Origin of the sequence: Actinotignum stranguriae (assembly GCF_051265215.1) — a bacterium.
Classification (GTDB): Bacteria; Actinomycetota; Actinomycetes; order Actinomycetales; family Actinomycetaceae; genus Actinotignum; species Actinotignum schaalii_C.
In genome coordinates this window covers 57672-112211 of record NZ_JBOZCJ010000004.1, presented here as the reverse complement: position 1 = coordinate 112211, position 54540 = coordinate 57672, and the positions used below count along the sequence as shown (strand labels likewise).

The following is a 54540-nucleotide window of genomic DNA, read 5'->3' as shown; positions in this document are numbered from 1 at the left end:
AGCTCAATAAGGCTGACTTTTCGTTGCTATGGCAGGGCAAACCCCGGATATAAGACCCACCATTTGTCTATTAGCCCGGGTTGAAGCTGAAGACCCCCGGATCGGTCACATCAACTTCCCACGTCTGTGCCTTGCCCTCCACGGTCCAGCTAATAAGCGCGGTCGTAGCTTTGCGCTCCACATGGAAATCGATCACGCTCTCCCACGAGTACCGCCGGAAACGCTTGCCGTCCGCTCGCGAAATATGTGACAGCCCCGACACACCTTCCGGATTGATCACAATAAACTCGACATCGGTGACCACGAGCACCCGGATCACCGCCGCATCGATTGCATTCCACAGGCTTGAGACCAGGAGCTTGCTGATTCCATTCAGGAAGCTGCGATACTTGCGTGCCACGAGGTAGTTCGCGCCCGCCTCGATACCGTTCTCGCGAAGAAACGCGAGAATATCTTCTTCCGTCACGCCCCGAATAACACCCATGACCGTGCACCTTTCTCGCGAACACCGCGACGAATGAGGGGATCTCTTTCCCGCACCCTTGCGCGAAGTTTGTTACCTCAATGGTTTTAGATTACATAATTTTACGACGACGCACACCCGCCTCCCACACTCTTTCCGCACAGTACCGCCGATTAGCATCCTGCTTCTCCCGTGCAGCAGCCCCTGCCCACGGTCAGGCGCCTAGAGATGTGGCTGCCGCGAAGAAGGCCCCCTTGCCGGTGGTTTCAATCTGCACTGCCAGACCGCTTACGCCAATGGGCTGCGTCTCAGTGCTCCGGTTACAAGAGCATGATCTCGAAGAAGCTGACCGCCACCGGCGCGGAAAGCGCGTGGTTGTTGGCTGGTGCCATTGCTTTGCTGGGAACCGGGATGCTGGTGCGGCGCCGGCATAGCTAAGTAGCACCTAGCCAAGCACGGCGCATGGCTACAACACAGCGCAAGCTAAGCAGCGCATAGCCAGTACATCAAGCACTAGCAAAAACAGGTGTGGCCCAGGACCGCGAAGGTTCTGGGCCACACCTGTTTCTTGGCGCACCGATATTTTAGGGGAAGGCCACCGCCCGCTAGCTGCGCCGTCGTTCTATATGGAAACCGTGGCAGCGCGGGTGCGCGCGCCCTCGAGCTTGCCGCGCAAACCGTGCGGGGAAATCAACCAGACCACCAGGAACATGAGGCCCTGGGCCGTGACCACCGCGGCGCCGGAAGGAAGGTCGAGCCAGTAGGAAACGTACAGACCCACCAGCGCGCACACCGCCGCGAAAACCGGGGCGAATATGAGCATGACGCGGAAGCGATTGGTGACCAGGTAAGCCGTGGCTCCCGGCACGATCACCAGCGCAATAATGAGGATCGCGCCCACCGCCTGCATGGCTGTCACCACCGTGAGCGCCAGGCAGAAGAGCAAAATCGCGCCGAGCGTGCGGGCCCGGATGCCGATGGCTTGCAGATGGGTGGGGTCGAAAGCGTAGGCGGTGAGGTCGCGCCGCTTGAACAGCAGAATCGCGAGCGCGAGGGGTGCCAGGATGACCACCTGGATCATATCCGCGCGCGTGACACCCAGCAGGTCACCGAAGATGACGTGGTTGAGGTCCACATTGGAGGGGTTGAGTTTGATAAGGATCAACCCGACCGCGAAGAACAAAGTAAATACTGCTCCCATGGAGGCGTCTTCTTTGACTCGCGAGGTGGAGCGCAGCAGGAAAATCAGCGCCACCGCGATGAGCGCGGCAATGACCGCACCCAGGGAGAAGGGCATCCCGAGCACATAGGCGATAACCACGCCGGGCAGAATCGCGTGCGAGAGCGCGTCGCCCATGAGCGACCAGCCAATGAGCACCAGCCAACAGCTGATGACCGCGCACACTATCGCCGCGGTGAGGGTGACCGTAGCCCCGCGCACCATAAAGGGGTGCGTCCACATTTCAACGAAAAGTTCGTACCACACTAGCGATTCTCCTTTGCCTTGCGCAGGTGCGTGGCCGGGTCCGCGGCCGGGTCCGGTTCGTGGTGATCGGGGACGACGCCGAAAGCCTGCATGAGGTGCTCGGGCTTCATGGCTTCGGCCACCGGGCCGTGGAAAATAACACGGCGGTTGAGGAGGAGCACTTCGGAGCACAGTTGGGGCAGGCCGGCCAGGTCGTGGGTGGCGACCAGGATAGTTACCCCGGAAGCCGCCAGTTTCTGGAGCAGCGCAATAATCATGGTTTCCGACGGTTTATCCACCCCGGCGAAGGGCTCATCGAGGAGCATGAGCTGGGCGCCCTGGGCGATGGCGCGGGCAATAAATACGCGTTTGCGCTGCCCACCGGAAAGCGATCCGATCTGGCGCTCGGCGTAGGGGGTCATTTCTACCATGTCGAGGGCGTGGCGCACCGCCTCCCGATCTTCGGTGCGGGCGCGGCGGGTAGGGCCCATGAAGCCGTAGCGGCCCATGGTCACCACCTCGCGGACGCTCACCGGGAAAGCCCAGTCCACGCCTTCGTTTTGGGGAACGTAGCCGACCAGGCCGGCTTTGCGGGCCCGGGTGCCGCTCTGGCCGAGGATCGTAATATCCCCGCCGTGCCGCACCGATCCCATAATTGATTTCATGAGGGTGGATTTACCCGAGCCGTTTTGCCCCACGAGGGCGCAAATAACACCCGGGGTCAGCCCGAAGCTCACCGAGGTGAGGGCTTGCACCGAGCCGTAGCGCGCGTGAACACCGCTCACTTCCAGAGCGTATTTCGGAGATTCTATTGGTGTTGCCACCGTTCCTCCGCCTTTCTGCGATTGTGCGTAGGTGCGAGCTGCATATATTGCGAACATCGTTGCCGTGTTAGCAACGTTCACGTGAAAGCAGCGTTTATATGCGAGCGGCGTTTACTTGCCGGCTGGTTTCGTGGGTTCGCTCGCGGATTCGCCGGCCTTGCCGGTGAGCCCGCGGGTGATGAGATCGGCGTCGTACCGAAGCAAATCGAGGTAGGTGGGCACGGGACCGTCCGCCTCGGAAAGCGAGTCTACGTACAGTAAGCCGGCTACCGGAACACCGGTGTCTTCGGCAACGGACGCCATTTTGTCATCCACGGTGGATTCGCAGAACAGCGCCCGCACCCCGGAGGTGCGCACGAAATTCTCAAGGTCGGCCTTGGCCTTGGGGGTTTGCGCGCCTTCGGCGTTGACTGCCCACAGGTACTTTTCTTGCAGGCCGTGATCACGCGTGAGGTAGGAGAAAGCACCTTCGCAGCTCACCAGCGCGCGCTGGGATTCGGGAATGGTAGCCAGGGCTGCGTCCATATCGGTGGCGATGGCATCCAGTTGTTTCTTGTAATTTTCGCCGTTGGTGCGATAGGCCTGGGCGTGATCGGGATCTACCTTAGAAAAAGCAGCGACCATATTATCCACGTAGAGTTTGCCGTTCTTCGGACTCATCCATGCGTGCGGATTCGGTTTGCCCTGGTAATCACCTTCCGCGATGGCGACCGGCTCAATTCCATCGGAGAGGTTAACGCGTTCAGCAGTGGAATTCTCTACGAATTTCTCAAACCATCGCTCCAGGCCCAGGCCGTTGTAGAGGATGATATCGGCGCCTTCCGCGCGCTTAATATCACCGGGCGAAGGCTGATAATCATGGATTTCTTCCCCCGGATTGGTGATCGACGCGACCTCCATATGTTCGCCGGCGATATTCCGTGCCATATCTGCCAGTACCGTGAAGGTGGTGAGTACCTGCGGTTTCTCACTTCCTGCGTTTTTTTCTTGCGACGACGCAGTCCCGCAGGCCCCCACCACGGCAAGCATGCTCACCAGCAGCGCGGCCAGGCCGGCCCGTACCGCACCCCGTTTATATCCCATTCCCATCACCATCCCCTTTCTGGCTTATACTGGGCGTTGAGGTCCTGAGTGGATACATCCGTGAGGAGGCCCAGCGCTCGTAAGTAAGGGTACCCTTACTTTTTGGTGACGGGGCTTAATCCTACGCGAGTTTAGCCCCGCGCGCGAGGGCGTCACTCCACAGCTGGGACTTTCTCCCCGGTTATTCGCCACATTTTTACTTAATATGATGTCGCCCACCGCCCCGCCGAACGTGAACACCGCATTTTGCTGGCGTAGGCCCCGGGTAGACTTCCCCCATGGATGAGATGGACGCTATCGGACGGGAAATTGACACCATCGCCGCTTCCCTCGGCGATATTCCGGAAGCCGAACCCGGTGAACCTGGCTACATTATTAATACCTGGGAACGCGTGGTGACCGCATGCCGGGCGGGGATGCGACCGGTGGCATCCACGGAAGGGCTGCGCCTGGCCGTGGCGATCGGGCACAACCTAAAAACGGTGGAGCTTTCTCCTGCCCGCGATGGGGAGGGTCGTTCCTATCTCAATCTGCGCTGCGGGGTGGGCCGGGCGGATCTCATCGATGTGACCGGCTTGGCCGGCTGGGTTTTTGAGACCTTCTCTCTGGGGGATGTGCGTATTGTCGGAGAGGAGGTGGTCCTGCATCTGGCTTTGCGCATGGCCGGCTTGCCTTTCTCGCGGCTAACCAGCATGGTGAAGTTCCTCGTCGTCGCCGCTATTGACGCTACCGCGGTATTCGTGCGCGGTCTCGATAACGTTCCCCCCACAAAGGATGATCTTTTTGGGCCGGAAGCGGTGGCCGGCGCCGGGGATATTCTGGAGGATACGTTTTCCGCGCGCCCGGAAATGAATCCTTTTGTGGGTAATGCACCCGGGAATGCCGATCAGTTCACAGACCCGGCCGGGGTGGATGCCCGTTTCGATGAACTCCTGGGCACGGCCGGGGTGTATCGCTGGAATGGTTTAGTTTCCGCACTCGCTCCGTTGCTCGGGCAGCGCGATGCGGCTCAGGCCGAATACGGTTTTGGGGCCACGCTCCGCGTGGATGGCTCTGAGGTTCCGGTGGTGATGCTACGCAATACCCTGGTCAGCGGGGCGGATAGCGCGGCGGTGACGTTGCGCCTGGGAGATGCCACCGCGGAAGGAGTTCGGGAGGCGGCACACCAGGCCGCGGCTCTTCCACTCGGCGGGGTGGTGGTGCACGGCACCGATCTTTATTTCAGCCACGCTTTTGAGATCAGCGGGCAGCGGCCGGGGTGGATTGCCAGCCAAATTGAAGGTGCGGCGCGGTATTCGTTACTGCTCGGCCGCGGGTAGTTCCAGCACCGCTTCCCGGAGGCGTTCCCACAGGTCCGCTTCGGCGTCATAAGCTTCGGCAACGATAGATTCGGGGAAATAGGCGGTATCGCGTTCCAGACCCAGCAGGCAGGGATAAAAACCGCCGCGCTGGCGATAGGCGACCCAGGCTAGCGGCGCATGGGCCACCAGCCGGTCCCCGATAAGCACTCCGAGCCCGGAGGCGAGGGCCTGCCGGGAACGCTGGCCGCGCAATTCGGGCAGCAATGCGCAAATATCCCGTAAATTCCGGGGTAGTTCCCGGCCGCGCGGCACCAGTTTCTTCGCTTCTTCGCGTGCTTCGTGTAGATAATTCTCATCCCCGGGGGCGAGCCAACCGATGCTACCTTCCGGGTAATAATCGGGGTTATCACATTCGCGCAGGGCCGGCAGTAGCGAGGCCTCCCAGCCCAGGTAGCGCCCGGTGGTGGCGGCAGCGATGAGTTCAAGGTAGGAACGCGAATCGGCAATAACACCATTATCCACGGCGGTGGCGGACCATAGCGTGAGCATCCAGGCATCTTTGGAGCGCCCAAATTGGGAGAGTTGCGATTGTTGCACCCAGCCGTTGCGTTGCAGGCGGCTACGTGCAGCTACCGCTGCGCGGCGAGATGAGAAACGCAGGCGATTGATCCACATGCGCGGGGCGGTCAGGCGTGCCGCTTCGGCGACCATAGCAAGAAGGGCCCGATCCAGGGCGGAGGCATCCGCCTGGTTGTCACTCTCGGGGGCCAGATGTGCTCCATGCGCCATGGCTGCTGGTACCGTCCTTTGCTACTCGAGGGCCGCGGAAAAATCACGAGGACGCTCAGGGGGCCGCCCGCGGGAAAGCACGGACGGGGTGTTCTCTATTGTACGCGGCACGCCCGGCCTGTGCCGCATTTTTCTGCCAACGTGGAATACTGGTGAGGTGGTATCACAGTTCACAACATGGGAGGAAGCCGCCGCGGCTTTGCGTGCTAGTTATGAGGGTGCGCGGGCGGATGAAACTCCGGCTTTACGTTTTGTCACTCACGGGGTGCCGGTAACAGCCTGGCCCGGGCAGTCAACCCGGCGCGATAGCCGTACCGTCGTTCATCTTGCGGCACCTGTACTCACCGGCGCGGAAATGCGCAAGTACGACGGCGCCGCCGCATCCGCGGCGTCTGATGCCGTTGCCACTCCGCCAGGCACGCAAGCAGGCACTCAGCCTGGCGCCACGCCCGCAGCGCAACCTGGGGCGCAGTCCTATGCGCAATCTGACTCGGTGCTTTCCCGCAATGCGGCGGCGGTGCTCGAGCATTTTGGTATTGACCCGACCGGCCCGGATCTTATCGCAGTGTTGCGCGCGGCGGATACGCTGCCAATTGGCGGGATTCGCTTGCTGGGTGGTCGCACCCATATTCATTACGCGGTGGCGCTGCCAGCCCCGGCTGCGCAGCTGACTGCCTGCGCGGCATTGGTGGCGGCGCAGGCCCGGGCGTTGAGCGGTGCGGATGCGCTGTCGGAATCCGCCCAGGAAGGGGAGGCTGATGTCTAAGAAGTCTGGGCGCGACGAACGCGATGCCCGCGATGTGACGACAGCGGCGGGCCTGTATGAGGTACTTGTTGCTGATTATCATGCGCAGGCGCAGCCGGACGGGGTGCATTACCGTTTCGAGGTGGTGTGGCGTTCGGAGTCAGATAAGCAGGAGATGATCGCGAGTTACGCGAATGTTCCCGGGCTGGGGGATGTGCTCTACGTGGCGGCATCGCTGGTGGAGTCGCCGACGGAGGCCCGTACCCGCGATGTTTTGGAGCGGATCGGCGAGTTTTTGGATGGCGATGCGGTGATGTCCGGCGGGCACTTGCAGTTGCGGATTTGTTTGCCAATGGCGGGCCTCACGGTTGAGACGTTGCGGGCGCGTTTGCGTAATCTTGCCGGGGCCGCTACTTCTATTCGCCGGGAGTTTGCCGACGACGACGAAACCGGCACCCTGACCTTTGGCTACTGAGGCATAGTCCGGGACGGCCTGGGTGTACTTTAGCTGCTGGACTGCGCCTACCCGCCCGCGCCGAGCGGCACGCACCCGATTTAGCGGCGCGCACGCGATTTAGCGGCGCGGGCGGGCCCGCTTGGTGGGGCTGGCGGTAGCGCCATCTTCCGGCCAGGGGTGGCGCGGGTAGCGGCCACGCATTTCCGCCCGCACTTGGGCGTAGGGGCCGGCCCAGAAGCTTGCGAGGTCGTCGGTGATGGCAACGGGCCGGGCGGCCGGGGAGAGGAGTTCGAGGGTGACGGGGATGCGCCCGCCGGCCAGCTGCGGGGTACGGGCCCAGCCGAAGGCTTCTTGGACGCGCAGGCGTACGGTGGGCCGGGCTCCCGCATAGTGGATGGTGCGTTGTTCCCCGGTGGGGATAGTAATGCTGGCGGGGGCGAGTTCATCAAGGTGGGTGGCTTCCGGCCAGGGCAGTAGGCGTTCAATATTTCCGGCCCCCAGGTTTCCCCAGCTGCCGCCCCGGGCGAGGGCGGCGAGTTCAGGCCCGGCTAGTTCCTCGATGCGCTGGCGGAGTGCGGATTCTTCCATATCGGGCCAGGGTTCACCTAGGACGGTGTGAAGGAAGGCGAGGCGTTCGCGCAGGGCTTGGGCTCCGGCGGTGAATTCGAGCGGGAGGGTTCCGGAGCGGGCCGCGGCGCTCACCCACGCGGTGGCGGCTGCGCGCGGGAGGCGCTCCACATCCCGGCCGCTGAGTTCGATGGCTCCTAGGCGGGTGGTTTGCCGGGCGCGTAGGCGGCCTTTTCGGTAGCTGATTGCGGTGCCGGTGGCGATGAGGCCACGGCCGGCGTGGCGGGCGAGTTCTTCATCTGCGGGTACAGCGGCGCGGATGAGTGCATCCGCCCGGCCCTGGCTGGCGCTCACATCGGCTACCGCAAGCCAGGGTGATCCGAGGAGCGGGGAGCCTTGCGGGAGTATTGCCCCGCTGCCGTTAGCCAGGAGGTAGCGCCCTGAGGTGCTATCCACCGCGCGGGCCAGCAAATCCGGATAAGCCCAGGCGGTCACAAGGGCGAGGGCATCATCATTACGAGCAGCCCGGCTGGGTTTCCCGAAGCCGGATACGCCGGTTTTACCGGAACCTGCGGTATCGGTTTTCCCGCGACTGGGTGTGCCGCTGCCCGATTGCTCAATGCCACTCTGCCCGCTCTTACTCTGCCCACTGCCGGTTGCCGCCACCTCACCCAGGGCGCGGTGGGCGAGTTTCTCGAGGCGCTGGGCTTGCCGGGCCCAGGCCGGTGAGACGGCGGTGGGCCACCGTGCCAGATCGGCCCCGGGGAGCCGGGGCGATTCCGCGAGCGCGGCCACGATCTGGGCTGCTGTGCCCGCCCCTAACCGCGGGGTAGTTTCCAGCAGGCTGCGGCCTAGCCGGGTGCTGACCGGGAGCGGGGCGAGGGTGCGGGCCAGGTCAGTGACCTGCCAGGCCCGCTCAGCACCGGCCGCATCATCCCCGGCGCTATGTTCTGCCACCACGCAACCGAGCGCGCTGAGGGTGCGCATACCGGCCGCCACGCCCGGCTGCGGGGGCTGATCGAGGAGGGCGAGCCCGCGCCCTTCCGGGGCACCCCACACGGCAGCTTGCAGCAGAAAATCGGTGAGGTCAGCCGTGTAGATTTCCGGGGTGGAGCGTTCCGCGAGGCGGGCCCAGGTAGCTTCGCTCATGACCCGATAAACAGTTCCGGGGCCTAAACGCCCGGCGCGCCCGCCGCGTTGGATACCGGCGGCTTGGGATTCCAGCACCGTGACCAGCCCGCTGATGCCACTGGCGTAATCGGTGCGGGGTTCCCGGGAGAGCCCGCTATCCACCACGATCCGCACCCCGGGGACGGTGAGGGAGGATTCCGCGATAGCGGTGGTCACAATAATGCTGCGGGTTCCCGCGACTTCACGGAGTGCGGCATCCTGCTGAGCTCCGCTGAGGGAGCCGTGCAGGGGTGCCACCCGGGCGGGTAGATGGCCGAGCAAGCCCACCACGTACTCCACTTCCCGCACCCCGGGGAGGAAGACCAATATGTCACCGAGTTCCACTTCCCGGAAGGCCCGTTCCACCACCCGCGCCACGTGCGCCAGGAATTCCCGACGCACCCCGAGCGCGCCGTCCCGCGAAATTGTGCCGAGGGGTTCTTCCCCGCGCCCGGGTGGTGCGTAGCGCAGGGTAAGAGGATGTAACACGCCCGGAATATCCACGATCCGCGGGGATTCCCCAGGCGCCGCGGCCCCAGCTTCCAGCAACGCAGCGGTGCGCTGAGATTCCACGGTGGCGGACATGGCCACCAGCAAAAGATCGGGGCGGAAAGCCGCGCGGGCTTCCAGGGCAAGGGCCAGGGCCAGATCGGCATCGAGGTGCCGTTCGTGCACCTCGTCGAAAATAAGAGCGCCGATACCGCGCAATTCCGGGTCGCTTTGCAGGCGGCGCACCGCGATACCTGGGGTGATCATTTCGATGCGGGTTTCCCGGCTCACCTGGGAATCCCCGCGCACGCTATAGCCGGCGGTAGCGCCCACCGGTTCCCCGAAGAGTTCGGCCAAGCGCCGCGCCGCAGCCCGCGCTGCCACCCGGCGCGGCTGAATCACGAGGACTCGCCCGGGCCGAGTACCGCCCGCATCGGTTCCTCCACGCATGCCTTCCGCGAGCACGCCTTCCGCGAGCGCGCGGGCCACGAGCGGCGGAATGAGCGTGGTTTTCCCGGTTCCCGGCGGCGCACTCACCACCGCGAGCGGCAGCGCTGCGCGCACCTCATCGAGGTGGGCTGCTACCGGCAGCGCGGGCGGGGCAGCGAGCAGGCGAGCGCAGGGATCCGAGGTCATGCTCCCATTCTCCCACGGGCCTCCGACACAATTTTCACCCCGAACCGCGGCGCGGGCGAACGGCGCACCCCGCCCGCTGAGCGTAGGCGCACCACGCGCTTACCCCGCACGCGAGGTTTCCGTCAGATAGGCCAGCACCGCCCGCACCCGGCGATTTTCTTCCCCGGGTTGCATCCCCAGCTTGAGGAAAATATTCGCCACGTGTTTGGAGACGGTCGCCCCGGTGAGGTAGAGCTCGGCGGCAATCGCAGAATTGGCATAGCCCCGCGCCATGAGCTCCAGGATTTCACGTTCGCGGGAGGTAAGCTCCGTGAGAAGTGACGGCGTCGTCGCCATTAATTGGGCCGCAACATCCGGATCCACAACAACGCCACCCACCCCCACAATCTCCAGGGACCGCACGAAATCCGCCACCCGCGCCACGCGATCTTTGAGTAAATACCCCAGGCCTCCCGGCGCATCGTCCCCGCTTGCATCCGCGGTCGTAGTCGCGGGGGAACCGGAGGTACCGGCACCGGCTGCCGGGTGGAAGAGTTCGCGCGCGTAGGCCGGGGCGACGTATTGGGAGAGCACCATAATGCCCAGGGACGGGAATTCGCGGCGCAGCTCCACGGCGGCACGCAGGCCGTCGTCGCTCATGGTGGGTGGCATGCGCACATCGGTGATGACCAGGTCGGGGACCTCCCCGCGGGCGGTGGCCGCGCGCACCGTCTCGTTCAGTTCCGGTGCGGTGGCGGCGGTGGCCACAATCGTGTGCCCGCGCCGCTCCAGCAGCCCGCATAGCCCTTCGCGAAACAGTGCGGAATCATCCGCGACTACCAGACGCATCCGTCCCCTCCGTTCTCGGATTTTCGCTGAGCGCCGCCACCCCGGCCCCGCTCCCCCACTCCCCGCGATGCAGCAGCAGCGGGATGCGCGCGCGAATTTCTGTTGGCCCGCCCACCGGGCTGGAAATACGCAGACTACCGCCGAAAGTAGCGAGCCGCTCGCCGATCCCGCGCAGCCCGCTACCCGGAATCACGCCGCCCGGGCCGGTATCGGTGATGCTGAGGTGAAGGTCATCGTCGGCGATGAGCAGCACGGTCACGGTGGCGGCGGGCGCGTGTTTAGCAACGTTCGTTAGCGCTTCGGCCACCGTGAAGTATGCGGCGGCGATCACGCCTTCGGGGATCTCGGGTAGCGGGCTCGGCACCCGCAGGGTGGCGGGCACCGGCGCGGAAACCACCAGATCGTGTACCGCCGCTTCCAACCCCAGGTCAGAGAGCACTTTCGGATGAATACCGGCCACCGTGCGGCGTAGCGAGGTGAGGGCCAGTTCCGCGCGGTCCTGCGCGGACGCCATGCGTTCGCGCGCAGCCTGAAGATCCGCCGAGCTCACCGCGCCGCTCGCGTCACCTTCCAGCAGAAACGCCGCCTCACCCACATCCATTGAGGTTGCGACCAGGTACTGCTGGGCGCCGTCGTGCAGGTCGCGTTCGATGCGGCGCCGTTCAATTTCAAAAGCCGCGGCAATGGAGCGTTGCGCGTGCACAACGTCGCGGTGATCGGATGGTTCCACCATCCAGGTCGACGACGCTGGAGCCACGTCCGCGAGCGCCCGCCCGTTCCCGCGCCACACTATCCATGCCGCCCCGCCCAGGGCCAGCAGGCCGACCAGCCCGATGGTGATCGGAATCGGGCTGAATCCGCCGAGCAGAGAGAGTCCCGCCACCGCCACGAATATCAGGGCGATGGTGCCGAGGGCGCCCGCGAGCACCCCGCGCACCGTGGCGTGGCGTAGTTGCTGCGCCACCGCTCGGGTGTTATCCACGTGCATGGCGATGTCCACGCCCGTGGCGTGCTCACCGTGCTCGGTGCTCTGCGTTGTCATACCGCCATGGTAGCCGGCGCGGGCTCGCCCCCACGTGCGAATCCGGCAATGGTAGACCTAGCTCTACCATAAGTGTGGAGTACGATCCCTGCCGCCACCGGCCAATCGGAAGTTGACTAGAGCCATGGATACAACACAGAATTTCGCCCCGGATTTGGTGGCGAATAATCTCACGAAGAATTTTGGGAACGTGGCGGCACTGCGCCGGGTATCATTGCGGATTCCCGGCGGGCAGTCGGTGGCGATTATGGGCCCGTCCGGTTCGGGTAAGTCCACGCTGCTGCACTGCCTGGCGGGGATTATTGCGCCCACCACCGGCACGGTGCTGCTGGGCAACGAGCCGATTTCGGATATGTCCGATGGGCAGCGTTCGAAAATGCGCCTGGAGAATTTCGGTTTTGTGTTCCAGGATGGTCAGCTGGTTCCCGAACTGCCGGCCCGAGAAAATGTAGCGGTGCCGCTGCTGCTCCAAGGCAAGCCGCGGCGAGAGGCGCTGGCGGCAGCGGATATGTGGCTGGCGCGGCTCGGGGTGGAACCCGAACGCCACCGCCGCCCGGGAGAAATGTCCGGCGGGCAGCTCCAACGCGTAGCTATTGCGCGGGCCTTAGCGGGCCAACCTGCGGTGGTGTTTGCCGATGAACCGACCGGAGCCCTCGATCAGGCCACCGGCCACGAAGTTACCCAGATCCTCACCACCGCCGCGAAAATGAGCGGGTCCACCCTCATTATTGTGACCCATGACCCGAATGTGGCCGCCTGGTGCGAACGCCTCGTGGAAATTCGCGACGGCGTTATCCACGCCGATTCGACTAACTCCACCACCGCGAGCGGAGGCGAGCTGCAATGAAAATCCTCTCCTTCGCGCCCCGCCTCACCCTGGCCCGGTTGCGCGCCCGCACGGGTAATGCCTGGTTGGATATTCTCGCGGTCCTCAGCTTCACGCTGGCAGCCACCATGGCGCTGACCATCGCCGGCGGCATTTTCATGTTCTATAACTGGAATTTCCACCCGAGCCCGGCCATGGCCGCCCACCTCGACGCCCTGAGCGAGACCGTGGGTGCCGGCCTCACGGAAATGTATCTCGGCCTGGCGCTTTTTGCCGGGGCGCTCCTGGTTATCCCCATTTCTTCCCTAGCTTCCGGGGCCGCCCGGCTGGGCGCGCAGGATCGTTCCCAGCGCCTGGCCTCCCTGCGCCTCGTTGGTACTACCCGCACCCAAACAATTGCGATCTCGCTGTGCGAAACGGTGGTGCAATGGCTGCTGGGCACCGCTTTGGGCACGGTGCTCTACCTGGTGACCCTGCCGGGTTGGCGCGCGCTGAGTTTCCTCGGGCTGCCTATTAATCCGGCCCAGATGCTGCTGCCGGTTGCCTTTATGGCCGGGGTTATTGCGCTACTTTTCGTCGTCACGCTGGTATCGGCACTGGGCGGGCTGATGCGGGTGTCGATTTCACCCCTGGGGGTGGCGCGCCGCGAAACTCCGCGTGCGCTGCGGGCTTGGCGCCTCGCGGTGTTCGCCGTCGCCGGAATAATGTACGTGCTGGTGGCTAATGCTCGTGGTGGTTCCACCCCCATCGTGCAAATCGTGATGATGGCGGGCGTGCTGCTCGTCTTCCTTTTCGCACTCTCGGTCGCGGCTTCCTTTATTGTTCAGGTGCTGGCCTATCCGCTCGTGCGCTCGCGCCACGCGTCGCTCCTCATGGCGGCGCGGCGGATTCTCAACGACCCGCGTGCGGTCTGGCGCAGTGTTTCCACTCTCGCGCTGCTGTGTTTCATTGGTGGCTACACCTCCACACTTCCGGAACGGACCGGTTCAGATTCGGTGGCGATTCGCTTGGTGTCCGCAGATATTGGCACGGGCGTCATGGTGACTCTCGGTTTCGGTTTTGCGGTGGTGGCGCTGTCCAGTCTCACGAATCACGCCTCCCTCGTTTTTGAATCGGCGCAGCAGACGCAGTCCTTGCGTTTTCTCGGTTTCCCCACGGCGGTTTTCACGCGGATTCGGATCCTGCAAACCTTTATTCCCTTGGTAGTAACGACGGCACTGACCACCGCGCTCGGGGTGGGTATGTCTCTTATGACGAATTACTCGTGGGGTGCCCGCTTGGATACCGCTGCTTTCACGAAACTCGGGATCATTACGGTCCTTGGTTTGGCCATGTGCCTGGCGAGCATTCTGGTGGTTACGCCGCTGGAAACTCGGGTGGTGCTGGCGCGCGGACGCGCGAATGATTAGGGAAGTGGAGGATGAATGATGCGGGGCTGGTGGGTGCATGATGAGGTGCCGGCACCCGAATGATTGAGAACCAATTCAGGAATTAAGCGTGGACGCCCCGGGTATAAAGACCCGCTGGCAGCCCGGGCACGGTGGCAGAATGGGTGATGTTCAGGTCACAATTCTCAGTGCGGAGGGCTCACTTCGCGGGAAGGATATTCCGATGTCAGAAATTCGTGCGGCTCAGCAGGAAACGCCGGCGGATGCGCCCCGCCCGCGCTGCCTCGTAGCTTTCTTCTCGCGTGCCGGCCTGAATTTCTGGGACGGAGAGGTGCGCAATCTCGAAATCGGTAATACCAAAGTACTGGCCGAAAAAATCGCGGCGCGCCTGGGTGCGGATACTTTTGAGATTGTCCCGGTTCATCCCTATCCTGCAGATCCGAACGAGGCACATGCCCAGTGCACCCGTGAACTTGCGGACGGCATTTTCCCGGAGCTTACGGCCCCGGCTCCGGCTGCACGTGGGTACGACGTCGTGCTTGTCGGTTTCCCCGTCTGGTGCGAGCAGGTCCCCCCGGTGGTGCAGACCTACCTGAAATCTGCCGGGCTCACGGACCAGCTGGTGCTGCCGTTCACCACCTGGTCTGGCTCGCCGAAGGTGGAAATCGAATCGACGTTCACGAATCTGGCCCCGGAAGCAACCACCGGCGTGCCCTTCTCCGTGCGCGGTGAGAATATCCACGAGGCAGCCACGGATAGCGCACTGGAGGAATGGCTGGCCTCCGCGAATTTGATTTAGATCATTCCTAGCTCACGGAGAACGATGAGCGCCTGGTCCGGGTGGGTTCGCACAACTGCCCGGGCCTGTATTTTCTCCCATTCCGATTGTTTACTTTCCAGGACGCATTTCGTTTGAGGTTCGCACGAAACACCCAGTTCTGAAATAAGGAAGAGTAATACTTCTTCCAAACTGGGACGGAATCGTTTTCCACCGACCGGAAAATGGAGTTCCGATAGCGTGGGCGTCCGGGAAGAATCAATAACTCTTTTTCGGGCACGCCGTGAGGTAGCTCCACCCTCAAGCATGACATGCGTCCATGCGTCACGATGCGCATGAATTTGCAGATGGGCCAGCGGAATATCTTTCGAGCGCGGGTTACGGTTGTAATCCCAGCGCACAAGCGGCTCACTGGTGGTTTTATTGAGGTGCAGCGCGAAGCTGGACCGCTCAACGGTCAGGAATTTCTCGGGAGACTTCACGAAGAGTTCATACGTAATTCCGAGATAGAGCATTCGCTTGACGCACATGGGATCGCGAAGCTTAAGGTAACCGCGAAGAACACGACTATTCTTGCGGGGCGCACTCGCCTCTGCGATGTAAACAGCAAAAGATTCGTCGAACAGTCTCCCTGTAGCTGTTATATCCTGAGCGAAATCCTCAACTTCCTCATCAAGCGAGTCCGTCACGGTCTTCTTCCTCGAAATCATCGAGGAACAGCTCCTCGAACCACTGGAGGGTTTCAAACTCATCACGGAACTCAGCTTCGCGCCGGTTGAGCGTATATTCAGCCATCCGTTCTTCAAACTCTTCGCGCGAAATCCTCAGTTCGGACAGAATGGCATCCATGCGTGCGCGAATCTGCTCAAGACTTGTGTACTTGGGTCCATAGATGATTGACATAGCCACAGCCTAGCCGACGAACAGAACCCTGCCCAGACCAATTTTTCGGCAATTTTACGCGGGAATCATGCACCCGCGATGAGCTGATCCTACTCCGGGTGCTGAGCTTTTTCGCCCGGTGGAGATACCCCAAGGCATAGCAGGTAGCGAAGACAATCACCGCGAAACGCCCTACAGCAAATCCGCGCGCAGCTGCGCCGCGCTGGCCGGGTGGAGCAAAGCCGGCGGAACATCGAAGAGGGTAACCGCCCCGCGTTCCCCGCGGGCATGCATACGCGCCACCGCGCGGGCGCAGGCCACCAGTACCGAACCGGTGAATTCCGGATTGGAATCCAACGCGAGGTTGAAGTGCAGCGCGTGCGAGGTACCCGGCGAGGTAGTCCCATGGCGGATCACATCGCCACCGTGAGCCATGCCGGTGTGTTCGGCGGCAAACTCTTCGTCGGAGATAACGTGGACCTCAGTTTCGTACTCGGCGAAGTAGTTCGGCATCGTCACGATGGCCTGGCGCACCCCCTCCGGATCCGCACCGTTTTCCAACACCACGTAAACGATCCGGCGATGCTTATCACCCGCGCTGAGCTGGCCTTCCGTTTCTCCAGCCAAGGCCGCAGCCCGCACGTCCTCCTTGGGAACGGTGTACTGCACCGCGTTTTTCACACCCGGTACCCGCCGCACCGCATCCGAATGCCCCTGGGACAGGCCCGGTCCCCAGAAAGTTTCTGAGTGCCCAGCCGGCAAAACTGCCTCGGCCAGCAACCGCTGGAGCGAGAAGAGGCCCGGGTCCCAGCCTGCGGAAATGAGAGCGAGGGTGCCGGCCGTGCGGGCGGCGTCGTCGACCTGTTCGAAGTGCGCAGGAATCCGCGCGTGCGTATCAAAAGAATCCACCACGTTAAAACCGGAGGCAACCAACGGCGTTTGCGTATCGAGGTCCGATTTCGAGCCACCGCAATTGATAACGACGTCGATTTTGCCAGCCCAGCGGGCGCGCAGCTGCGGATCGGTGAGTTCGGCGGCGGGGAATGCCGGGCCGGAGGCGGTCATGACGCCTTCGCGGCGGGTGAAGACCCCCACCAGCTCCAGGTCGGAGGCGAGGCTGAGGGCCTGTTCCACCCCGCGGCCCAGGTTGCCGTAGCCGTTGATCGCGATGCGCGCGTGTGTCATGCGTGTGGTTCTTTCTCGAGTTCGTCATCTGTATGCCCGGCGGACATAGCAAGAATAGTGTGGCGGGCAATCCGGCACACATCCTCAAGCGACGCGCCGGTTTCCACCTGGCGAAATGCGTCGAAAATGAGGGCGCGGCTGAACGAGGCCCAAATATCGGGATGCGCGATGCCGGTATCTTTCCAGCACATTTTGAGGGCATCGGTGAAGAAACCGTGGGCTTTATCCACACCCATTTTGGTATGCGCCGTGGCTTTATCCGAAACTTTCCCGCGGGCTGAGCGCATGAGCCCCATGAGCCATTTATGTGATTCGCGCTGGCCGGACTGGCGGATGCAGGCCACCACCAGCTGCGCGAGGCGTTCACGCGGTTCGGCGTTCATATCGACCTGGCCCATCACCTGGGCGCGCCACTTGGGCACATTGCGTTCGAGCACCAGGAGCCGCAGGTCATCAACCGACCCGACATAGCGGTAAATGGAGTTGCGTGCGATACCCGCAGCCGCGGCCACCGCCCCGGCGGATAGTGTTTTGCCCGGCTCATCTTTGAGAATCTTTTCCGCGGCGTCCACGAGCCGAGCTGTCATAAGCTCTCGATGTTCGCGGACGGTTGGCGCAGAAATCTTTGGCATATCTCCTCCCAACGTCGCCCCCTATTGTTGCGGACTCAACCGATGAGCGCAACGGTTTAAACACACCCGGGTTTGCCCGTTCGCCGCGTTCGCGCACCCGCAGCCAGCCCAAACGCACCCCACACCCGCACACACGCCCGCACACACCCACCCGCTCGATGCGAAATCCGACGCGAGGCGCTACACTTTGTCGGTACTGCTGAGGTGACCGAGAGAGGCGAACCGGCGTGGCTGATAAAAACGCGCGTAGCTCCATCCCTACTACAGAAACCCCTTCCCCTTCCCCCCATATCCCCTCATTGCAGAGCATCGGATTTGATCGGGAAAAATACATTAAGCTCCAGTCCCAGAAAATTAGGGAACGCCGCGAAAAGATCGGCGGGAAACTCTATTTGGAGATGGGCGGGAAGCTCTTCGATGATTTCCACGCCTCGCGCGTGCTACCCGGATTCACCCCGGATAATAAGATCGCCATGCTGGCCGAATTGAAGGATGAGCTGGAAATCGTCGTTGCCGCAAACGCGCGCGATCTCAAGGCAAAACACCGCGCTGACCTGGGCATTTCTTATGAGGATGAGGTGCTGCGCCTCGTGGACGTATTCCGCGAAGCCGGTTTCATGGTCAATTCCGTGGTGCTCACCCAGTACGAGGAAGATAACCACGAAGCGCGCGACTTCCGCCGCCGTCTTATTAAATTGGGACTCAATGTGGCGCGCCATCGCCGCATCCCAGGTTACCCGTCCAATACCGCGCTCATTGTTTCGGAGGACGGTTTCGGGAAGAACGAATACGTGGAAACGCAGCGTGATCTCATTGTGGTGACGGCGCCGGGGCCGGGCTCAGGCAAGCTCGCAACCTGCCTCTCGCAGCTCTACCACGACCATCAGCATTCCATCACCTCGAATTACGCGAAGTTTGAGACGTTCCCCGTGTGGAATATTCCGCTGGATCATCCCGTCAATCTCGCTTACGAAGCGGCGACGGCCGATCTGGACGACGTCAATATGATCGACCCCTTCCATCTGGTCGCCTACGGCGTACAGACGATTAATTACAACCGCGATGTCGAGGTGTTCCCGCTGCTCAGCCTGCTGCTGCGCGAACTTTCCGGGGAAACACCGTACAAATCCCCCACGGACATGGGCGTCAATATGGTCGGATATTGTATTTCCGACGACGACGTTTGCCGCGAAGCCGCCCGCCAGGAAGTCATTCGCCGGTATTACCGCGCGCTTGTCGATGAGAAGCGCAGCGAATCCGAACCCGTATGCTCAGAACGCATCGCTCTTATTATGGCCAAGCTCGGGGTGACCGGCACCGACCGGCCGGTGGTACCCCCGGCGCTGCGCAAAGCCGAGGCCACGGGTGGGCCGGCCGCCGCGCTCCAGCTCCCGGATGGCACCATCGTGACCGGGAAAACCTCGGAACTGCTGGGCTGTTCCGCCGCGGTGCTGCTTAACGCGCTCAAGGTGCTGGCCGGTATTGACGATTCGGTGAAGCTGCTGGCTCCGGAAGCTATCACTCCGATCCAGACCCTTAAGACGGAGCACCTGGGCTCGCGTAATCCGCGCCTGCACACCGATGAGGTGCTTATTGCGCTCTCGGTTTCCGCCGCCTCCGATCCCACCGCGGCAGCGGCGCTGAGCAAGCTCAAGGATCTGCAGAATTGCGATGTTCATACCACCACAATTCTCGGCTCCGTAGACGATGGTATTTTCCGTTCCCTCGGCGTGAATGTCACGAGCGAACCGCACTACCAGCGCAAAACGCTGTACCGGAAGTAGCTAAGCAGGAGAGCTGGTCTACGTGGTGGGGCGGCGCTAGCTGCGGTAATGAACCGTGAAGCTGGCGCCGTCACCCATATCTACCAGGTCACCATCCCCCAGGCGGACCGCGTGACCCGGCTCAATGCGGCGCAGCGGGCCATCTCCGTGCCTGAGGTAGGTACCGTTATTGGAATGGCAGTCCCGTAGAAATGCGCCGCCTGCCTCCACCGCAACCTCGCAATGGGTGCGTGAAATTTCCTGACGCGGGGAGGGAACCGGGAGGAGCTGGGTGGCAGCCGGATCCCCGCCCGCAGACGAGGCATCGAGAAGCGGGCGGCGCCCCATAATAATATTTTTGAGAGCCGGGCTCACCCCGCCCAGCGTAACGTTTTCCCCGAAGGAGAAACGCAATTCAACCGCCGGGAGCGGGGCCGGTATACCGGAGGAAGGGTAGGGCTCGGTGCTCTGCACCGGGTAGGCTTCGGTGGCTGCGGCATAGCTAGGAACAGGGGCGCTCTCCGCCACCTGTGCCACCTGTCCCACCGGAGGGAGCGGGGGTGCAGGCGGTGCCGGAGGTACCGCAGCCGCCGCGCCATCAGCGGGCAGGGCCGCCGGGCGCCCAACCGTGGCCGCCGGACGCCCACCGAGGACAGGGCTGAGGCTGATACGAGCGCCTCCGGCGCGGGCCATGCCGTGTTCCAAGGGGAGGGCCGGGCCCGGTGCGGGAGCTGCGCCGTTGTTCCCGGGTGCCCCAGCGCCCCCGACTGCGCCGCCGTTCCCACCACGAGCAGCATTTTCCGCACCCGCAGCGCCAACGTTTCCCACGGTGACCGTGGTGTCCTGGGTAGTGGCGGCTTCCTGCCAGGTCAGGGCGTTACTGCCATCCGCTACCGCGCGGCCGGTGGCATCGCGGACGATGAGGCCGTGGGCGGCGACCCGCAGCAGCGGGCCGTCGGCATAGAACAACGCAAAATCCGCGCCCAGCGCGGACCACAGATGGGTGAGAAGAGTGGGGAAATCATGCCCGGCGCGCACTGTTTCCCATACCGCGGCCGGATCCGCGGGTAGCGCGGGCGTGAACACCGCCAGGCCGGGCACGCAGGCCAGCAGCCCATCACCGGGATAAGAATAGGACGGCATGGCTCCTCCTCGACCTGGTTCCATGAGTCACATCTCTGCTTGCAAGGATACCGCGCCCGGCAAGCGGCCTGCGCCACTTTCTGCCAGAATAGAGGTATGTCGCTCATGAATTGGGCCCTCGAGGTCGCCACCGCTCACCCTGAACTTGACGGCGCGCTGGTTAATTCCGACGGGCCCTGGCTGGATGTTCTGCTCCCGGACGGACGCACGTTCCGCTTCCGCCCCTTTGAGATGATCGATCCGGATGCTCCCGAAGAACGCCGGCGCGAACTTCTCAACCGCCTCATTACTATCGGCGTATCCGGGGCCACCACCCCGCAGGTTACCGAGGGCGCGGCCGGGTCCACCCAGCCGGGAGCGGCGTCGCCCCACAACGGAGCGGAAAGCAGCGCAAGCGCTACCGGAACCGGCGCGCCAACGGGAAGCAACGCGCCCGAAATGCCCGGTACGCCTCCGGGCCGCGGCCAGAAAAACCTGTCCTGGCGGGATATCTTCGCGCAATTCTTCGGGACCATGGATCCGAGCGACCCCGGCTTCCCGCACCACGATCCCGCACTCGCTGAGCTCTCGGACGAACAAGATGACACCGAGGGGCCGATTATGCCGATTGTGCGCGCCGCGGACTATTTCACGCGCGTCAACCGGCGCGAGGATGATTCCTTCATCTACCTGCCGCTCACGGATTTCGTGGGCGTGGGCCTGGCGCGCGATACTCCGGATAACATCATTCCGCTGTATTTCTCGGACCTGGATCTGATTCCGGGAACGGATGATGTGGGTCCGCTCTTCGGGCACGCTGTGGAATCGCTGCGCGGCCTGAACGCGCAATCGGGCTACGCGGCTCTGGAGCTGGCCGTCATGCTCTACGCGGGCGCGCGGGTGCTGGCCTTCACCGCACCAAATAACTACCAGAGTTCGTGGTTCGCGGATGTGGATCTTGTCCAGCAGGTGGCGTACTCCATCAGCAAGCAATATCACGGCTCGCTGCCGCTTTTTGTGCCGGCTTCACGGTCGCGGCTGTTCGTGGTGCTGGCTGATGATCCTGAGCTTCCCGCGCTCTTCAACCGTTTGCGCCAGGATTACGATATCGACGACGCGATCTACCCGCTCCCCCACACCGTGGCCGCGGACGGCTGGATGGAATGGATTCCTATGCCGGATCACCCGGCCTACGCGCCGCTGGCGAATCTGCGCTCCACCTTCCGCGGGCGCATGTACGATCACCAGCAGGAATTCCTCTCGCGCTGGCCCGAGGAGATGGGCCACGTGGCGCTCTACGAAGTGCATGACCTGGACGAAGGCGCGGTGAGCCTGACGCAGTGGCGCCGCTCGGATCACTACGGATCCATCCCGGCGGTGGCAGATTTCATTAATTACCTTGACGACGCCGATCCCGAAGCCGCCAATATCACCATTCGCCTGGATGTGGCGCGCGATGTGTGGCCCGAGGGCTTCAAGCCGCTCGAGAACGTGTGGCCGCCGCGCTACGAAGTGTCCGGATTCCCCGATCCGGAGACCTTCCGGGAGCTGAGCGAGGCGGCGCACCGCGCGTTTTAGGCGCGCCAGTTAGGCGCGCCCCCACTGGCCGCGGTAAAAACGCCCGAGCGTTTCTTCTTTGCAGGCCGCGTAATCCCCGGATTCGATGGCCGCGCGGATGGTGTCCACGAGGTGCACCGTGAAGTACTCATTGTGGATGGTGGCAAGCGTGGCCGCCAGCGCTTCTTTCGCCTTGAAAAGGTGATTGAGGTAGGCGCGTGAATAGTTCTGGCAGGTGTAGCACTCGCACTCGGGCACCAGCGGCCCGAAATCGGTGCGGAACTGGGCGCGGGTCACGTTGAAGCGACCGTCCGGGGAGTAAATCGCGGCATTGCGCGCCACCCGGGAAGGGTTGACGCAATCGAAAGTATCCGCGCCGGCTTCAATAGCGGCAAAGAAATCATCCGGTTCGGAAATCCCGAGGAGGTGGCGGGCTTTCGTTTCCGGGAGTTCCTCGCTCACCCACGCGCAGATGGTTCCGAGCTTCTCCTTTTCTAAGGCCCCGCCGATTCCGAAACCGTCAAATTCCTGCCCGTCCACGCACATGGAACCGAGGTCGCGGGCGGCTTTGCGGCGCAGGTCTTCGTATTGTGCGCCCTGGATCACGCCGAAAAGCTGCTGGTAGGGCTTGTCCGCGCGTTCGATGGTGAGGCGGCGGTGTTCGGCCAGGCAGCGCTCGGCCCAGCGGCGGGTGCGTTCCAGGCTTTTTTCCTGGTAGGCCCGGGAGTTGAGGAGGGTGGTGAGCTCGTCGAAAGCGAACATAATATCGGCACCGAGCCGGTGCTGAATCCCCATGGACACCTCCGGGGTGAAGCGGTGGCGTGAGCCGTTGAGGTGGGAACGGAACCATACGCCGTCGTCGTCCACATTCGCGAGGCGCTCTTTATCGCGCGCGAGTTCGGTATCCGCGCGCCCGGCATTTTTCCCGGCGTACTCGTTGGTGAGCACTTTCTTGAAGCCGGAGCCGAGCGAGAGCACCTGGAACCCGCCCGAATCCGTGTAGGTCGGCCCGTTCCAGTTCATGAAAGCGGCCAGCCCACCGGCGGCGTCCAGGATCTCCGGGCCGGGCTGCAGGTAGAGGTGGTAGGCGTTCGCGAGCACCGCCTGCGCGCCGATACCGCGCACCTGCTCCGGCGTGAGCGTTTTGACGGTGGCTTTCGTGCCGACGGGAATGAACGCCGGGGTGGCGATATCGCCATGCGGGGTGTGGATAACGCCGGTGCGCCCCAGCGGCCGCCCGGTGAGGTCCCCCACGCGCGCGTCCAGGCGCGTCCCGATCGTAAATCCTGTTGTCACGCTCTCACCTTTCTGTTGCGGTGCGGTTGTTGTGTGTGGCCTTTTTCGGTACGACGACGCCGCGACCGGCCCGCTGCCTATCGTAAGCCTTCGTGGCGTTTGACCACACCAACCACGGCGTAGGTCAGGGGGAGGAACGCCACTTCGATACCGACTTTATAAAGCCAGCCCACCAGGGAGAGGTTGACGATGGACCAGAATTCGACATTGCCGGCCGCGATATCCGCACCCCAGGCCACGAAGCAGAAAATAATCGTGTCCAGCAATTCGCCCACGATGGTGGAGGAAATGAGACGCACCCACAGGGCACGTTCCCCGAAGCGGCGCTTGATCCAGACCAGCACGTAGGAATTGGAGAGCTGCCCGAAGAGGAATCCGAAAACGGAGGCCGCTACGAAGCGCGGCACCACGCCGAGCACAGCTTCGAATGCTTCCTGATTGGCGTAATCCGGGGCGGGCGGGGCGATCTGCACCAGCCAGAAACAGCAGGAGGCCAGGATCTGCACCCCGAAAGCAAGGATGATGGTGCGGGAGGCGACTTTGAAACCGTAGACCTCGGAAAGAAGGTCACCGATGATGTAGGTGAGCGGGAAGAGCATCGCGCCGCCGTCGAAATACAGATCAAGACCGCCAATATTCAGGGTGATGAGCTTCGTGGCGCCGATATTGGAAATGAGGAGGAAGGAGACAAAGAAAACCGCCACGTACACGAAGAGGTGAGAGCGGGCGACATCCGCGAAGCGGGGAGTAGTTGGGTGCGTGCTGGCGCCGTGCGGCGCGGTGGACTGCGAGCTCATCGTGACCTTTCCATGCATATCAAGAAATTATGGTTATGGTGTCCGGCTCTGCCACCGCACGGACGGTCATGATTATAGCGGGATATTGTGGGGCACGAAGCGCCTTAATTCCTGAATCTAATTACCGGCCGAGTGCTAGCATTTTCTTAGATAATTTCCCTATAGGCATTCCCTATACCGACTGCGCTGTCTGGAACAAATATGCGTTCGAAGAAGAAACCCCTGGTCATAACAGTGCTCCTCGCGGTGCTCGCCCTCGTGCTCCCGCAGGCCTACGCGGAACCTGATCCCGCGGCATCGGATCTTGCGGCTCCGCCCGCCCCCACCGCGCTCGTCTTGCACGCCACTATTTATACGCGGCAGGACATAACATCCCTCAAACTTGAGGAAGGAACCGGGTGGAGCGCCGGAGAATGGGAAATCGCTCCCGAAGACGTCAAGTCCACCACGCCCCTGGCCAATGGTCTGAGCCGCTACGACGTGGAATTCACAGCGGAACCGGATGGCTACACCGCGGGCCAAACCCTGCCTTACACCTTGCGTGCTCCCGGTGGGTGGCTCGGCCGCACGATCAGTGACACCGTGCGGGTCCCGATCACGCAGACCGAATCGGGTGATCTTCGCGTCGACGTGGTGCTCAAGGAGAATATTGAACGACGGGTTTCCGTGAGCCTCGTGGACGCGAATGGCGCTCCCGTAACGGGAACTATTGACCGCTTCGCGCTGCCCACCTTGGATGGGCCCCACTCGATCAGCCAGATTGTTAAGCGCGATGCGCAGGGCTTCTATTTCACGCAAAACGTTGTATACGACGACGCTGGCCAATTCACCACGCCCCCGCTGCGCCCGGATCCGAATAAACCGATGGATCCGCTCACGGTTCGTGATGGCGGCACCGAAAAAACCTATGAAGTGACCGCGGTGGAATCCAGTGATACCGGAGAATTCACGGTGCGTGTGCGGGAAGTGAAGCTGAGCACCGCCACCTTCCACGTGGTTATTGAGCGCCCCTTTGACGTGCTCGGGAAAAACGCCCGCTGGGCATTTGAGGTGAATGGCCGGGCCAATCCGAATGCTGCCCCGCAGCTCGCAATTCCCGCGGGCCGCGGTGATTTCACCACGGATATCACGGTACCGAATATCCCGGAAGGCGCGCGGCTCTCGCTGCCCGAGCTCCCGGAGTCTTATCCCTACTACTCGATAGCGAAGCAGAGTTTCGATCCGACTACCTCCACCTTGCGGGTCACCCTGGGCAAGCGGGTGTACTTCACGGTTTCGGATATCGAGGGCGTTACTTTCGGTAATTTCGGGGTGCGCCACGCGAAGTCCGGCTTTGAACTCGGTCTGTATAACATGGCTGGTGAGCTAGTTGATACGTCAGTTGAAGAACCGGACATGGCGCCGCGTTACCTCTTCACCAAGGTGCTGCCCGGGGAATACCGGGTGCGTATTATGAGCGCACCGGAACGTTTTAAGAGCGGTTTTGACCTGGAGCGTGCGCAGCATTTCCGGCTCACGGAAGCAGGCCGCTTGCAGGTGCTCGGCTTGACGAGCACCAGCCCGGATGCGGAAACCTGGATTAATCCTGACGGCGGTAGCGATGCCCGCTTCGATAACACCCCGGAGGCCACGGCGCTCCTCGGATTCAAAACTCCCTTGCGCATGTTTATTCCCAAGGCGCCGTCGTTCACCAAAACAATTGTGCAGCAGCCGCAAGCTGAAGTGAAGCGCAGCCACGCTGGTATCGGGGACACCGTCGAATTTAAGATTGCGGGGAAGATCCCCGGCGATCATCGGCTCATTATGAAATACGGTAAGTACGTCGATATTGGCATGAAAAATAACGTGACCCTGGTCGATGAGCTGGACGAACGCCTCACTTACGTGGAAGGCAGCGCGAAGGTCCGCGAAGACGGGAAGGCAACCGTGAATTACGCGGTGCGTTACGATCCGGAAACTCGCCGGGTGATTCTGGAAGATCACGATGCCGCGCACGTGGCAAATTTTGATTTCACTACGCCGATTGCGTACCGGCCCGAGAAAAACGTGGAGGTCACCTTCCGTGCGCAGGTGCGCGAATTTGGTACGACGCCGCTGCGCAATATCATCCCGGGCGATGAGGTAGAGATCGTGCCCTTCCTGGATTTGCTGGTGAAGAAGCAGTGGACCGGCGGCGGGGATCTCATTGCCGGGGTGGATCCGGATACGTATCTCGATAATTTCGAGGTGGAAAGCTGGCAGGGCGAAACGAAAATCGCCACGGTTCCGGCGCGCACCTATCTCAAAGCCACGAGTCTGGTGCGTGGCGAGGGCAAGAATTTCCAGTTTGAGCTGGAGAAACTGCCGATGTATACGCCTGAGGAACTAGCCAAAACTCCGGCCGAGCGCACCGCGCTGACCTATCGGGTGACGGAGAAACTCCCCGAGGGTCTGGCCGGACATTTCCGGGTGGAGCGCAAGGAGAGCGCCGGCGCGCATCCGCATGCGCGGGTCGTTGAATTCACGAACGTGTATGTGCCACCCACACCTCCCGTACCACCGGTACCTCCGGTGACCCCGGAACCCACGCCGACACCTACGGCAACTCCGACGACTACTCCTACTCCCACGCCCAGCGGGACGCCCACGCCGGAACCGACGCCGAGCGAAACTCCGGCACCTACGCCGACCCCAAGCGAAAGCACAACGCCTACGCCGACGCCCAGCGAAACTTCAACGCCACCTGCCCCGCCAAGGCCGAGCACTAGCCCGACGCCAACTCCTACTCCCGACAACCCGGCTGGTGAGAAGCGGCTGGTACCCACCGGCGCATCCGGTGCCGCTGGCGGGTGTGCTGCCCTCGCATTGCTGAGCATGGGCCTGGTACTTGTTATCCGGCGCTCCCGGCGCGATCATTAGCGCAACCAGCTGCTCATATAACCGCAGCTGACATAAGCATCCCGCTAACTGCCCCGCTTTCTCGATGCGGTTGCAAGAATCGAGAAAGCGGGGCAGTTCTATCCCGTGCGGAAGGATTGTCGCCGCATGTATTGCGTATCCCTACGGTACGAGTAGATATCGCTATGTAAGTAACGGCCCCATGGTGCTCAGGGGAAGAATATGAACGCCACTTGGCAACGTGAATGCGGTGCGGCCGCCGGTCACCACCGCCAAGAAATCCGGAGCCTTCACCATGCGGGCGTCACGCAGCCGGAGTAAATTGCGTTCGCCCGCGCTCACGGCGCTATCCGATTCACCGAGTTTCACTTCGATGCCAGCCCAGTGGCCATCGCTGAACTCCAGCAGAATATCTACTTCGAGGCCGGTATTATCTCGGTAACCGAAACAGGTGGCGCCAATCTGTTCTGCATAGGTGCGGATGTCCCGGACCGCCATCGATTCGAAGATTTGACCGAAATATTCGGGGTCATTCGCGAGTTCTTCCGGGGTCGCGCGGAGGGCCGCGAGCGCCAGGGAGGGGTCGCAGAAATGCAGTTTCGCCTGTTTACGGAGCCGGGTTTTTGAGCGCAAGGACCCACTCCAGGGCGGGAGTTCCTCAACGATGAAAATGCGGGTGAGCGCATCTATGTAGGTTCGTACGCTTTGTGGGGAGAGCTGGCCGCCGTCCGCAGAAATATCTTGGGAGAGGGTGGTGGCCGCGGTTTCACTCGCGATATTACGGGCGAGGGAGCGCAGTAGGCGCCGCACCCGTTCCGGGTCGAAGCGGGCGTCCACCTGCGCGAGGTCCGCATGCGCGATATTGTCCACGTAGTTGTGGACGAATCGGATAAAGGCAGGATTTTGCGAGGAAACAAGGAAGGGCCAGCCGCCTCGCACCGCTTCGGTAGCGAGTTCGGAGTAGCTAAGGGCACCGGGTACGTAGCGAACCTGCGCGGCGGTGCGTAGCTCGTTCAGGGTGATGCGGTCTTCCCGCGGATAGGCTTCGCCCAGGGCCATGGGGCGCATGCGCACCCGGGAAAGCCGGCCAGCCCCGGTGTGGCGGGTAATCGAGTCAGCCGGAGTGGCCGAGCCCGATAAAATGAACTGGCCCGGAGCGCGCCGCGCGTCGATTTCGTGGCGGATTTCGTTCCAGAGGATCGGGGCGAGCTGCCACTCATCAACGAGCCGGGGAACATCGCCTTCCAGAACTCCCTGGGGATTGAGTTCCGCCAGGCGCTGGTTGGATGCTTGGTCCACGCGGAATTCCGATTTGGAGTGGAATATACCGGTTTCCGTTTTGCCACAGCCGCGCGCACCTTCAATCACCACGCCACCCATGATTTCCAGGTCTTGTTGCAGTGTTGTATCGACCGCGCGCCGAATATAAGCCATGCTTTGAGCCTAGCGACTCCTCGCCCCTTTGTCACTCCTGCAAGGATTTTACTATCACTCTTGCAATTATTCTGTTATCACTTTCGCAATCATCTCAGTATTACCTTCGGGCCGTTAAGAGTCTTGGTATTCACGCTCCATGCGCAGCAACCCAGCTCACGCGCCCGCCAGCTATACTTTTCGGCAGGAGCTCGTGACATACCAGGCACAAGGAGAGATTGGATCAATGAGCGCTTTTGAACCGTACCCGCGCCCCAACGACCAGTGGGCGCCGGAGCAGAACACCTACCCCACACCACCACCTGCCTATTACTACCAAGAGCCGCAATTCCGCACGGTCAATAAGATCGTTTACGTGCTCCTTGCTTTCTTCTTGGGAGGCTTCGGCGTCCACCGTTTCCTGCGCGGGCAGGTGGGCCTCGGTATTGCGATGATTTTCCTTTCTTGGCTGACCCTCGGCATCTGGCCGCTGGTTGATTTCATTATCGGCTGCGTGAAGCTCAGCAAGTACCCCGGTGACGATTTCATCTTCACCCAGAGCGGGGATTGGATTTACTAATTCATACTCCTGTCCTGCATGTTCGGGATCCCAAACACCCTTGAAGTGATAAGTAAAGGAGGGGTGCTGTCACCCCTCCTTTACTTATGCCACCACCTATAGAACCGGATTGGCCCGGTAGTACTCCTCAATAACAGCTCGAGGAATAACCACGGTTGAGCGAGTTTCAGTATCACAGTCCTTGCGAGCTTCCCGCCACGGAGCTTCGCGATGAGTTTTCTCAACCAACTCGTTTGGATTCAACTCGCCCAACTTCGCGCATACGGCATCAACAACGCCCCGCTGCTGATCAGAAAGCCCTTCACCCCGACTGCGCAGCTCGCCCGGGTTAATGAAAAACTTGTGCCGGTGTTGAGCGAAGAGATCTGGTGATACCGGGCCATTCACCCACGCTTGAAAGTCTCCGTCGAAAAGAGGCCGGCCAGTTTGACCGAGATAAGCGGCCTGGCAGTAGAAGGTGAGTTTTTGCAATTTCATCGTGGTCATCCGCCCGCAGCGCTCAAGAATACGCCCGGCAATATCTTCGACATTCGCCATCCCGCACCTCCTCACGTCACGTATTCGGACCGGCAATTTGGTTATAATTCTAGCATGGACGAAAGCCCGAGCTCCACAATCTCCAAGTCCGCCGCAACGAGCGCCGGCAGGGTCTTGGCGAAGCTCTACACCGAGCATCCTGAAGATGCTGAGGTTCGCTGTCAAGAAGACCAGTTTTCCGCGAATGCGCTTGTTACCCTCCAAAACTGGCGTTCCCAACATCTGGAACCAACCCTCAACGCTTTTGCTGTGGCCCGGGATATTACCGCAGATATCCCTGGCTCCCTTGTCACTTTCCGACTCAAGCGAATTAGCTCCATCGTAGCAAAGCTCAGTCGTCCGACGAACAATTTTCACCTGGGCGCCATGGATGATATCGGTGGCTGCCGCATCATCACGAATAGCTGCGATGATGTTTTCGATATTGCTACCACTCTCTCCAAAAAGATGGATCTCAAACCCAACAACGGGGTGAAGGACTATATACGAGCACCGCAACGTAGTGGATACAGGTCCTACCACCTGATTACTCTGACACCCCCAACACCCACGTCGCATCGAATCGAGATCCAGGTCCGAACATTTCTTCAACACGCGTGGGCCACCGCTCTCGAGGTTGCTGGATTCATGTACGAACGGAATTACAAAAACCCAGCCATAGCGGCCACCATGGACGAATCCGAAAAAACCAATCGCAGGTTCTTCCAGATTGTCTCCGCACTTTTCGCTCTCTCGGAGAATCAACCCGTTCCACCCGGAATGCCCTCCGATGAAAACGAGCTTCTCGCAGAATTGAGAGCATCTGAAAAGTACCGCGTTCTCTTCCACGATCTTGCCAACTCATCCGCCAGCAGCTATCAGAACTTCATCCCAGCACCCACCGCCGGTGGCGAAGGCACAAGCTTGTACGTCCTCGAATACGACCAGGAAGCCCAGAGCCTGCGAGCCGAGCCTTTTGCACACTCGGCCCTCGCGAATGCCGTACGCGCCTACAATGACCGCGAAGAAAATGATGTATTTGGGCAAACTCGCGACACGGTATTAGTTCATGCGCGCACACCGGAAAATCTTGCCCTGGCGTTCCCAAACTACACCGCAAATTTGGATGTGTTCAATCGCAGAATCGCGCCCTATTTCGGGGAGAACTAGTAAAGCAACCACAGCGTCGGAGTGTCGCCGTCGCGGCCCTGGGCGATGGCGATGGACTCATCAGCGGCGGTGCCCAGAGTTTGCCCTGGCATGAGGGTTGCGCCGTCGGAAATAATATATCCGGCGGTGTTCGCGAGCAGTTCGTACACGGCCTCGCGCGGGCGGTGACTGTCCTTCACCTCGAGGTCGAGGTGCCCGAAAAGCGGCAGGCCCACGGTGCGCCCGGACACCACCTCGCCGGCGTGTATCGGCACGTAAATCCACAGCAGGAACGGGTCTGCGGCGTCGATCCGATAACCGGTCACCACATCGGCGGGGTAGATGATGCCCAGCTCGGGGCGCGCCACGCCCACCGCGGCTTCCTCGCCCATGAGGGAACGGATCACGGCCGTGTACACCCGGTGCAGTGTGTGCATGGAGGTACGACGCCGCGCCGCAAAGTCGTCGCTCACCGGGTCGGGCATGTCCTCCCCGGAGCGCGCCATATCGGAGAAGAACGTCATCATGATGTGAAAAGCGTGCGGCGGAGTGGCGCCCTCCAGCGCGGCCGGCCCGGAGACGGGCGTGAGCAGCACGGTCACGCCACTGGCCAGAAAATTGAACACCTGCCCGCCGGGGAGCTCATCCAGGTGGACATCGAGGGCCTGGCCGTCCACTTCCACGCGTTCCAGCGCCGCGCGCACGTCAATCGGCGCACTAAAAAGGGCGACGGCGCCCAGGTGGTCAGGGGCAACAGGATGAATAGCGGACACCGGAACTTGAGCCATGTGCCCTATCGTAGCGGCTTGGCCAAGGTGGGGGCGATGCGGGGTTCCCCAACCAGCGTGATGAAGTCTTCCCTCGATGAGCGTCACCCACTACACTAGAAACGAAAGAAACGAAAAGGAGGTGTGACGTGACAACTGTTTCACACGATGACAAAATCGCGCAGATTGATCCGGAGATCATGGATCGAATCCGCAAGCTTCTCGCTAAGTCACGCAGGGTTGGATTGACCTTTGATGGTGTCACTATCGAAATTCCGCCGCTGCTGCGCGCGCAGATTTCGATGGCCGTGCAGGAGGAACCGGATGGGGATAGGGAGATTTCCACTCAGGAAGCTGCCGACCTTTTGAATATGACCCGCCCAACCGTGGTGAAGCTATGCGAGGAAGGCGCAATACCGTTCCGGAAAATTACAACCCATCGCCGGCTCTGGCTCTCGGATGTTCTGAACTATCGCGAAAAGCAGCGGCAGCAAACTCGTGAAGCTCTCGATGCTCTCATGGCAGATTCCTACGCCATGGGCGATTACGACGAAGACCCCGAAGTCATCGACCAGGCAATCCGCGAGATGGGCAGTGGGAACTAATGCGCGCGGCTTTTCTCGATGCTTGCGTGATCGTCCCCTCGCGCCTGCGGGACGTTCTCTTTGAGATCGCTTTCATCGGCGTTTACCGTATCTCTTGGTCACCCGGAGTAGAAACGGAATTGATCAGGACTGTCTCGCGATTGCGGAGGGAACGCGGAATTCCTATACCAGCAACTATTGAGTATTCCGCCCGTCTGCTGCACCAAATGAATCATGCTTTTCCAGTAGCGCGAGTCGGGATCCTTTGTGACTCGATAGAGAATTATGGCGATCTGCCTGATCTCGGTGATGCACATATTATTGAGGGCGCTCTCCGAAGCGGATCAGATGTGATCGTCACGTTCAACCTCAAGCACTTTCCGTCTGCGCTTCTTCCCAATAATCTCACCGCGCAACATCCTGATGAATTCCTCCTTGAACTGTGGTGGGAGAGTCCTTTACCCATCGCCCAAGCTATTCGAAATATCGCGCGACGCACTGGGCACAAGGGTCACCGACTATCAGAACGCGAGGTAGCGGCAGGGATCGCCACCCACACACCGCACTTCTCCACGGAAGTGCTCAAATACCTTCCGCTTTAGAAGTCATAGGATTCCATGCACGGTCGATGGTTGGACTACTTTTCGACCGCTGCTTACAGATACAGTCTTCCCTACCCACCCACCCGGGCAAGGGCAGTTACACCAGAAACGAAAAGGAGGTGTGCCATGACGACTTCGGATGATCAGAAAAATACTCAGGTAGATCTGGAGGCGATGGATCGAATTTGCCAGCTCCTCGCTCACGCACGCAGGGTCGAATTGGTTTTTGATGGTATTGCTGTAGAAGTTCCGCCTCTGCTGCGCGCGCAGATTTCAATGGCCGTGCAGGAGGAACCCGATGGGGATAGGGAAATTTCCACTCAGGAAGCTGCCGATCTGCTGAATATGGCCCTCCCGACCGTTGTGAAGCTATGCGAGGAAGGCGTTATACCGTTCTGGAAAATTACCACCCATCTCCGGCTCTCGGATGTGCTGAACTATCGCGAGAAGCAGCGGCGGGTGGCAAAGGAAGCGCTGGACGATATCTCGGATATTACGTACGAGTTGGGTCTTTATGACCAGACTCCCGAGGATGTCGAGGTAGCGATGCGCGAACTCCGCAAGATCCGTAAAGGCATCTAAATGGGCGCGGCTCGCGTATCGGAGCCATAGATGCAAACACGAAGTAATTCACTTGAACGGACACAGACTTGCGTGCTACGGTCAAGCCAATAGTTCAGCCTGCCCAAGTTTTCTTGGTGTGGGCTGATCCTCTTTTCACTCTGCTTATCTCTGGCGCAACTGGATAACCTGCGATTCGCCACCGTCACCGAACTTGCCCACAGTAGCGGTATCGGCAGCGGAATCGAGATGCAGCCAGGAGTTGATCCATTCCGGTTTGAGCCCCAAAGTTTCGGACATCCTAAAAGCCAGGGCTTTCTTGCCGAATACTCGCTCCGCCGCTTGCCTGAACAAGGAAGGCTTTTCCGGAGGGACAATCACCGGCTCGCGCTTACGCCAGCCGGCATTGGCCAACTGAATCTGTAGGCTCCGGAAACGGTGCTGCGTAATGATCCCAAGGCGCTGGGCACGCACTGCGGTGGCTGCCACACTGATTCCGTATTCTCGCCTGATATCGAGCAAGCTACGTAGCAGCGTCGTTTCATTAATACGCGCCCGCGCCACGGACTCCGGAAGCAAAAGCGCCCCCGCAAAATCGTAGGCACGGCGTTCTTGCGGAGCGCGAGTGGAATGAATCGGCTGGGAAAGATCCTGATCGAATAGAAGGTGCCCAAGTTCGTGAGCGAGGGTGAGGCGCTGGCGCGCACCCTCCGTACGGTGCACAATACTGACCGCTGGGCGAGTATTTTCCCTGCTAGGCAGGGAAATCGCGAGGTGTCCGGCGTCTTCGGCGTCCTCCAGTAAGGGGTACACCACAGCAACCCCAAGAAGCCCGAGGATATGGGTGACATTCTGAATCGGCTCCGTGGCACTGAGCCCAAGAACCTTACGAGTCTGTTCAGCGACCTTTTCCACACCCAAGCCCGCAGCAAGCAAATCAGTACTGGGAAAATCGAGGTACCCAGATTCTCGTGAAACTACATCCCAGGCGCGGTTAACTTCTCGCGCGAGCTGATTGACCTTGCGTTCAGCGGTTACTGTGGCGGTACTAGATTTACGGAAAGTCGCGGTTGTGTTGGCGAACTTCGAATCATCTACCGCGAAGAAAGACAGTGGCGCATGGAGACCTTCCGCTGCCCGCACCGCGTGCTCCTCTGAAAGCATGTTTTCTTTCCGGAGCACCTTGGAGATAAAGGATTGGCTCACGCCCAGCAGGTCACTAAGATCCTGCTGACTCACTCCCGTGATATCTTTCAGAGCTCGAAGCCTCTCGGCTCTAACCCAGCCGTCCACTATTGGCTGCACTCCAATTCTCCGTTTGCCGGACTATCGTTTGCCTGCCTCCCATAGTAGTCGTAGCCATTGTCTTCGCTGGCGTACTGCCACTTTTCTTCTTCACTCACTGCAATTTCCGTAGAAATAGGCATTGATACCCACGTAGGTATCGGAATCCGATTTTCTCCAGGGCCTGTAATCATGACCAAGCGGCATTTACAACCTTCGATTTGACCATTTTGATCCCGATAATCCCAGTAGAAGACGAATTTATAAGGATTTTCGTGTGGCAAAGGTTCAACATCGATAGGTATACCTATCGCAACCTGAACCTCTGCGGAGTTGCATTTCTCCCGTTGGCTACCAAGATATTCTTCGATAGCCAAGGCCGAGTCGTTTGAGCGTTCTTTCAACATCCGAACTTCAACGCCCCATTCAGGCTTCACGAGTAACAGCTCTCCTAAGCACTGCGACTTCCCCCGAATCTGCCATCCTTCGAGCCGCTGAGAGTGCTTCAAGTAGTCGCGAAGTTCACTTCGTATTATTAGCCCAAAAGCATGCGGATCCTCTTTACGAGATAGTCCAGCTAACCGAATCCCCATATTCGCGAAAGCTGCCGCCATACCGTCACTAAGGACCTCGTTGAGTTCATTGAAAACATCGCGAGCAAGACCGTGAACCTCGTCAAAGGGATCCCGACCGAAGCTATTACTACTCATGGTTATATTATAACCATGAATGTAATACCCTTGCACACAGCTCCGCAGCGAGTCTCCGTCCCAGCGGACATGACGTAGATGACCGATTTTCTGTCGCAAGCCCCCTCTAAGATAGGAACGTATCGCCCAGGCCGCCGCACCTGCGCCGCGCCCGGGCCCGTCCGCGAAAGGAGCCGGCCGTGGCCATCACTCTCCAGAGTATTGAGGAGCACGTCAAGAAACTCACCTCCCGTGCGCCCTTCACCCGCGATTTCTTCTTCGACCTCCTCCTCGCTTACGGCATCTCCAAATCCAGCGTCACCCGCCTGCGTTCCACCACCGCCAGCTCGCTCAACGTCGCGGCGAACCCGGAGCGCGATATCGTGTGGAAAAACAAGATCTACCTGGCTGAAACCAGCCGTGACCTCATGGCCGCCGCGCTGGAAATGAAAACCAGCGAAGCCGCGCTCCGCTTCAATACCCGCTTCGTCATCGCCACGAATTACGAATCCCTCGCCGCAATTGACACCAAAACCGGCGATTCTCTCAGCATCCCCCTCGCCAAACTCGCCAGCGATTTCACCTTCTTCCTCCCCTGGGCGAATATGGAGAAACAACATTTCTCCTCGGATACCCACGCGGACCGCCGCGCCGCCGAACACATGAGCAAGGTGTACGACGAACTCCTCGCCGCCAACCCCAACCTCTTCCACGAGGACAAATCTCCCCACAGCCTCAACATCTTCTTCACTCGCCTTCTCTTCTGTTTCTTCGCGGAGGATACCGGCATCTTCGCAAAAGGCCAGTTCACCAGCGCGGTCGGCTCACACACCCAGCGCGACGGCTCTGACACCGCCGCATTCCTCACCGCACTTTTCCACGCGCTTGATACCCCAAGCTCCGCAGATAAACCCGTCTACTTGCAGAGCTTCCCCTACGTCAATGGTCGCCTTTTCCGTATTAATAACGACGACGCCGCCTCTTTGACAGTCCCCCAATTCACCAAGCACGCGCGCGATTCGCTCCTGGAGCTCGGCACCCTGGATTGGTCGGAAATCAACCCGGATATTTTCGGATCCATGTTCCAGGCGGTGGTGGATAAGGATCAGCGCGCTAATCTGGGCCAGCACTACACCTCGGTGCCCAATATCCTCAAAACAATCAAGCCGCTTTTCCTGGATGAACTCTGGAACGAATATGACAAAGCCTGCGAATCGGTACCCCGCCTCAAGAAACTCCTCACAAGAATTTCAAAAATCAAGCTTTTTGATCCGGCCAGCGGCAGCGGCAACTTTTTAGTTATCGCATATAAGGAATTGCGGAAGCTCGAGCATGCCATCCTAGACCGCATCGATTCCCTTTCTTCGGCAGGCCGCTGGGGTCTGCTCGGCATGGGTGAAGAAGAAAAGCTCGGCGCTGCCACCCTGGGCTTCGGATCCTCGGTTATCAATATTGAGAACTTCTACGGCATCGAAATTGATGACATCTCCGTGGAGATGGCCATCCTTTCACTCTGGATCGCCAAGCACCAGATGAACCAGGAGTTCAAAGCCAAGTTCGGCCTGGATATTCCCCTCATCCCGCTCAAAGAAACCGGGCACATCGTGCATGGCAATGCCACCCGCCTCGACTGGAACGAGGTCTGCCCCAATAACGGAACAGATGAAATTTACATTATCGGAAATCCGCCTTATGTAGGAAGTACGTACCAGACCAAGGATCAAAAAGAGGACTTCGCCTATGTTTTCGATAGCGCGAAGTACCCGAAGAAGCTTGATTACGTTGCCCTATGGTTCATTAAGGGTGCCAATTACATTCGCGGCAGCCGGGCCAAGCTCGCTTTCGTGACCACGAATTCCATCACCCAGGGTGAGCAGGTTGCCCTGCTCCACCCCCATGTTTTCACGGGCGGTATTGAAATCGGCTACGCCTACACCTCCTTCAAATGGAGTAATAATGCCTCCCATAATGCGGGAGTGACCGTAGCAGTTATTAGCCTGCGCAATGAATCTTCCGAGCCGAAATACCTCTTCACGGACCTGGTGCGAACTCCGGTTGAGAATATTAACGCCTACCTCATTAGCGGTCCGGATATTTATGTCCCTTCCCGTCGTACAGTCCTTTCACCCACATTGCCGAAAATGACCAACGGTTCAAAACCTACTGACGGAGGAAACCTCATCCTCTCCCCAGATGAGACCGCAGAAGCTTTGACAACAAACCCTGAACTCGACCAAGTTATTAAAGCTTTTGCGGGGGCTGATGACTTCATAAACGGAAAAGACCGCTTCTGCTTGTGGATCGAACAAGAAAATGTCCCGAAACTCGGTGGCATCGCTTTCGTGAAGAAGCATCTAGATCGCGTTGCTAAATTCCGGTTGTCAAGTAGGAAAACAGCAACTCAAAACCTTGCTAAGTCCCCGTGGAAATTTGAATTCACGAGCTACAAGCCAACCGACTCAATCATCGTTCCACGCCATTCTTCCGAACGCCGATCTTACGTGCCCATCGGATATCTTGATTCGAACACTGTCATCTCCGATGCTTCCTTCGCTGTTTACGATGCTGAGCCGTGGCTGTTCGCCTTGCTAACCTCGAAAATGCACATGGCCTGGCTACGTACCGTTGGCGGGAAGATGAAAACCGACTTCCGGTACTCGAATACCTTGGTCTATAACACTTTCCCCGTGCCAGAGTTGTCGGCGTCGTCGAAAGAAGAACTCACAAAACGCGCGCTACGCGTACTCGATGTACGCGAATACCACTGCGAAAAAACCTTAGCCGAGCTCTACGACCCGGACCACATGCCGCGCAACCTCCGCGAAGCACACGAAAAAATTGACGAAGCAGTCGATAGACTTTACAAGAGCACCCCGTTCGCATCCGATGAGGAACGCCTCGCGGTGCTATTCGCGAAGTATCAACAGATGATCGAAGCAGAAGGGAAATAGCCGTGGCCACCGAAAACGTTGTGGACGTGACCTATGCGCAAACCGGGAAATCGGTTGCGACCGATGAGCTCGGGATGCGGGAAATGCAGGCTCGTGCCTATGAACAGCGCGCCTCCCAGTACCTGCTCATCAAAGCGCCCCCCGCTTCCGGGAAATCGCGCGCGCTCATGTTTATCGCGCTCGATAAGCTCTTCAACCAGGGCCGGCGCAAGGTCATCGTGGCGGTACCCGAACGCTCCATCGGCGCATCCTTCGCGCCCACCGACCTCACCACCTACGGCTTCTTCGCGGACTGGGACGTCAAACCGGCAAACAACCTGTGTACACCCGGCAGTAACGAATCGAAAGTCGCCGCATTCCTGCGTTTCCTGGAAGGGCCGGATGCCACACTCGTCTGCACGCACGCCACCCTGCGTTTCGCCTTTGAACAGGCCAAACCCGAGGACTTCAACGGCTGTGTGATCGCGATTGACGAATTCCATCACGTCTCCGCAGACCTAGACAACAACCGGCTCGGTTCCGTGCTGCATGCCATTATGGAGCAGTCCGACGCACATATCATCGCCATGACCGGCTCCTATTTCCGCGGTGACTCCGTGCCTGTGCTGGACCCGAAAGACGAAGCGAAATTCACGCCCGTCACCTTCAACTATTACGACCAGCTCAACGGCTACCAGTACCTGAAAACACTAGGGATCGGCCACCACTTCTACCAGGGCCGTTATACCGACGCCATCGCGGAAGTGCTGGACCTCGACAAGAAAACCATTCTGCATATCCCGTCCGTGAACTCCGGGGAATCCACCAAGGACAAGTACGAAGAAGTTGGGAAAATCCTCGACATTATCGGCGAGGTGCTTTCGCCCGAAGAAGTTGCGCAGGTAGAGCCGCGTTTCCCCGGAGATGACTGCATGATCTTCGTGCGGCGGCGTGACACCGGTGCCGTGCTGCGCGTGGCCGACCTTGTGGACGATAGCGATGAGAAAGCGCGCGCTAAGACCCTGGTGTACTTGACTGATGTGGCCGCGAAGAATCGCGACGCCGCCGATATCATCATCGCGCTCGGCATGGCGAAAGAAGGTTTCGACTGGCCTTTCGCCGAACACGCCCTCACGGTTGGCTACCGTGCCTCCCATACCGAACTCATCCAGATCATCGGGCGCGTCACCCGCGATAGCCCCGGGAAAAGCCACGCCCAGTTCACCAACCTTTTGGCCGAACCGGATGCCACCCAAAACGAAGTGACACTTACCGTCAATAACGTTTTGAAAGGTATCACCGCGGCGCTGCTCATGGAACAGGTGCTTGCCCCGAACTACAACTTCCGAGCCAAGCGGAACACAGACGAAACCCCAGATCCCGGCACCCTGGAAGTCAAAGGCCTGGTGGAGCCCACGACGAAGCGTGCCAAGGAGATTATCGCCACCGGTATTGATGACCTCAAGGCCAATATTTTGCAAGATGACCAGGTGGCGCGGGCCGCGGCCGGAGCTGCGGAACCCGAAGTCATCAACAAGGTGCTTATCCCGCGCATCATTCGCCAAACCTACCCGGACATCACTGAGAAAGAAGTCGAGCAAATCCGCCAGCATGTGGTGGTCTCCTCCGTGATCAAATCTGGCGAAGTGCGGACCGTGGGTGACCGGCGTTTCGTGGAAATGGGGAATAAGTTCGTGGATATCGATGAGATCAATATCGACCTCATCGAATCCATCAACCCCTTCCAGAAGGCCTTCGAAGTGATGTCCAAGCAGGTCTCCAGCCCGGTGCTGCGCATCATCCAGGACGCCATTGCCGCCACCCGCATCACCCTGAAGCCGGAAGAAGCAATGGAGATGTGGCCCGCAATCACCGACTGGGTCAAGGTCAATGGCCGCCGGCCGGACGTCCGCAGCGACGACCCCACCGAGAAAATGTATGCCGAAGGCCTGCTCATCCTGCAACGTGAAAAAGCAAAGCATGATGCTGAGAAAGCCGCGGCCGAAGCAGCAGCTGAAGCTGCGGCTGGAGTGGAGCAGAGCGAACCCGCGACAGTGCGCAGCGGCGGCAAGCACGCTGAAGATGTGCCGGTGCCGGCACGTACCGCGAGCGCCGATGCTTCACAGGGAGATAAGAACTAATGGCTGATTTCGATTTTGAAGCGGAATTCGCGAAGATCCTCGCCTCCGATACCGAAGGGCTGCTTGACGCCCCTCCCGCCCCGCGGCGTTTCACCAGTGAAGACCGGCTAGAACGCGCCTTCCTGGAAATCGTGGATTTCCGGGCCAAAGAAGGGCGCGAACCCGATCCGCACACCCGCTCTATTGGGGAGCGCAAACTCGGGGCGCGCCTGGAGGGAATCCGTGCCGATCCCGAAAAGCTTGAGAAGCTCAAGGATCTCGACACGGAATTCGGGCTGCTCACCCGCGAAGAAGCCCCGCAGAGCATCGACGATGTTCTGGCCTCCGATGAATTCAACCTCCTGGACGACGGATACGGGATCACCGATGTGTCCCGGCTCCCCGCTGCGCCGCCGCGGACTAATACAGCGCCGGACTACGTGGCCAAACGCGTGAAAGCAAAAGAGTTTGAGAAGTTTGAGCCACTTTTCAAGGCGAAGCATGCACAGCTATCGGCCGGGGTCGTGGAGCAGAAGCCTTATAAGAGTCTAGACACCGGCATCAACGCGATTCGTGAGGGCCTGTACTTCGTACTCAACGGAGTCATGGGATATGTAGCTTTCCAAGGAGACGACGAAAAACACCTTACCGGCGGTGAAATCCGCACCCGGCAACGGTTACGCGTCATTTTCGAAAACGGGACCGAATCTGATCTCTTCCGCCAATCCCTCGCGGGACGAATGGGAGAGGAAGATGGCCGGATCATCACCCAACCCGCCGATGTTGCTTACGACCTTGCCTACGCCGAACCCTCGGCGGATGTTGAGGCCTCTAGTGAAATTACCAACGAAGCTTCCCCGGACGAAACTCCAACCGGGTGGATCTATGTGCTGCGTTCCCTCTCCACAGATCCGCAAATCTCCAGCCTGCGCAACCTCCACAAGATCGGGTTCTCGCGCGGGCCGGTAGAAAAGCGCATCGCCGGGGCGGAACAATCACCTACCTACCTCATGGCACCCGTCGAAATTGTGGACACATACGTCACCTACGATGTGAACGCCGCGAAATTGGAGCATCTGCTCCACCAGATCTTCGCGGACGTAAAAGTATCCCTCTCGCAAATCGATAGCGAGGGCAGAAACTACGACCCGAGCGAATGGTTCATCGTCCCCCGCGAAGCCATCGCCACTGCCGTTGAGCTCATTCAAAACGGGGAAAACACCCGATACCGCTATGACAAGGGGAGCGAGAGTTTTATCCGTCTAACTATCGACCGAGCCCTCTCATAAGGAGCCTAACCAAAATGACATCCCTTTCTATTATTCGTTTGAATGTTCACTTCGAAACTGTTTTTCATATCGTTGCAAATAACAGCACGGCACTCAAACAATCAACCGCCCAATAAACGGTCCGCGCCCCATCCGTAGGCTAGGAGAATCATGATTAAAAACATCAACCTTGAAGCTTTCCCCTGTTTCGACGTTGACGCCAGACTCAACAACCTCGAAACTATTAACCATATCTATGGACCGAACGGCTCCGGCAAAACGACAATAAGTGAGTTTTTGACAACCTTATCGCCTGAAGGTAACCAGGCGGTTCATTGGGGAGGCAACCCCGATACAATTCGCGTGTATAATAGGAGTTACGCTCGATCCGTCTTTGCGAAACCAGAAGGTGAAGAACCGGGTGTATTTCTTCTCGGTGAAGACAGTGCTGAAACCCTTAAGAAAATTGACAACCTCACAGTAGAGCAAAATAAAATAAACACCAAATTAGCGAATTATAAGGCCGACCACACCAACACCGCTGAAGAATTAGAGACCGAAAAGAAGGCCCTGCAAGAAAAAATTTGGGAACGGCTCGGTTCAATCCCCGATGTTTTAAGGCAGAAAATGCCGAAAACAAAAGGAAATAAAAGGAAATGCCTTGAGGAAGCTCTGCGTGTAGCGTCCGAACCTTACAACCCTCAAGACGGAACCTTTGACAGTCTCGAAAAAATGGCAAACGACCTAAACCAAATGAGAGAAACTGAAAGTGCCATTAGCACATGCCCGCCCCCTCCTTCGACCTTTCGGAATGCACAATACTTCTATTCCTTGCTCAGTAAACCGATCGTCGGGAGCGCTGACGTTCCGCTATCTGCATTGGTTAATTCCCTCTCAAATTCCGATTGGGTTAGGGAGGGAATTGACTACCTTAATGATCAACACAATATTGACAATGTTTGCCCATTCTGCCAACAAGAAGTTTCAGAAGAATTAAAATCTAAGATCGAGAGCGTATTCGACGCCACTTACCGAAACGCTATCGCAGCCATTCAAAGCTTCAGGACAATTTTAGATTCCGCACATCAGCAAATTACAGCTTACGAAAGGGAACATGTTGGAAAACTAGCTCGTTTCACACCGGTCGATCACGTTACTTTAGTTTTCGAGAATCTAAAAAGCGCAATACGCCAATTGCAAAGCAGCCTCACACAAAAACTCGCAAGCCCCTCGGCGCCAATCACCCCGGTAATGATCGCTGATAAATACGATGCGCTGGATCGACTCGTAACTGAGGCTAATCTCGATATCAGTAATTTAAATGACCGGTGGAAGAATTCGGAAAAAGAGTGGGAGAGAATCCAAACACAATCCTGGAAAGTCTTCGTGAATGAACACCTCAAGGATCTAATCGACTCATTTAATCGTTTGGAAGGAATACTAAATCAAAAGCTTGCAGGACTCTCCAAGAAGATTAACGGAATGGAATCCGACCTTACCGAGATAAGCAACAATTTAACGGATCTCCACTCGCGTTCAACCTCAAGTCAGCGCACAATCGAACTGATAAACAACCTTCTTGAGGATGCACGTTTCCGAAGTTTTAAACTCTGTTCCGCTTCCGGAAATTCGGACGGCTATAGGTTAATCCGACCGAATGGCGACCTGGTTGATATTGAATCATTAAGCGAAGGGGAGCGAACTTTCGTCACATTCTTATATTTCTACCACTCCCTATTTTCGGTTAAGCAGGATGACGAAACGGACCGCATAGTCGCCGTAATTGATGACCCTATTTCAAGCCTCGACTCTGAGATTATGTTCGTCGTTTCCTGGCTCATCAGACGACTCATTAAACAAGTTAAAGAAGGAACGCATGACCGCGTGAAGCAGCTTATTATCCTTACACACAATAGACGCTTTCATAATGAGCTTTGTGTGCAATATAGGAATCAAACTCCAAAAAATGTCGCTTTTTATCGAATTCGTAAACTTTCCCCCGGCGCAAATCGTATTCAGGGACCCGAGAAAAAGAATCCTATACGCAATTCTTACCAGGAGCTCTGGGACGAAGTAGCAATTGCAAAGTCTAGTCCATATTGCGGAAAACCCTGGCTCCCTAACGTTCTTCGTAGGATTCTAGAAACGTACTTTGTAGATCTTGTTGGCCTGCATAACTTAAATTACCTTGGAGAAGACCTCTCGCTCGAGGAACAGGTAATGCATAAGGCACTTATTGCCTGGACTAACACTGGGTCACATTCCATTATAGAGGCGGACGACTATCTACCCGAATCGGAAAATACCGATCTCTGGTTAGATCTTTTTAGAAATGTTTTTTACAAAGAGGGGAATGGTGCGCACAGGTATCACTATGACATGATGATGGCAGGAGCGGAAAATAATGGTAAATCCTAAGTCCGCCTCCAAAGAGCGGGTAAAAAGCAGGCCGTCAGATATGGCCCAGTGATGCTCTTTCTCCCCCTCGGCACCCCAGTTCGTGTGCGGTAGAGGCCTGGATCAGAGCTGACGACGGATGTCATTGGCAACCACTTTTCTATTAGCCCGAGATCCACAACAACACAACAGTGGCGGGGCCCGTTCGGTAGTACCCGAACAAGCCCCGCCACCTACGGGAGATACGCCAACCACTCTTCGGAACAATCCGCGCCGGAATGCCCAGGAAAGCAGGATGGCTTAGTTAGCTACCTTCACCTCCTCTTCCTCAGCGATCTTCAGGTCAGCCTCGAAACGCAGGAACAGCGTGCAGATGAATGCAACGAGGAAACCGACCAAGCAGGAAATAACGAACAGAACGAAGCCATTACCGAAGAACACCGGCAGCGTGGCAAGCGACGGAATCGCGAAGCCCCCGGCCTGTGCACCCGAGATACCAGCAATAGCGCCACCAACGCCGCCGCCAATACACACGGCAATCATTGGAGTCTTCCGCGGAAGATTCACACCGAACAACGCCGGCTCGGTAATTCCAAACAACGCTGAGATCACCGAAGATGCACACACCGTGCGCGTCTTTCCGTTCTTCGACCGCAGCAACACCGCCAAAGCGGCACCAGCCTGCGCGAAAATCGACGGGCCGAACAGAGCCAACACCGTATCGTGCCCCAGCGCAGCAACATTATTCATCGACACCAGCATGATGCCCCAGTGCAAACCGAAAATAACCAGAAGCTGGAAACATGCACCTAGAACCAAACCAGCGGCAGCCGGCGAAAGATCGTACAAGAACTCGTACCCGGCCGCCAGGCCGTTACTAATCAGGGTGCCGATAGGCCCGAAAGCCATCAGCGTGACCAGCCCGACCAGGATCACCGAAATGAACGGGGTGAGGAACCCACGAATCACCTCTGGGAAAATCCTGTCCAGACCCTTCTCAACAAAGGCCAGCAAGCCGACCGTCATGAGAATCGTGATAACGCTGGAATGGTAGATCGCGCTAAAGACCGGGATCCCCAGGAAGTACATTGTTGTGCCAGACTCCAAGGTCTGGTTCAAATCCGGATACAGAAGCACGCCCGCAATCACCACAGCCGTATACGGATTAGCTCCGAACTTCTTAGCCGACGTAAATGCCAGCAAGACAGGCAAGAAATAGAAAACGGCGTCGCCCATAGCAGCAAGAATCCGGTAGGTATCCGAGGCGTCACTCAACCACCCGGCCGCTACGCAAATAGCCAAAATACCCTTGAGAATACCCGCGGCAGTCAACAGATTAATGACGGGCAAGAAGATCGCCGCAACAGCGTCAATGATTTTATCGAAAGTCTTTTTCTCACTCATGGCTGTCCTCCTTTCGGTAGCCCGTGATTAATCAATTTCGCCCCGTGCCCACTGCACTAGGAATTCCCTCAGCTCATCGAAAGCGGGGCTCCGGCCCGCACGAACATAGAAGCCCGAATTCGCTACACCGAGAAGCAGCGATTCTTCACTGGTCAGGCCAAGGGAGCGTCCCGTGAGGAACCCGGAGTTGAAATTATCCCCACCGCCCGTCGTCAACGTAGGATCAGCGCAATACGGCCCATCAACAGCCGCATCCTCGCGCACATTGCTGAGAACCGCGCCATCCACCGGGTGAATCACAATCTCGCTAATTCCGACCTTTTCCCGCAGGAACCGCGCAAGCTCGTGAAGATCCGCGAAGTCATCCTTCGTTGCCCCGTAGCGGCTAGCCACCTCATAGGCTTCTTTCTTATTGAGGCCGAGCGTGGTATCGAAGAACTCCTCGTACTTACGGATCGTTGCCATAACGCCAAGGACATCCTCCGTTGTCCGCTTAGTCGGATCAGAAAGATCGAAGAACATCATCCGCCGCTCACGGTTCGTCATCTTGGGAAGAACTTCCTCAGCAATCCCATCCCAGATACTGCCAACATTAATCAGAAGGGTCCAATCAGCGAACGCTACAAGATCCGCACGGTCGAAGACCTCCACCAGGTGCTCAAGCGTGGTTGCCTCAAGAAGATTCTCCCAACTCACCATCTTGAGCGGCTCTAGCTGGCTGGAAATCACCTTGCCGTCGGTAAATTCCAGCGCGTCAGAAACTCCGGGATCAGAGAAGGAAATAACCTCCTCAGCCATATTCGCAAAATCCTGGAAAACGGGATTCACTCCACCCAGGCCCAGCGCGCCCATATAGGTCACCCGATTGCCCAGGGTGGCAAGCGAATTCGCCAGAATCGTTGCCACTCCCCCGAGCTTGGTAGTCACGGGCACCATTTCAATATTCATACTCAGCCCGGCGGCATCAATAAATTTTTGCCCGTATGCAGTGAGCGTCCCCACCCGCTGGTACTCATCCGGCCCGAGCCGTTTATCAACAACATGGGTAATGCGGTCAATGAAACCGTCGTATCCAACTGGAATATTGGCATGAGGCGTCTTTGCCTCTAATTTCTTTGCCAGATCAATGATCGCTTCGTTGCTCATCATCTCACCTTTCTTGTGTTATAAATTTTCTCCGCGGCTGTGGATCACATCGCGGTACCAGAAAAAGCTCTTCTTCCGAGTCCGTTTCCCGCTCCCGTGGCCTGCGTCGTCGAAATCCACGTGAACAAAGCCGTACCGTTTACTCATCTGCCCTGTTGATTCAGCAATAAGATCAATGCACCCCCACGTCATATACCCACGCAGGTCCACTCCATCGGCCAGCGCTTCTTTGAGTTGCTCGATATGTGCGCGCAGGTATTCGATGCGGTAGTCGTCCTCAATACGCCCGTCTTCTGTCACAACGTCGACGGCGCCGAGCCCATTTTCAACGATGTACATCGGAAGTTGGTAGCGATCCCAGACCAGGTTGCAGGCAATCCGGATCCCAATCGGATCCACCAGCCAGCCCCACTCGCTTTTCTTGAGATACGGGTTGGGAACGCCAGCAAGATTATTACCCTCAACCCCACCATGCCCTTCGGCGCTGATGCAGCTCGAGGAGTAATAAGAGAAACCAATAAAATCAACCGTTCCCGCGCGAAGAAGCTCGGTATCCTCGGGCTCCATGGTGATGGAAATACCCTCCTCAGCTATATGGCGTTTCATATACCCGGGGTACTCCCCGCGCACTGCCACGTCCGAACAGAACCAGCAGTCACGCTGGAGGGACTGGAGATTCGCAAGGTTATCTTCCGGTGAGCAGGTCAGAGGATAGCTCGCCGGGCCGGCAAGCATGCATCCTACGTGGTTTTCCGGATCGATCTTCCGAGCCAGCTTCACCACTTTCGCGTTGGCAACGAAAATATGATGCATCGCCTGATATCGAGCTTGGAGACGCTCGGGAGAATTCGTTTCCCGCGGGAACGGTCCCTCCGGCGGCAGGATTCCGGCCGAAGTGGCCTCACCAAAAGCAGTCAGGGTCAGATTCACCTCAACGAATGGAATCCAGTACCGCACTTTCCCACGAAACTCACGCATGATCGTTTCGCAGAACTTCAGATAAAAATCGACGGTTTTTCGGTTCGACCAGCCTCCGTATTTTTGCGCCAAATACAGCGGCGGTTCGTACTGCGTGATCGTGACCATCGGGGTCATTCCGCGCGCAATACATTCGTCAATCAGCGCGCGGTAGAAAGCTAAACCTGCCTGATTAGGAGTTTCTTCATCACCTCGTGGGAAGATGCGCGTCCAGCTAATGGAGAAACGGTAAACGTTAAATCCCATCTCGGCCAGGAGGGCAATATCTTCACGCCAATGGTGGTAGTGATCCGCTGCAACATGGCTCGGATAATGCTTGTGCGGATCAAGCGAGAGGGAAAACTCCCGCTTCGTTGTTCTACTTCCTACACTCAGATGATCCCCGATTGAAGGACCACGTCCGTCCTCATTCCAGCAGCCTTCGCACTGGCTGGCAGACGTGGCACCTCCCCATAGGAAATCTTCAGGGAAACGAGTGGTACTTACATGAGTCACTTTTCTTCCCTTTTCGAGCTGTCATATCTATTTACCCGCCGGCGGGGTAATACCAAGAACAACCGGCGTGGAGCGATAACCAACGCCCATGCGATCAATACCAAGATCAATGAGCTCGAGGAAATGCTCGCGAGTGCGAATGCATCCCGAACCCTTCACAGCGATCTTGCCCCCAGCTGCCTCAATCATGGTTTTCACGACCTCAACCGTGGCGCCCTTGTTTTCAACTCCGGTGAAGAACCCGGTGGAGGTCTTAATGAAGTCAGCACCCGCGCGAATTGCTGCCTTCGTTCCCTCCGCAACCTGGTCCAAGTTCAGGGAGTCCGTTTCGATAATGACCTTGACCTTGGTATTCCACTTATGCGCCGCAGCGACAACGGGTTCAAGATCCTTGACAACATCATCTATACGGCCGGTGCGCAGCCAGCCGTAGTTAGCAACAATATCCAGATCCTCGATATCCCATTTCGAGCAGTAGTGCTCGGTGAGCATTTCCTTTGCCTCGGTTGTGGCGAGCCCGAAGGGGAAGTCCGCCACCACGCACAGGCCGGTATCGGTTCCCTCGACCATGGGAGCCACAATCGGAAGGGATGCCGGGTTGATGCAGATCGTCTTGCACCCGAAATCAATGCCCTCCTGGGTGTATTTACGAATATCATCATCGGTGAATTCGGGCTTGAGCACAGACTGATCAATGTAGCGTGCCAATTCAGCCTGAGTCATATCTACGGCTTTGCGTGCGGGAATCACTATTTTCCTTTCAGTAGTAACACGTATTGAACTGCATTGTTCTATACGTACCGTACTTTTATGTTTTAAAATAACCCCGAAAGCATCGCCTGTCTACGAAATTCGCGGTAATGTTAGCTTTGTACCGTACAAAGCTAGGAGACCGTTGGATACCCTCACTGCCATCGCCAGCCAGCCGCTGAATACCGAGTCCGATCACCCGCTGTACCGACAATTACAGGAACGGATCGTGCAGCTGATCGCCACCGGGTTCCTCACCGAGGGAACCGCGTTGCCGACCGAGCAATCACTATGCGAGTCCTTTGGACTTTCACGGGCCACGGTACGTAAATGCTTCGAAGGTTTGGTGAAATCGGGGCGCGTGATCCGCAAACGCGGTAAGGGGACGTTCGTATCCAAGGGTAACGATAGGCCCGGCTTAGATACCGCCCTCAATTTTTCCGCTGAGATGGCGGGCTTCGGTAAGGCGCCGTCGTCCCACGTGGTGAGTTTCCAGCAAGTGGAAGCACCCGACTGGGTCAGCGAGCTGCTCGAATTGCGGGAGAGCAACGCGGTTTGGCAAATCGAACGTGTGCGCTTGGCCGATGATATGCCGCTACTCCTCACCACTGCCTATATTCCGGTGGAGCTCTGCCCGGAATTGAGTGAAGAAGAGCTGGAGCATTCGCTCTATTCCGCGATTTCGCGCCACTCTGGAACGCTTCCGGAACGTGCGGACGAGGTGTATGAGGCGACGACACTGAACGCCGTCCAAGCCAAGCAACTTCAAGTGCCCGCTGGTTCCCCGGCCTTGAGAATTCTCCGCCATTCCATCGATTCGCAGGGGCGGGTATTCGAACTTTCTGTCATTATCGCGCGTGCTGATCGCTATAAGCTCGCGGTAACAACCACGAGCCGGGGCGCTCGCCTGCGGAAAAATATCACGTAAAGTGACGCTGATTTTTCACGATTTCGAAAATAGTTCAGATCCCCTCAATTACTGGATTCATCTCCATCTACATGCTACGCTTTTTCCATCTGGTCTAAACGTTGACCCTCCACTATCCGGAGAGTGCCGATGATTAGACCTTAGGGGTTCTTACCCCTTATAGATCATGCAGTTCCGCCGCTGTGTAGCCCAAGGGAAGCCAGCGGCGGAACTTCCCTTATCCGGGAGGTGACCAGTATGGCGAACCCGCGAAAGACTTTCCCGAATGATCGAGTAGGTCGGGAAACCCTAACCGCGATCATGGTTGATGGCGGCTTCTACAGGCATCAAGCCTACGACCTCTTCGGTGATAAGACTCCTGAACAACGTGCGGTAGAACTATTTACATACTGTATGCGCCACATCGCGCATAACCACTCGAACTTGTACCGGATCTTCTATTACGACTGCCCACCCTCCACTAAGACAGTTTTCCACCCGCTGCTCAGAAAAACGATAAATCTTGGCAAGACCGAGCAATATAGATGGAGTGAAAGGTTCTTCGAAGAACTTGCATCTAAACGAAAAGTAGCTTTGCGAAGAGGCGAAGAACTCTCCACCGGAGGAGGATATCGGCTTCACCCCGATAAATTGAAGAAACTCTGCGCCGGAACCATGAGCGTCGACGAGATACAAGAAAGTGATCTAACTCTTGAGATTACGCAGAAAGGGGTTGATCTTCGCCTAGGAATAGATATCGCCGATATAGCAAATCGCGGTCTCGTTAATCAGATTGTCATGATCGCCGGCGATAGCGATTTTGTTCCCGCGGCAAAATACGCTCGGCGCAGCGGAATTGACTTCATTCTTGATCCAATGTACTCCCATATCACCAAGAGCCTCAATGAACATGTTGATGGACTATATTCTCCCGTGAAGGCCCCACCCGCAAATTCACAAGACGCTTTGCATGTGTCGAATTTAGGTGCTAGCAAGCGAGGATCTCGGTAGCACCCTCAGAGGCGACGACAACTCGCTTACGGTGTTTGCGGACAGGCCGCTCGTTTCGTCTCCGCGCCATCTTCTGCTCCTAAATCTTTCTAGGAAGCGCTCCGACGCGGCCACTCAGGTAGACATCCCGCAAAGACATCCCCTTGCGCAGCTCCTGCGGCGCATAGTCAGAAAGCGCCACAAGCTCAGATGCTTGGCCTGCGCCATCGACCTTTTCCGTCAACCACACCTCATCCCGGCGAATCAATTCCTGATCGAGTAGCTCCGTTTCATGCGTCGTAAAAATCAGCTGCGTGTGCGTATCCTTGGAGCACCCCTCCAAATAGCGTTCCACCAAAAGCCGGGTCAACGCGGGGTGAAGCGAGCGTTCCAACTCATCCACCACATAAACACGGCGAACGCCCGGTGTCTGCAAATCAAGAAGCATCGGGAGGAGGTCAATGAACCTCTGGGTGCCGTCCGACTCCTCGAGAATTTCGAAAGTGACGCCCTCAGCATGCAGAGTTTTTAGAGCCCTCACCGTCATCTCTTCCGGTGAGTCTTCTTTCTGCGTAAAGAGATACCGCTCTTTATAGGCCGAAGCAAGAACATCCCTACCGCCAGCGGCGATCTCCATAATCTCCATGAGCTCTTTCGGCGTGAAAGGAACCCGAGATAGATCCACTTCCTGCGTAAAGAGCGATTGAATTCCGGTATCACTTTGAGAAAGTACCGCAGAAATAGCTCCACGGAAGGTGGAATCGCTGTCAAGATTACCGAGTAGTGGTATGTACTGGGAATCCGGTTCGACGATCTGCAAAGTATCGAAGAACCACCGGAAAGCCGCCTGAATGAAAGCCGGTGCGCGGTCGTCACGCCCAATCACTCCTAGGAGCGACGTACTCTGATACACGGTTTTCCCGAAGGAAAGCAGTACGTCATCCCCGGAATACTTCTCCCCAAAGGTAACGAAAGACGCGGGGGATCCCTGCGGGTTGTTCCGTTCAAAAACCAGATCGAAGCTGCCATCGAAAAGAACCTGATGAAGGGACTCTTTTACCACACGTGCATTCGTTGCCGCCACGTAATACCGCGCGATTTTCTCACGACCATCCACCGACACTGAGTATTCAATCGTAAATTCACACGGCAGCTTGGCATGCTCCCCAAAAGCATGTGGGGTGAGCGGTTCGCGGGTATCCTGCCGAACCGAAATAAGCCCGCGGAGCGCCTTGAAAGCGCGAACTAAGGCCGATTTCCCCGAGGCGTTAGGGCCGAAAATCGTGGTGAGCGGAAGCCACCGGGCACGTTGAAAATGCATCAGCGTTTCTGAATGCTGCCGCTCTCTGGTGGCTTGTAAATCTAGCGTTGCCTCATCCCTAAACGATGCAAAATTCTTGACAGTAAAGCTTCTCAGCACCCTCTCACCTCCTACAGCGGTTGTAGTAAGAATCGTACTACAACCGTATTAATTTAGGAGGCAATCCAAGACGATGACACGCCGGCACAAGACCCACTTTTATCTATCAGCCTAATTTCCTAACAGACCCAGCCACCTTGAAAATAAAGAGGGGCGGCGTTTGCACGCCGCCCCTCAACGGCAGGATCAAGCAACCCGCTCACCTCAGGTTGAGTGATACACATGCCGTGGTGTGCACGCCGAAATGGCGACACAGGTCCGTTAATGTAACAACGAGTGAGTACTTGTATAAGTCTAAACGCATGCGCAACAATACTTGCGATTATCGCGACACCAAGCGCCGTGCCATTACTCACATTTAATGGTGATTAATTTAAATTCAGCATATTGATGCCCTGGGGAGCTTTTAGGAGCGCCTTATTCCGCCATCTCCCAGGTAAATCTGCAAGCTACCTGAGTGCGTCTCTCGGCAACAGCGCCAGTTCAGGCCTCTTCCCCCTCGGGCTCGCGCTGCTGCGGCGCGTGCAAATCCAGGAAATGCGGCCCGCGCGCATCCAACTCCTCCATATAGGCCGCGCCCCATTGCATCCACGGGTCCTTGGAAAGATGGTCATTGGTGAAACGCAGATCGTCCGAAACTTCGGTGGCGCAAAAATCCGGAATTTTCAGATCCACCACCGGCGCGCGCCGCTCCACTTCCGCAATAATGAGCCCCGCGTTTTGCCCTCCAAAAGCATCGAATTCCCACCCGTCCTCATCAATCCACAGGGAGAAACGATTCTTGAGGACCAGGTCCACCGAGCGCCGCAGAATCTGCACGGCCACATCGGTATCAATTTCCATTTCCTTCTCGTAGCGTTCCGCGCTCACCACCGGGGATTTCACCGCCACCGAGGCGCTCGCCGGGCATCCCGCTCCCAGCATCCGCGCGAGCGCACGGCGTTCGTAACCACCGCGGAAGTCGGCTGCGTCGTCGAACTCATCAAAGGGCACGAACGCATCGGGGAAACGCACCCGCACCCGCACCGCGTAGCCGTCTTGCGCGAAGGTGTATGCCTGGATGATGACCTGGGTGGAAGCGTGCTCGGCGACGTCGTCGGGGAGCTCACGCACCAGGAATTTACGTTCGAATTCGAAATCGGCATCCGCGTCGACGCCGGGGCCGTGGCCGGGTTCCATCATGCTTCCATCGTAGACGCGCGCACCCACGTGGTGAAACAGCCACGCCATCGCACCCGCATCCCGGCACAATAGGAGGATGACTCAATTACCTTCACCCGAGCTCATCGCCGCAGCCGCCCGCACCCTCGCGGGCACGGTGCGCCGCACCCCGCTGCAGCTATCAGAGCGCCTCTCCGCCACCCTTGGCCGGCCCGTTTACCTCAAACGCGAAGATACGCAGGTTGGGCGCAGCTATAAAGTGCGCGGAGCATACAACGCGATTCACGCGCTCGGGGAGAAGGAACGCGCCGCCGGGGTGGTATGCGCCTCCGCCGGCAATCACGCGCAGGGAGTGGCGTACGCCTGCAACCACCTGCAGATTCACGGCAAAATTTTCCTGCCCGCCACCACGCCGCGCCAAAAACGCGAACGCATCCGCGATATCGGGGGCGCCTGGGTGGAACAGATTATTGGCGGACCTACGTTCGACGCCGCAGCCGGCGCCGCCCTGGCTTACGCCTCTGCGCACGGTGCAACCTTCGTGCATCCCTTCGACGCCGCCCCGATTATCGCCGGGCAGGGCACTGTCATCGCCGAAGCTTTTGAGCAGTGTGTGGAGCAAAGCGGACAGGAACCCGAAGCGGTACTGGTGCCGGTGGGCGGCGGTGGGCTGCTGGCCGGCACCGCGATCTGGGTGAAAAACACGCACCCGCAGACCCGCGTCATCGGGGTGGAACCCACCGGTGCCGCCTCCATGCAGGCCGCTCTGGCCGCGGGCGGGCCGGTCACCTTGGAGTCTGTCGATAATTTCGCGGACGGCACCGCAGTGGCGCGCGTGGGAGACCTCACCTACGCCGCGGCGCGCGATCTGGTGGACGGCTTTATCACCGTTCCCGAAGGCGCGCTGTGCACCGAAATGCTCGAGCTCTACCAGGTGGAGGGGATTATTGCCGAACCTTCCGGCGCACTCGCCCCGGCCGCGGTAGGGCGCCTGAACACCCTGGTCGAAACCCGCGTGGGCGCTAGTACCGGCGGCGCGTGCTCTAGTACCGGCGACGCGGGCTCCAGCGCGGGTGCCGGAACAGCAAACGGGAACGACGCCGCTATCTCCGGCAGTGGCGCAGATCCCGCCGCCACGCCGCGCCCGCTCATCGCGGTGATTTCAGGTGGAAATAATGACGTGTCCCGCTACGCCGATATTTTGGAACGGTCGATGGTCTACGAAGGGCTGCGCCACTACTTCCTCGTGACCTTCGCCCAGAAACCCGGGGCGCTCAAGGAATTCCTCGACCGCGTGCTCGTGGCCGACGAAGACATCGTGTACTTCGAATACACGAAGAAAACCAATCGCGAAACCGGCCCGGCGCTGGTCGGTATCGATATCCAACACCCGGAAAACCTCGCTGACCTGCTGGATCGCATGGATCGCTCCGGAATTGATATTCACAAGGTCGAACCCGGCTCGCC

Annotated in this window: 48 protein-coding genes (1 of these 48 cut by a window edge); 22 read left to right on the top strand and 26 right to left on the bottom strand. The window is 58.7% G+C overall.

All coding sequences use genetic code 11. The features are described from left to right. Positions 1-70: 70 nt before the first annotated feature. Entirely contained in the window at positions 71-484 is a 414-nt protein-coding gene (locus ACRQEG_RS03000) for a hypothetical protein (RefSeq protein ID WP_320758165.1), read from the bottom strand. Between the two features lie 309 nt (positions 485-793). On the opposite strand from ACRQEG_RS03000, the gene ACRQEG_RS02995 reads away from it, so the two are divergent. Next, entirely contained in the window at positions 794-901 is a 108-nt protein-coding gene (locus ACRQEG_RS02995; protein WP_284901008.1) for an LPXTG cell wall anchor domain-containing protein, read from the top strand. 184 nt (positions 902-1085) lie between these two features. On the opposite strand, the gene ACRQEG_RS02990 is transcribed toward ACRQEG_RS02995, so the two are convergent. The 3 genes from ACRQEG_RS02990 to ACRQEG_RS02980 all read right to left on the bottom strand — a co-directional run bounded on the left by ACRQEG_RS02990 (position 1086) and on the right by ACRQEG_RS02980 (position 3841). Beyond that, complete coding sequence (locus ACRQEG_RS02990; RefSeq protein WP_284901051.1) at positions 1086-1925, bottom strand: metal ABC transporter permease; 840 nt, start codon at positions 1923-1925, stop codon at positions 1086-1088. 23 nt (positions 1926-1948) lie between these two features. Then, a complete protein-coding gene (locus ACRQEG_RS02985; protein ID WP_320758164.1) occupies positions 1949-2752 on the bottom strand; it encodes a metal ABC transporter ATP-binding protein in 804 nt (267 codons plus the stop codon). A gap of 111 nt (positions 2753-2863) precedes the next feature. Further along, positions 2864-3841 (bottom strand): metal ABC transporter substrate-binding protein, encoded by a 978-nt coding sequence (locus tag ACRQEG_RS02980; protein WP_320758163.1) that lies wholly within the window; start codon positions 3839-3841, stop codon positions 2864-2866. Between the two features lie 272 nt (positions 3842-4113). Between ACRQEG_RS02980 and ACRQEG_RS02975 the strand changes: the two genes are divergently transcribed. Then, on the top strand, positions 4114-5154 hold the full coding sequence (locus tag ACRQEG_RS02975) for a hypothetical protein (protein ID WP_320758162.1): 1041 nt from the start codon (positions 4114-4116) through the stop codon (positions 5152-5154). Here ACRQEG_RS02975 and ACRQEG_RS02970 read toward each other — a convergent pair. Further along, a complete protein-coding gene (locus tag ACRQEG_RS02970; RefSeq protein ID WP_320758161.1) occupies positions 5134-5925 on the bottom strand; it encodes a hypothetical protein in 792 nt (263 codons plus the stop codon). The two genes, ACRQEG_RS02975 and ACRQEG_RS02970, sit on opposite strands and share 21 nt — an antisense overlap. A gap of 157 nt (positions 5926-6082) precedes the next feature. Between ACRQEG_RS02970 and ACRQEG_RS02965 the strand changes: the two genes are divergently transcribed. Further along, positions 6083-6691 carry a hypothetical protein gene (locus ACRQEG_RS02965; RefSeq protein ID WP_320758160.1) on the top strand — a complete coding sequence of 203 codons (609 nt, stop codon included), beginning with the start codon at positions 6083-6085 and terminating at the stop codon, positions 6689-6691. Further along, positions 6684-7145 carry a hypothetical protein gene (locus ACRQEG_RS02960; protein WP_274734527.1) on the top strand — a complete coding sequence of 154 codons (462 nt, stop codon included), beginning with the start codon at positions 6684-6686 and terminating at the stop codon, positions 7143-7145. Before ACRQEG_RS02965 ends, ACRQEG_RS02960 begins: the two co-directional genes overlap by 8 nt. Before the next feature lie 99 nt (positions 7146-7244). Here the strand turns inward: ACRQEG_RS02960 and ACRQEG_RS02955 are convergent, their stop codons facing one another. The 3 genes from ACRQEG_RS02955 to ACRQEG_RS02945 all read right to left on the bottom strand — a co-directional run bounded on the left by ACRQEG_RS02955 (position 7245) and on the right by ACRQEG_RS02945 (position 11859). Beyond that, positions 7245-9989 carry an ATP-dependent RNA helicase gene (locus ACRQEG_RS02955; protein ID WP_320758159.1) on the bottom strand — a complete coding sequence of 915 codons (2745 nt, stop codon included), beginning with the start codon at positions 9987-9989 and terminating at the stop codon, positions 7245-7247. Between the two features lie 99 nt (positions 9990-10088). After that, positions 10089-10817: a response regulator transcription factor gene (locus ACRQEG_RS02950; RefSeq protein ID WP_016441990.1), complete on the bottom strand. Its 729-nt coding sequence runs from the start codon at positions 10815-10817 to the stop codon at positions 10089-10091. Next, positions 10795-11859: a sensor histidine kinase gene (locus tag ACRQEG_RS02945; protein ID WP_320758158.1), complete on the bottom strand. Its 1065-nt coding sequence runs from the start codon at positions 11857-11859 to the stop codon at positions 10795-10797. Before ACRQEG_RS02945 ends, ACRQEG_RS02950 begins: the two co-directional genes overlap by 23 nt. A gap of 124 nt (positions 11860-11983) precedes the next feature. Between ACRQEG_RS02945 and ACRQEG_RS02940 the strand changes: the two genes are divergently transcribed. From ACRQEG_RS02940 to ACRQEG_RS02930, 3 genes are all read left to right on the top strand, one after another. Next, positions 11984-12706 (top strand): ABC transporter ATP-binding protein, encoded by a 723-nt coding sequence (locus ACRQEG_RS02940; RefSeq protein WP_320758157.1) that lies wholly within the window; start codon positions 11984-11986, stop codon positions 12704-12706. Then, on the top strand, positions 12703-14094 hold the full coding sequence (locus ACRQEG_RS02935; protein ID WP_320758156.1) for an ABC transporter permease family protein: 1392 nt from the start codon (positions 12703-12705) through the stop codon (positions 14092-14094). Before ACRQEG_RS02940 ends, ACRQEG_RS02935 begins: the two co-directional genes overlap by 4 nt. Positions 14095-14296: 202 nt before the next feature. Continuing rightward, complete coding sequence (locus ACRQEG_RS02930) at positions 14297-14872, top strand: flavodoxin (protein ID WP_196800221.1); 576 nt, start codon at positions 14297-14299, stop codon at positions 14870-14872. Here ACRQEG_RS02930 and ACRQEG_RS02925 read toward each other — a convergent pair. From ACRQEG_RS02925 to ACRQEG_RS02910, 4 genes are all read right to left on the bottom strand, one after another. Then, positions 14869-15540, bottom strand: coding sequence for a hypothetical protein (locus ACRQEG_RS02925; protein WP_320758155.1), 672 nt, complete (start codon positions 15538-15540; stop codon positions 14869-14871). The genes ACRQEG_RS02930 and ACRQEG_RS02925 overlap by 4 nt on opposite strands. After that, entirely contained in the window at positions 15524-15754 is a 231-nt protein-coding gene (locus ACRQEG_RS02920) for a hypothetical protein (RefSeq protein ID WP_274732651.1), read from the bottom strand. The genes ACRQEG_RS02925 and ACRQEG_RS02920 overlap by 17 nt, the downstream gene beginning before the upstream one ends. Before the next feature lie 171 nt (positions 15755-15925). Further along, positions 15926-16918: a diaminopimelate dehydrogenase gene (locus ACRQEG_RS02915; protein WP_320758154.1), complete on the bottom strand. Its 993-nt coding sequence runs from the start codon at positions 16916-16918 to the stop codon at positions 15926-15928. Further along, entirely contained in the window at positions 16915-17550 is a 636-nt protein-coding gene (locus tag ACRQEG_RS02910; RefSeq protein ID WP_016441998.1) for a hypothetical protein, read from the bottom strand. Before ACRQEG_RS02910 ends, ACRQEG_RS02915 begins: the two co-directional genes overlap by 4 nt. 299 nt (positions 17551-17849) lie before the next feature. On the opposite strand from ACRQEG_RS02910, the gene ACRQEG_RS02905 reads away from it, so the two are divergent. Then, on the top strand, positions 17850-19334 hold the full coding sequence (locus ACRQEG_RS02905; protein WP_039898180.1) for a DUF1846 domain-containing protein: 1485 nt from the start codon (positions 17850-17852) through the stop codon (positions 19332-19334). Positions 19335-19370: 36 nt separating this feature from the next. On the opposite strand, the gene ACRQEG_RS02900 is transcribed toward ACRQEG_RS02905, so the two are convergent. Continuing rightward, a complete protein-coding gene (locus ACRQEG_RS02900) occupies positions 19371-20456 on the bottom strand; it encodes an FHA domain-containing protein (protein ID WP_435733775.1) in 1086 nt (361 codons plus the stop codon). 96 nt (positions 20457-20552) lie between these two features. On the opposite strand from ACRQEG_RS02900, the gene ACRQEG_RS02895 reads away from it, so the two are divergent. Continuing rightward, positions 20553-22013 (top strand): hypothetical protein, encoded by a 1461-nt coding sequence (locus ACRQEG_RS02895; protein ID WP_320757443.1) that lies wholly within the window; start codon positions 20553-20555, stop codon positions 22011-22013. A 9-nt stretch (positions 22014-22022) separates the two neighbouring features. Here the strand turns inward: ACRQEG_RS02895 and tgt are convergent, their stop codons facing one another. Continuing rightward, on the bottom strand, positions 22023-23258 hold the full coding sequence (tgt, locus tag ACRQEG_RS02890; protein WP_284901054.1) for a tRNA guanosine(34) transglycosylase Tgt: 1236 nt from the start codon (positions 23256-23258) through the stop codon (positions 22023-22025). 107 nt (positions 23259-23365) lie between these two features. Further along, positions 23366-24085, bottom strand: coding sequence for a queuosine precursor transporter (locus tag ACRQEG_RS02885; protein WP_284901040.1), 720 nt, complete (start codon positions 24083-24085; stop codon positions 23366-23368). Between the two features lie 201 nt (positions 24086-24286). Here ACRQEG_RS02885 and ACRQEG_RS02880 point away from each other — a divergent pair, with 201 nt between their 5' ends. Then, positions 24287-26983 carry an isopeptide-forming domain-containing fimbrial protein gene (locus tag ACRQEG_RS02880; protein ID WP_320757441.1) on the top strand — a complete coding sequence of 899 codons (2697 nt, stop codon included), beginning with the start codon at positions 24287-24289 and terminating at the stop codon, positions 26981-26983. Between the two features lie 162 nt (positions 26984-27145). Here the strand turns inward: ACRQEG_RS02880 and ACRQEG_RS02875 are convergent, their stop codons facing one another. After that, on the bottom strand, positions 27146-28396 hold the full coding sequence (locus ACRQEG_RS02875; protein WP_320757440.1) for an ATP-binding protein: 1251 nt from the start codon (positions 28394-28396) through the stop codon (positions 27146-27148). Positions 28397-28622: 226 nt separating this feature from the next. Here ACRQEG_RS02875 and ACRQEG_RS02870 point away from each other — a divergent pair, with 226 nt between their 5' ends. Continuing rightward, positions 28623-28955 (top strand): TM2 domain-containing protein, encoded by a 333-nt coding sequence (locus ACRQEG_RS02870; RefSeq protein ID WP_320757439.1) that lies wholly within the window; start codon positions 28623-28625, stop codon positions 28953-28955. A 96-nt stretch (positions 28956-29051) separates the two neighbouring features. Here ACRQEG_RS02870 and ACRQEG_RS02865 read toward each other — a convergent pair whose 3' ends face one another. Then, positions 29052-29492 carry a Panacea domain-containing protein gene (locus ACRQEG_RS02865; protein ID WP_320757438.1) on the bottom strand — a complete coding sequence of 147 codons (441 nt, stop codon included), beginning with the start codon at positions 29490-29492 and terminating at the stop codon, positions 29052-29054. Between the two features lie 54 nt (positions 29493-29546). On the opposite strand from ACRQEG_RS02865, the gene ACRQEG_RS02860 reads away from it, so the two are divergent. Continuing rightward, positions 29547-30641, top strand: a complete 1095-nt coding sequence (locus ACRQEG_RS02860; RefSeq protein ID WP_320757437.1) for a GTP pyrophosphokinase — start codon at positions 29547-29549, stop codon at positions 30639-30641. Here the strand turns inward: ACRQEG_RS02860 and ACRQEG_RS02855 are convergent. Next, positions 30638-31408 (bottom strand): DUF4261 domain-containing protein, encoded by a 771-nt coding sequence (locus ACRQEG_RS02855; protein ID WP_435733774.1) that lies wholly within the window; start codon positions 31406-31408, stop codon positions 30638-30640. The two genes, ACRQEG_RS02860 and ACRQEG_RS02855, sit on opposite strands and share 4 nt — an antisense overlap. A gap of 128 nt (positions 31409-31536) precedes the next feature. Between ACRQEG_RS02855 and ACRQEG_RS02850 the strand changes: the two genes are divergently transcribed. From ACRQEG_RS02850 to ACRQEG_RS02840, 3 genes are all read left to right on the top strand, one after another. Then, the gene (locus tag ACRQEG_RS02850) at positions 31537-31992 is read left to right on the top strand and encodes a helix-turn-helix domain-containing protein (protein WP_284901049.1); all 456 of its coding nucleotides are present in this window, start codon (positions 31537-31539) and stop codon (positions 31990-31992) included. Continuing rightward, positions 31992-32573 carry a PIN family toxin-antitoxin system gene (locus ACRQEG_RS02845; RefSeq protein WP_320757435.1) on the top strand — a complete coding sequence of 194 codons (582 nt, stop codon included), beginning with the start codon at positions 31992-31994 and terminating at the stop codon, positions 32571-32573. The genes ACRQEG_RS02850 and ACRQEG_RS02845 overlap by 1 nt, the downstream gene beginning before the upstream one ends. A gap of 126 nt (positions 32574-32699) precedes the next feature. Further along, positions 32700-33155 (top strand): helix-turn-helix domain-containing protein, encoded by a 456-nt coding sequence (locus ACRQEG_RS02840; RefSeq protein ID WP_320757434.1) that lies wholly within the window; start codon positions 32700-32702, stop codon positions 33153-33155. 144 nt (positions 33156-33299) lie between these two features. On the opposite strand, the gene ACRQEG_RS02835 is transcribed toward ACRQEG_RS02840, so the two are convergent. After that, the gene (locus ACRQEG_RS02835) at positions 33300-34373 is read right to left on the bottom strand and encodes an XRE family transcriptional regulator (protein WP_493927489.1); all 1074 of its coding nucleotides are present in this window, start codon (positions 34371-34373) and stop codon (positions 33300-33302) included. Between the two features lie 53 nt (positions 34374-34426). Then, positions 34427-35128 (bottom strand): hypothetical protein, encoded by a 702-nt coding sequence (locus ACRQEG_RS02830; RefSeq protein WP_320757433.1) that lies wholly within the window; start codon positions 35126-35128, stop codon positions 34427-34429. Between the two features lie 179 nt (positions 35129-35307). Between ACRQEG_RS02830 and ACRQEG_RS02825 the strand changes: the two genes are divergently transcribed. The 4 genes from ACRQEG_RS02825 (at position 35308) to ACRQEG_RS02810 (ending at position 43843) form a co-directional block, all read left to right on the top strand. Beyond that, positions 35308-38058: a class I SAM-dependent DNA methyltransferase gene (locus ACRQEG_RS02825; RefSeq protein ID WP_320757432.1), complete on the top strand. Its 2751-nt coding sequence runs from the start codon at positions 35308-35310 to the stop codon at positions 38056-38058. A gap of 2 nt (positions 38059-38060) precedes the next feature. After that, positions 38061-40178: a DEAD/DEAH box helicase gene (locus ACRQEG_RS02820; RefSeq protein ID WP_320757431.1), complete on the top strand. Its 2118-nt coding sequence runs from the start codon at positions 38061-38063 to the stop codon at positions 40176-40178. Next, positions 40178-41446 (top strand): GIY-YIG nuclease family protein, encoded by a 1269-nt coding sequence (locus ACRQEG_RS02815; protein WP_320757430.1) that lies wholly within the window; start codon positions 40178-40180, stop codon positions 41444-41446. Before ACRQEG_RS02820 ends, ACRQEG_RS02815 begins: the two co-directional genes overlap by 1 nt. 150 nt (positions 41447-41596) lie before the next feature. Further along, entirely contained in the window at positions 41597-43843 is a 2247-nt protein-coding gene (locus ACRQEG_RS02810) for an AAA family ATPase (RefSeq protein WP_320757429.1), read from the top strand. A gap of 279 nt (positions 43844-44122) precedes the next feature. Here the strand turns inward: ACRQEG_RS02810 and ACRQEG_RS02805 are convergent, their stop codons facing one another. The 4 genes from ACRQEG_RS02805 to deoC are packed head-to-tail and all read right to left on the bottom strand — an operon-like array spanning position 44123 to position 48595. Continuing rightward, positions 44123-45226 carry a PTS transporter subunit EIIC gene (locus ACRQEG_RS02805; protein ID WP_320757428.1) on the bottom strand — a complete coding sequence of 368 codons (1104 nt, stop codon included), beginning with the start codon at positions 45224-45226 and terminating at the stop codon, positions 44123-44125. Positions 45227-45253: 27 nt separating this feature from the next. Next, positions 45254-46375 carry a PfkB family carbohydrate kinase gene (locus ACRQEG_RS02800; RefSeq protein WP_320757427.1) on the bottom strand — a complete coding sequence of 374 codons (1122 nt, stop codon included), beginning with the start codon at positions 46373-46375 and terminating at the stop codon, positions 45254-45256. Positions 46376-46390: 15 nt separating this feature from the next. Next, a complete protein-coding gene (locus tag ACRQEG_RS02795) occupies positions 46391-47845 on the bottom strand; it encodes a glycoside hydrolase family 1 protein (protein WP_435716039.1) in 1455 nt (484 codons plus the stop codon). Positions 47846-47872: 27 nt separating this feature from the next. Beyond that, complete coding sequence (gene deoC / locus ACRQEG_RS02790; RefSeq protein WP_320757425.1) at positions 47873-48595, bottom strand: deoxyribose-phosphate aldolase; 723 nt, start codon at positions 48593-48595, stop codon at positions 47873-47875. 145 nt (positions 48596-48740) lie between these two features. Here deoC and ACRQEG_RS02785 point away from each other — a divergent pair, with 145 nt between their 5' ends. Further along, positions 48741-49523: a GntR family transcriptional regulator gene (locus ACRQEG_RS02785; RefSeq protein WP_320757424.1), complete on the top strand. Its 783-nt coding sequence runs from the start codon at positions 48741-48743 to the stop codon at positions 49521-49523. 237 nt (positions 49524-49760) lie between these two features. Beyond that, the gene (locus tag ACRQEG_RS02780) at positions 49761-50513 is read left to right on the top strand and encodes an NYN domain-containing protein (protein ID WP_320757423.1); all 753 of its coding nucleotides are present in this window, start codon (positions 49761-49763) and stop codon (positions 50511-50513) included. Between the two features lie 79 nt (positions 50514-50592). On the opposite strand, the gene ACRQEG_RS02775 is transcribed toward ACRQEG_RS02780, so the two are convergent. Both ACRQEG_RS02775 and ACRQEG_RS02770 read right to left on the bottom strand, forming a co-directional pair. After that, positions 50593-51813, bottom strand: coding sequence for an AAA family ATPase (locus ACRQEG_RS02775; RefSeq protein WP_320757422.1), 1221 nt, complete (start codon positions 51811-51813; stop codon positions 50593-50595). Positions 51814-52395: 582 nt separating this feature from the next. Then, the gene (locus tag ACRQEG_RS02770) at positions 52396-53094 is read right to left on the bottom strand and encodes a CYTH domain-containing protein (RefSeq protein ID WP_320757421.1); all 699 of its coding nucleotides are present in this window, start codon (positions 53092-53094) and stop codon (positions 52396-52398) included. Between the two features lie 76 nt (positions 53095-53170). On the opposite strand from ACRQEG_RS02770, the gene ACRQEG_RS02765 reads away from it, so the two are divergent. Beyond that, a protein-coding gene (locus ACRQEG_RS02765) for a pyridoxal-phosphate dependent enzyme (protein ID WP_320757420.1) crosses the window boundary here: on the top strand, positions 53171-54540 show its 5' portion. It continues 22 nt past the right edge of the window; the window shows 1370 of its 1392 coding nt (coding positions 1-1370); its start codon is at positions 53171-53173; its stop codon lies beyond the right edge, outside the window.

Coding starts and splice junctions, on each gene's coding strand:
- ACRQEG_RS02875 (WP_320757440.1), bottom strand. CDS start 28,396: ATGGCTTATATTCGGCGCGCGGTCGATACAACACTGCAACAAGACCTG.
- ACRQEG_RS02915 (WP_320758154.1), bottom strand. CDS start 16,918: ATGACACACGCGCGCATCGCGATCAACGGCTACGGCAACCTGGGCCGC.
- ACRQEG_RS02865 (WP_320757438.1), bottom strand. CDS start 29,492: ATGGCGAATGTCGAAGATATTGCCGGGCGTATTCTTGAGCGCTGCGGG.
- ACRQEG_RS02845 (WP_320757435.1), top strand. CDS start 31,992: ATGCGCGCGGCTTTTCTCGATGCTTGCGTGATCGTCCCCTCGCGCCTG.
- ACRQEG_RS02770 (WP_320757421.1), bottom strand. CDS start 53,094: ATGATGGAACCCGGCCACGGCCCCGGCGTCGACGCGGATGCCGATTTC.
- ACRQEG_RS03000 (WP_320758165.1), bottom strand. CDS start 484: ATGGGTGTTATTCGGGGCGTGACGGAAGAAGATATTCTCGCGTTTCTT.
- ACRQEG_RS02805 (WP_320757428.1), bottom strand. CDS start 45,226: ATGAGTGAGAAAAAGACTTTCGATAAAATCATTGACGCTGTTGCGGCG.
- ACRQEG_RS02900 (WP_435733775.1), bottom strand. CDS start 20,456: ATGCCGTCCTATTCTTATCCCGGTGATGGGCTGCTGGCCTGCGTGCCC.
- ACRQEG_RS02930 (WP_196800221.1), top strand. CDS start 14,297: ATGTCAGAAATTCGTGCGGCTCAGCAGGAAACGCCGGCGGATGCGCCC.
- ACRQEG_RS02910 (WP_016441998.1), bottom strand. CDS start 17,550: ATGCCAAAGATTTCTGCGCCAACCGTCCGCGAACATCGAGAGCTTATG.
- ACRQEG_RS02975 (WP_320758162.1), top strand. CDS start 4,114: ATGGATGAGATGGACGCTATCGGACGGGAAATTGACACCATCGCCGCT.
- ACRQEG_RS02815 (WP_320757430.1), top strand. CDS start 40,178: ATGGCTGATTTCGATTTTGAAGCGGAATTCGCGAAGATCCTCGCCTCC.
- ACRQEG_RS02970 (WP_320758161.1), bottom strand. CDS start 5,925: ATGGCGCATGGAGCACATCTGGCCCCCGAGAGTGACAACCAGGCGGAT.
- ACRQEG_RS02940 (WP_320758157.1), top strand. CDS start 11,984: ATGGATACAACACAGAATTTCGCCCCGGATTTGGTGGCGAATAATCTC.
- ACRQEG_RS02990 (WP_284901051.1), bottom strand. CDS start 1,925: ATGTGGACGCACCCCTTTATGGTGCGCGGGGCTACGGTCACCCTCACC.
- ACRQEG_RS02810 (WP_320757429.1), top strand. CDS start 41,597: ATGATTAAAAACATCAACCTTGAAGCTTTCCCCTGTTTCGACGTTGAC.
- ACRQEG_RS02960 (WP_274734527.1), top strand. CDS start 6,684: ATGTCTAAGAAGTCTGGGCGCGACGAACGCGATGCCCGCGATGTGACG.
- ACRQEG_RS02955 (WP_320758159.1), bottom strand. CDS start 9,989: ATGACCTCGGATCCCTGCGCTCGCCTGCTCGCTGCCCCGCCCGCGCTG.
- ACRQEG_RS02950 (WP_016441990.1), bottom strand. CDS start 10,817: ATGCGTCTGGTAGTCGCGGATGATTCCGCACTGTTTCGCGAAGGGCTA.
- ACRQEG_RS02885 (WP_284901040.1), bottom strand. CDS start 24,085: ATGAGCTCGCAGTCCACCGCGCCGCACGGCGCCAGCACGCACCCAACT.
- ACRQEG_RS02945 (WP_320758158.1), bottom strand. CDS start 11,859: ATGACAACGCAGAGCACCGAGCACGGTGAGCACGCCACGGGCGTGGAC.
- ACRQEG_RS02880 (WP_320757441.1), top strand. CDS start 24,287: ATGCGTTCGAAGAAGAAACCCCTGGTCATAACAGTGCTCCTCGCGGTG.
- ACRQEG_RS02855 (WP_435733774.1), bottom strand. CDS start 31,408: ATGGCTCAAGTTCCGGTGTCCGCTATTCATCCTGTTGCCCCTGACCAC.
- ACRQEG_RS02800 (WP_320757427.1), bottom strand. CDS start 46,375: ATGATGAGCAACGAAGCGATCATTGATCTGGCAAAGAAATTAGAGGCA.
- ACRQEG_RS02980 (WP_320758163.1), bottom strand. CDS start 3,841: ATGGGAATGGGATATAAACGGGGTGCGGTACGGGCCGGCCTGGCCGCG.
- ACRQEG_RS02780 (WP_320757423.1), top strand. CDS start 49,761: ATGGCGAACCCGCGAAAGACTTTCCCGAATGATCGAGTAGGTCGGGAA.
- ACRQEG_RS02870 (WP_320757439.1), top strand. CDS start 28,623: ATGAGCGCTTTTGAACCGTACCCGCGCCCCAACGACCAGTGGGCGCCG.
- ACRQEG_RS02860 (WP_320757437.1), top strand. CDS start 29,547: ATGGACGAAAGCCCGAGCTCCACAATCTCCAAGTCCGCCGCAACGAGC.
- ACRQEG_RS02895 (WP_320757443.1), top strand. CDS start 20,553: ATGTCGCTCATGAATTGGGCCCTCGAGGTCGCCACCGCTCACCCTGAA.
- ACRQEG_RS02775 (WP_320757422.1), bottom strand. CDS start 51,813: ATGCATTTTCAACGTGCCCGGTGGCTTCCGCTCACCACGATTTTCGGC.
- ACRQEG_RS02840 (WP_320757434.1), top strand. CDS start 32,700: ATGACGACTTCGGATGATCAGAAAAATACTCAGGTAGATCTGGAGGCG.
- ACRQEG_RS02920 (WP_274732651.1), bottom strand. CDS start 15,754: ATGTCAATCATCTATGGACCCAAGTACACAAGTCTTGAGCAGATTCGC.
- ACRQEG_RS02935 (WP_320758156.1), top strand. CDS start 12,703: ATGAAAATCCTCTCCTTCGCGCCCCGCCTCACCCTGGCCCGGTTGCGC.
- ACRQEG_RS02995 (WP_284901008.1), top strand. CDS start 794: ATGATCTCGAAGAAGCTGACCGCCACCGGCGCGGAAAGCGCGTGGTTG.
- ACRQEG_RS02830 (WP_320757433.1), bottom strand. CDS start 35,128: ATGAGTAGTAATAGCTTCGGTCGGGATCCCTTTGACGAGGTTCACGGT.